The sequence below is a fragment of the Thalassovita gelatinovora genome (assembly GCF_001458355.1).
Taxonomy (GTDB): domain Bacteria; phylum Pseudomonadota; class Alphaproteobacteria; order Rhodobacterales; family Rhodobacteraceae; genus Thalassobius; species Thalassobius gelatinovorus.
Window position 1 is genome coordinate 56,693 of record NZ_CYSA01000025.1, and the last position, 57,121, is coordinate 113,813.

The 57,121-nt window shown below is 57.6% G+C and carries 52 protein-coding genes and 3 tRNA genes (2 of these 55 cut by a window edge); 26 read left to right on the forward strand and 29 right to left on the reverse strand.

The window, feature by feature from the left end; translation table 11 throughout:
• On the reverse strand, positions 1-299 hold the start of the coding sequence (locus tag TG4357_RS12540) for a cation:proton antiporter (protein ID WP_058263245.1). The gene continues 1,525 nt to the left of window position 1, outside the view; only the first 299 of its 1,824 coding nucleotides appear in the window; the start codon lies at positions 297-299; its stop codon lies off the left edge, out of view.
• 9 nt (positions 300-308) lie between these two features.
• Positions 309-1,496 carry a deoxyguanosinetriphosphate triphosphohydrolase gene (locus tag TG4357_RS12545; protein WP_058263246.1) on the reverse strand — a complete coding sequence of 396 codons (1,188 nt, stop codon included), beginning with the start codon at positions 1,494-1,496 and terminating at the stop codon, positions 309-311.
• Positions 1,497-1,578: 82 nt separating this feature from the next.
• Here TG4357_RS12545 and TG4357_RS12550 point away from each other — a divergent pair, with 82 nt between their 5' ends.
• The 3 genes from TG4357_RS12550 (at position 1,579) to xth (ending at position 3,670) form a co-directional block, all read left to right on the forward strand.
• The gene (locus TG4357_RS12550; RefSeq protein ID WP_058263247.1) at positions 1,579-1,902 is read left to right on the forward strand and encodes a HesB/IscA family protein; all 324 of its coding nucleotides are present in this window, start codon (positions 1,579-1,581) and stop codon (positions 1,900-1,902) included.
• 93 nt (positions 1,903-1,995) lie between these two features.
• Entirely contained in the window at positions 1,996-2,706 is a 711-nt protein-coding gene (locus tag TG4357_RS19325; RefSeq protein WP_139193608.1) for a hypothetical protein, read from the forward strand.
• 154 nt (positions 2,707-2,860) lie between these two features.
• Entirely contained in the window at positions 2,861-3,670 is an 810-nt protein-coding gene (gene xth, locus TG4357_RS12555) for an exodeoxyribonuclease III (protein WP_058263248.1), read from the forward strand.
• 56 nt (positions 3,671-3,726) lie between these two features.
• On the opposite strand, the gene TG4357_RS12560 is transcribed toward xth, so the two are convergent.
• A complete protein-coding gene (locus tag TG4357_RS12560; RefSeq protein ID WP_058263249.1) occupies positions 3,727-4,896 on the reverse strand; it encodes an FAD-dependent oxidoreductase in 1,170 nt (389 codons plus the stop codon).
• An 86-nt stretch (positions 4,897-4,982) separates the two neighbouring features.
• Positions 4,983-5,405, reverse strand: coding sequence for an RNA polymerase-binding protein DksA (dksA, locus tag TG4357_RS12565; protein ID WP_058263490.1), 423 nt, complete (start codon positions 5,403-5,405; stop codon positions 4,983-4,985).
• A gap of 180 nt (positions 5,406-5,585) precedes the next feature.
• Here dksA and TG4357_RS12570 point away from each other — a divergent pair, with 180 nt between their 5' ends.
• The 5 genes from TG4357_RS12570 to TG4357_RS12590 all read left to right on the forward strand — a co-directional run bounded on the left by TG4357_RS12570 (position 5,586) and on the right by TG4357_RS12590 (position 10,160).
• A complete protein-coding gene (locus TG4357_RS12570) occupies positions 5,586-6,425 on the forward strand; it encodes an AAA family ATPase (protein ID WP_058263250.1) in 840 nt (279 codons plus the stop codon).
• A gap of 237 nt (positions 6,426-6,662) precedes the next feature.
• Entirely contained in the window at positions 6,663-8,042 is a 1,380-nt protein-coding gene (locus TG4357_RS12575) for a DUF2927 domain-containing protein (protein ID WP_058263251.1), read from the forward strand.
• Positions 8,039-8,206, forward strand: a complete 168-nt coding sequence (locus TG4357_RS19715) for a hypothetical protein (RefSeq protein ID WP_058263252.1) — start codon at positions 8,039-8,041, stop codon at positions 8,204-8,206. Before TG4357_RS12575 ends, TG4357_RS19715 begins: the two co-directional genes overlap by 4 nt.
• 4 nt (positions 8,207-8,210) lie before the next feature.
• Positions 8,211-9,395, forward strand: coding sequence for a vWA domain-containing protein (locus TG4357_RS12585; protein WP_058263253.1), 1,185 nt, complete (start codon positions 8,211-8,213; stop codon positions 9,393-9,395).
• A 78-nt stretch (positions 9,396-9,473) separates the two neighbouring features.
• Positions 9,474-10,160, forward strand: a complete 687-nt coding sequence (locus tag TG4357_RS12590; RefSeq protein ID WP_058263254.1) for a M48 family metallopeptidase — start codon at positions 9,474-9,476, stop codon at positions 10,158-10,160.
• 35 nt (positions 10,161-10,195) lie between these two features.
• Here the strand turns inward: TG4357_RS12590 and TG4357_RS12595 are convergent, their stop codons facing one another.
• Genes TG4357_RS12595 through TG4357_RS12605 form a run of 3 tightly spaced genes read right to left on the reverse strand, consistent with a single transcriptional unit; the run spans position 10,196 to position 12,614 of the window.
• On the reverse strand, positions 10,196-10,738 hold the full coding sequence (locus TG4357_RS12595) for an RSP_2648 family PIN domain-containing protein (RefSeq protein WP_058263255.1): 543 nt from the start codon (positions 10,736-10,738) through the stop codon (positions 10,196-10,198).
• Complete coding sequence (locus tag TG4357_RS12600) at positions 10,735-11,931, reverse strand: RSP_2647 family RNA methyltransferase (protein ID WP_058263256.1); 1,197 nt, start codon at positions 11,929-11,931, stop codon at positions 10,735-10,737. Before TG4357_RS12600 ends, TG4357_RS12595 begins: the two co-directional genes overlap by 4 nt.
• Positions 11,932-11,969: 38 nt before the next feature.
• The gene (locus TG4357_RS12605) at positions 11,970-12,614 is read right to left on the reverse strand and encodes a DUF6778 family protein (protein ID WP_058263257.1); all 645 of its coding nucleotides are present in this window, start codon (positions 12,612-12,614) and stop codon (positions 11,970-11,972) included.
• Between the two features lie 305 nt (positions 12,615-12,919).
• On the opposite strand from TG4357_RS12605, the gene edd reads away from it, so the two are divergent.
• Positions 12,920-14,728, forward strand: coding sequence for a phosphogluconate dehydratase (gene edd / locus TG4357_RS12610; RefSeq protein ID WP_058263258.1), 1,809 nt, complete (start codon positions 12,920-12,922; stop codon positions 14,726-14,728).
• A 10-nt stretch (positions 14,729-14,738) separates the two neighbouring features.
• Positions 14,739-15,377 (forward strand): bifunctional 4-hydroxy-2-oxoglutarate aldolase/2-dehydro-3-deoxy-phosphogluconate aldolase, encoded by a 639-nt coding sequence (gene eda, locus TG4357_RS12615; protein ID WP_058263259.1) that lies wholly within the window; start codon positions 14,739-14,741, stop codon positions 15,375-15,377.
• A gap of 6 nt (positions 15,378-15,383) precedes the next feature.
• Here eda and TG4357_RS12620 read toward each other — a convergent pair whose 3' ends face one another.
• Together TG4357_RS12620 and glnE are read right to left on the reverse strand one after the other, a co-directional pair.
• Positions 15,384-15,653 carry a hypothetical protein gene (locus TG4357_RS12620; protein WP_058263260.1) on the reverse strand — a complete coding sequence of 90 codons (270 nt, stop codon included), beginning with the start codon at positions 15,651-15,653 and terminating at the stop codon, positions 15,384-15,386.
• Positions 15,650-18,442, reverse strand: coding sequence for a bifunctional [glutamate--ammonia ligase]-adenylyl-L-tyrosine phosphorylase/[glutamate--ammonia-ligase] adenylyltransferase (gene glnE, locus TG4357_RS12625; protein WP_058263261.1), 2,793 nt, complete (start codon positions 18,440-18,442; stop codon positions 15,650-15,652). Before glnE ends, TG4357_RS12620 begins: the two co-directional genes overlap by 4 nt.
• Before the next feature lie 143 nt (positions 18,443-18,585).
• Here glnE and TG4357_RS12630 point away from each other — a divergent pair, with 143 nt between their 5' ends.
• The 4 genes from TG4357_RS12630 to TG4357_RS12645 all read left to right on the forward strand — a co-directional run bounded on the left by TG4357_RS12630 (position 18,586) and on the right by TG4357_RS12645 (position 21,046).
• On the forward strand, positions 18,586-19,059 hold the full coding sequence (locus tag TG4357_RS12630) for a YbaK/EbsC family protein (protein WP_058263262.1): 474 nt from the start codon (positions 18,586-18,588) through the stop codon (positions 19,057-19,059).
• Between the two features lie 102 nt (positions 19,060-19,161).
• Complete coding sequence (locus TG4357_RS12635) at positions 19,162-19,590, forward strand: DUF2852 domain-containing protein (protein ID WP_058263263.1); 429 nt, start codon at positions 19,162-19,164, stop codon at positions 19,588-19,590.
• Between the two features lie 63 nt (positions 19,591-19,653).
• Complete coding sequence (locus TG4357_RS12640; RefSeq protein WP_058263264.1) at positions 19,654-20,103, forward strand: RDD family protein; 450 nt, start codon at positions 19,654-19,656, stop codon at positions 20,101-20,103.
• 118 nt (positions 20,104-20,221) lie between these two features.
• Positions 20,222-21,046: an arginyltransferase gene (locus TG4357_RS12645; protein WP_058263265.1), complete on the forward strand. Its 825-nt coding sequence runs from the start codon at positions 20,222-20,224 to the stop codon at positions 21,044-21,046.
• A 149-nt stretch (positions 21,047-21,195) separates the two neighbouring features.
• Here TG4357_RS12645 and TG4357_RS12650 read toward each other — a convergent pair whose 3' ends face one another.
• From TG4357_RS12650 to TG4357_RS12660, 3 genes are all read right to left on the reverse strand, one after another.
• Positions 21,196-23,550 (reverse strand): TRAP transporter large permease, encoded by a 2,355-nt coding sequence (locus TG4357_RS12650; protein ID WP_058263266.1) that lies wholly within the window; start codon positions 23,548-23,550, stop codon positions 21,196-21,198.
• Between the two features lie 14 nt (positions 23,551-23,564).
• A complete protein-coding gene (locus TG4357_RS12655; protein ID WP_058263267.1) occupies positions 23,565-24,500 on the reverse strand; it encodes a TRAP transporter small permease subunit in 936 nt (311 codons plus the stop codon).
• Between the two features lie 98 nt (positions 24,501-24,598).
• The gene (locus TG4357_RS12660) at positions 24,599-25,684 is read right to left on the reverse strand and encodes a TRAP transporter substrate-binding protein (protein ID WP_058263268.1); all 1,086 of its coding nucleotides are present in this window, start codon (positions 25,682-25,684) and stop codon (positions 24,599-24,601) included.
• Between the two features lie 241 nt (positions 25,685-25,925).
• On the opposite strand from TG4357_RS12660, the gene TG4357_RS12665 reads away from it, so the two are divergent.
• The 4 genes from TG4357_RS12665 to ilvN all read left to right on the forward strand — a co-directional run bounded on the left by TG4357_RS12665 (position 25,926) and on the right by ilvN (position 30,710).
• On the forward strand, positions 25,926-27,371 hold the full coding sequence (locus TG4357_RS12665) for a cache domain-containing protein (RefSeq protein ID WP_058263269.1): 1,446 nt from the start codon (positions 25,926-25,928) through the stop codon (positions 27,369-27,371).
• Positions 27,368-28,012 (forward strand): response regulator transcription factor, encoded by a 645-nt coding sequence (locus tag TG4357_RS12670; RefSeq protein WP_058263270.1) that lies wholly within the window; start codon positions 27,368-27,370, stop codon positions 28,010-28,012. The genes TG4357_RS12665 and TG4357_RS12670 overlap by 4 nt, the downstream gene beginning before the upstream one ends.
• 317 nt (positions 28,013-28,329) lie before the next feature.
• The gene (locus TG4357_RS12675; RefSeq protein ID WP_058263271.1) at positions 28,330-30,084 is read left to right on the forward strand and encodes an acetolactate synthase 3 large subunit; all 1,755 of its coding nucleotides are present in this window, start codon (positions 28,330-28,332) and stop codon (positions 30,082-30,084) included.
• A 65-nt stretch (positions 30,085-30,149) separates the two neighbouring features.
• Positions 30,150-30,710, forward strand: a complete 561-nt coding sequence (ilvN, locus tag TG4357_RS12680; RefSeq protein ID WP_058263272.1) for an acetolactate synthase small subunit — start codon at positions 30,150-30,152, stop codon at positions 30,708-30,710.
• Positions 30,711-30,791: 81 nt separating this feature from the next.
• Here ilvN and TG4357_RS12685 read toward each other — a convergent pair whose 3' ends face one another.
• The 8 genes from TG4357_RS12685 to TG4357_RS12720 all read right to left on the reverse strand — a co-directional run bounded on the left by TG4357_RS12685 (position 30,792) and on the right by TG4357_RS12720 (position 40,704).
• The gene (locus TG4357_RS12685; protein WP_058263273.1) at positions 30,792-31,046 is read right to left on the reverse strand and encodes a hypothetical protein; all 255 of its coding nucleotides are present in this window, start codon (positions 31,044-31,046) and stop codon (positions 30,792-30,794) included.
• 346 nt (positions 31,047-31,392) lie between these two features.
• Positions 31,393-31,794: a c-type cytochrome gene (locus TG4357_RS12690; protein ID WP_058263274.1), complete on the reverse strand. Its 402-nt coding sequence runs from the start codon at positions 31,792-31,794 to the stop codon at positions 31,393-31,395.
• A gap of 137 nt (positions 31,795-31,931) precedes the next feature.
• Positions 31,932-32,705, reverse strand: a complete 774-nt coding sequence (locus TG4357_RS12695; RefSeq protein ID WP_058263275.1) for a DUF2189 domain-containing protein — start codon at positions 32,703-32,705, stop codon at positions 31,932-31,934.
• 71 nt (positions 32,706-32,776) lie between these two features.
• On the reverse strand, positions 32,777-34,180 hold the full coding sequence (locus tag TG4357_RS12700; RefSeq protein ID WP_058263276.1) for an amidase: 1,404 nt from the start codon (positions 34,178-34,180) through the stop codon (positions 32,777-32,779).
• A gap of 125 nt (positions 34,181-34,305) precedes the next feature.
• Complete coding sequence (prfB, locus tag TG4357_RS12705; RefSeq protein ID WP_058263277.1) at positions 34,306-35,433, reverse strand: peptide chain release factor 2; 1,128 nt, start codon at positions 35,431-35,433, stop codon at positions 34,306-34,308.
• 127 nt (positions 35,434-35,560) lie between these two features.
• Entirely contained in the window at positions 35,561-38,104 is a 2,544-nt protein-coding gene (locus tag TG4357_RS12710) for a penicillin-binding protein 1A (RefSeq protein ID WP_058263278.1), read from the reverse strand.
• A 107-nt stretch (positions 38,105-38,211) separates the two neighbouring features.
• Positions 38,212-39,441, reverse strand: coding sequence for an N-acetylmuramoyl-L-alanine amidase (locus tag TG4357_RS12715; RefSeq protein ID WP_058263279.1), 1,230 nt, complete (start codon positions 39,439-39,441; stop codon positions 38,212-38,214).
• A gap of 114 nt (positions 39,442-39,555) precedes the next feature.
• Positions 39,556-40,704: a pyridoxal phosphate-dependent aminotransferase gene (locus TG4357_RS12720; protein ID WP_058263280.1), complete on the reverse strand. Its 1,149-nt coding sequence runs from the start codon at positions 40,702-40,704 to the stop codon at positions 39,556-39,558.
• A gap of 64 nt (positions 40,705-40,768) precedes the next feature.
• Here TG4357_RS12720 and TG4357_RS12725 point away from each other — a divergent pair, with 64 nt between their 5' ends.
• From TG4357_RS12725 to TG4357_RS12735, 3 genes are read left to right on the forward strand one after another with little or no spacing between them, the layout of a single operon-like run.
• On the forward strand, positions 40,769-42,100 hold the full coding sequence (locus tag TG4357_RS12725; protein WP_058263281.1) for a M48 family metalloprotease: 1,332 nt from the start codon (positions 40,769-40,771) through the stop codon (positions 42,098-42,100).
• A complete protein-coding gene (locus TG4357_RS12730) occupies positions 42,100-42,846 on the forward strand; it encodes a DsbA family protein (protein WP_058263282.1) in 747 nt (248 codons plus the stop codon). Before TG4357_RS12725 ends, TG4357_RS12730 begins: the two co-directional genes overlap by 1 nt.
• Positions 42,843-43,340 (forward strand): glutaredoxin family protein, encoded by a 498-nt coding sequence (locus tag TG4357_RS12735; RefSeq protein ID WP_158509075.1) that lies wholly within the window; start codon positions 42,843-42,845, stop codon positions 43,338-43,340. Before TG4357_RS12730 ends, TG4357_RS12735 begins: the two co-directional genes overlap by 4 nt.
• Before the next feature lie 50 nt (positions 43,341-43,390).
• Here the strand turns inward: TG4357_RS12735 and ispG are convergent, their stop codons facing one another.
• The 3 genes from ispG to hemA all read right to left on the reverse strand — a co-directional run bounded on the left by ispG (position 43,391) and on the right by hemA (position 47,143).
• Complete coding sequence (gene ispG / locus TG4357_RS12740; protein ID WP_058263284.1) at positions 43,391-44,518, reverse strand: flavodoxin-dependent (E)-4-hydroxy-3-methylbut-2-enyl-diphosphate synthase; 1,128 nt, start codon at positions 44,516-44,518, stop codon at positions 43,391-43,393.
• Between the two features lie 72 nt (positions 44,519-44,590).
• The gene (locus TG4357_RS12745; RefSeq protein ID WP_058263285.1) at positions 44,591-45,811 is read right to left on the reverse strand and encodes a helix-turn-helix domain-containing protein; all 1,221 of its coding nucleotides are present in this window, start codon (positions 45,809-45,811) and stop codon (positions 44,591-44,593) included.
• 108 nt (positions 45,812-45,919) lie between these two features.
• Positions 45,920-47,143, reverse strand: a complete 1,224-nt coding sequence (hemA, locus tag TG4357_RS12750) for a 5-aminolevulinate synthase (RefSeq protein WP_058263286.1) — start codon at positions 47,141-47,143, stop codon at positions 45,920-45,922.
• Between the two features lie 219 nt (positions 47,144-47,362).
• Here hemA and TG4357_RS12755 point away from each other — a divergent pair, with 219 nt between their 5' ends.
• On the forward strand, positions 47,363-48,736 hold the full coding sequence (locus tag TG4357_RS12755) for a M20/M25/M40 family metallo-hydrolase (RefSeq protein WP_058263287.1): 1,374 nt from the start codon (positions 47,363-47,365) through the stop codon (positions 48,734-48,736).
• A 91-nt stretch (positions 48,737-48,827) separates the two neighbouring features.
• On the opposite strand, the gene TG4357_RS12760 is transcribed toward TG4357_RS12755, so the two are convergent.
• Entirely contained in the window at positions 48,828-49,703 is an 876-nt protein-coding gene (locus TG4357_RS12760; RefSeq protein WP_058263288.1) for a glycosyltransferase family protein, read from the reverse strand.
• Between the two features lie 90 nt (positions 49,704-49,793).
• On the opposite strand from TG4357_RS12760, the gene TG4357_RS12765 reads away from it, so the two are divergent.
• Complete coding sequence (locus TG4357_RS12765; protein ID WP_058263289.1) at positions 49,794-50,612, forward strand: hypothetical protein; 819 nt, start codon at positions 49,794-49,796, stop codon at positions 50,610-50,612.
• Here the strand turns inward: TG4357_RS12765 and TG4357_RS12770 are convergent.
• From TG4357_RS12770 to TG4357_RS12785, 4 genes are all read right to left on the reverse strand, one after another.
• A complete protein-coding gene (locus TG4357_RS12770; protein WP_058263290.1) occupies positions 50,603-50,830 on the reverse strand; it encodes a hypothetical protein in 228 nt (75 codons plus the stop codon). The genes TG4357_RS12765 and TG4357_RS12770 overlap by 10 nt on opposite strands.
• Before the next feature lie 28 nt (positions 50,831-50,858).
• A tRNA-Asp gene (locus TG4357_RS12775) sits at positions 50,859-50,935 on the reverse strand.
• A 34-nt stretch (positions 50,936-50,969) separates the two neighbouring features.
• Positions 50,970-51,046 (reverse strand) — tRNA-Asp (locus TG4357_RS12780).
• Positions 51,047-51,460: 414 nt separating this feature from the next.
• Positions 51,461-51,536, reverse strand: a tRNA-Val gene (locus TG4357_RS12785).
• Between the two features lie 46 nt (positions 51,537-51,582).
• On the opposite strand from TG4357_RS12785, the gene TG4357_RS12790 reads away from it, so the two are divergent.
• From TG4357_RS12790 to TG4357_RS12800, 3 genes are all read left to right on the forward strand, one after another.
• On the forward strand, positions 51,583-52,377 hold the full coding sequence (locus TG4357_RS12790; protein WP_058263291.1) for an HAD-IIB family hydrolase: 795 nt from the start codon (positions 51,583-51,585) through the stop codon (positions 52,375-52,377).
• 5 nt (positions 52,378-52,382) lie between these two features.
• Positions 52,383-53,600, forward strand: coding sequence for a glycosyltransferase family protein (locus tag TG4357_RS12795; protein ID WP_058263292.1), 1,218 nt, complete (start codon positions 52,383-52,385; stop codon positions 53,598-53,600).
• A 189-nt stretch (positions 53,601-53,789) separates the two neighbouring features.
• Positions 53,790-55,682, forward strand: coding sequence for a calcium-binding protein (locus TG4357_RS12800; RefSeq protein WP_158509076.1), 1,893 nt, complete (start codon positions 53,790-53,792; stop codon positions 55,680-55,682).
• Between the two features lie 11 nt (positions 55,683-55,693).
• Here TG4357_RS12800 and TG4357_RS12805 read toward each other — a convergent pair whose 3' ends face one another.
• Positions 55,694-57,121, reverse strand: the 3' portion of a protein-coding gene (locus TG4357_RS12805; RefSeq protein WP_058263294.1) for a sugar phosphorylase. 321 nt of this gene lie beyond the right edge of the window; only the last 1,428 of its 1,749 coding nucleotides appear in the window; its start codon lies off the right edge, out of view — the gene reads right to left on this strand; its stop codon occupies positions 55,694-55,696.

The window sequence follows — 57,121 nt, forward strand, 5'->3', positions numbered from 1 at the left end:
ACCAGGCGGCGCACCCCCTTGGCGGCATCGCGCAGCTTGTGCCGGTTCAGGGTCAGTCCGCCCTCAAACAAGATGATTGCGACGGCCAACGACACAATGGGCGCGACCAGCGGCCCGATATCGCGCGCCGGGTCCAGCAACCCGGTCACTGGCCCGGCAACGATCCCCGCCACCAGCATCAGCACGATGGCCGGCAATTGCATCCGCCAAGCGATATATTGCGCCCCGACGCCCAAAGCGCCCACCAAGGCAATTGCGGTGATCGGTGTCAGTCCGGCCTCGGCCCCAGGTATCGCCATCGTTTCTCCTTACCCGCCGCGCTGGACCGGCGTGGCCCGGCGCCCGGCCGGAATCGCCGGTTTGCCGGTCAATCGTTCATATTCCTGCAAGGCATAGCGGTCCGTCATTCCGGCGATGTAATCGGACACGATACGTGCCAACGCAGTTTCGTCCTCGGCTTCCGCCACCGACTTGCGCCATTGTTTTGGCATCAGGTTCGGCCGCGCCATGAACATCGGAAATAATTCTTCGATCAGGTCGGTGACATAGCTGCGGATCTCGACCACTTCGGGGGCGCGATACATTCGGTGAAACAGAAATTCCCGGATCACCTTTAGCTTGGCCCAGAGATCTGGCGAAAACTGCACCATCATTTTTCCGGCGTGACGGATATCATGCACTGATCCAGGTTTCAGATCGTCCAGATTGCGACGCGACACCGCGATGACATCTTCAACCAGAACCCCAAAAAACCGCCGCAACGCTTCGTGCCGACGGCGGTAGTAATTCAACCCGGGATATTTGTCGTCCACCTCGGCGAAACATTGATCCAGCAGCGGCATTTCGGCCAATTCGTCGGTCGAAAACAGCTCGGCCCTGAGCCCGTCATGCAGGTCGTGATTGTTATAGGCGATATCATCGGACAGCGCGGCGACCTGTGCTTCGGCGCTGGCATGGGTGTGCAGTTCCAGATCGATCTGGGCATTGCATTGCGCCAAAGCCCAAGGAGTCTCACCGATGACGGGGCCGTTATGTTTGGCGATCCCTTCCAGCGTTTCCCAGGTCAGGTTCAGCCCGTCCCATTCGGCGTAATGCCGTTCCAGTGCGGTCACGATGCGGATCGCCTGCGCATTGTGGTCAAAACCACCATAGGGGGCCATCAGGGCCGACAAGGCGTCTTCGCCAGTATGGCCAAAGGGGGTGTGACCCAGATCATGCGCCAGTGCGACCGCTTCGGTCAGTTCCTGATTCAGCCCCAAAGTCCCGGCGATGGTGCGGGCCACCTGCGCCACTTCGATGGAATGGGTCAGGCGGGTGCGAAAATAATCGCCCTCGTGTTCGATAAAAACTTGGGTCTTGTGTTTCAGCCGCCGGAAGCTGCTGGCATGGATGATTCTGTCACGGTCCCGTTGAAAACACGACCGGAATACGCTTTCTTCTTCAGGATAAAGCCGCCCGCGGCTGGCCTGTGGGTCGGATGCATAGGGGGCTGTCATGCCGCAACTGGTCCTTGTCGCCTGTCCTCGCCCCCCATATATTCTATATAGACCGAAGACGAAACCATTAGGAGCCCCAACAATGCAGCTTCCCCCGACTGTTACCAGCCGCGCCTTTGCCCGGCTGGCAGAAATCGGCGCCGCTGACCAAGGTCAGGCGTTGCGCGTCGCGGTAGAAGGCGGCGGTTGTTCCGGGTTTCAGTACGATATCAAGCTGGATGCACCCGGCGATGGTGATCTGGTGCTGGAAGGGGCAGGAGAAAAGGTTGTGGTCGACAGCGTCTCGTTGCCGTTCCTGACCGGTGCCACGATCGATTTCAGCGAAGAACTGATCGGGGCGCGTTTCGTGATCGACAATCCCAACGCCACCGCCTCCTGCGGCTGCGGCACGTCGTTTTCGATGTGACCTTGGCTGGCTTCGCCCCAACAATTTAATCAACCTGGAATATCACCAAGTAGCCAAGGGACTTGCTGGCCAGCAGGCCCAATTTGGGGCCTTGTGCAAATTCTGGAAAGCGACTTCAGCCGTAAAAATTTTTCACACAGCCCCAAACCGCATTTGCATACCTCAATCGGGGTGACCCAACCTTCCTACCGGCCACGTGCGCCACCAGGAGACAGAATTTTGATTACCTTGCGGCGTATTGCCTATCTAATTCTATTGGTAATCCCGATGACCTACGGAGCAGTCATCGTGGCATTCAATACGTTATGGCAACAGCCTTCACCGCAGGCAGCTTTAATTCAAGTCGCCGAGCTTGAGCTGGAACGCCAAGGGCTTCCTGTTTGCGCAAATCCAAACGGCTATCGACTTGGCTCTGCCGTCCCAAGCCAGCATGAATGCAGGTGGTGGCGATTGCCCTATGAAAAAAGAAGGTATTGTGGTGCTCTAAACGAACTGGTGAAGCCATCCCAGAACTGTATGGAAATTGCCTTCGATGCTGAAACGCCCAGTCAGGTAATGAAGGGGTTTCGCGAAACATTTGATCATCCTTGTAGCGCACTGGAAAATCATCGCGGCGACCTACATTACCGGTCCCATTTTAACAGTTTAAGATGTGATATTTCAGAAGAATATAGGCATTTCACAGTTTATGTAATTTCAGTTGACCGGTTTCTTGATGATGACACAAAGAGACTGGTTCATGAGTTCGGCGATGTCTTCGGGGTGTTGAAAATTCCACGGACTCGGATATGGCAATTCATCTAGTCCAAATCGGTCTATGCGCGTTCAGTCCGGTTGCTGAACACGCTAGCCACGTCGGATGGACAGCCCGGCGCACTTGCGCCCTCTAAATCCCGCCTCACCGCTTGCACCCGCTGCCCGCTTGCGGGCATAGAGGCGGGGCAGAAGGAGGCCGGCTATGAAGATCGCAACGTTCAACATCAACGGGATCAAGGCGCGGGTGAACGCGCTGAGCGATTGGCTGGACGAAGCCCAGCCCGACGTGGCGCTGTTGCAGGAAATCAAGTCGGTCGACGAGGCGTTTCCGCGCGAGATTTTCGAGGACAAGGGATACAACGTCGAAACCCACGGCCAGAAAAGTTTCAACGGCGTGGCGATCCTGTCGAAACTGCCGCTGGAGGACGTCCGGCGCGGATTGCCGGGCGACGACAGCGACGAACAGGCGCGCTGGATCGAAGCGACGGTGGTGGGCGACAAGCAGGCGATCCGCCTCTGCGGGCTCTACCTGCCCAACGGCAACCCGGTGGAATTGCAGGACGACGGCAGCCCGTTGCCGGGTGGAAAATACGATTTCAAACTGCGCTGGATGGACCGGTTATATGCCCGTGCGCAGGACCTGCTGGCCGAAGAAATGCCCTGTCTGATGGCGGGCGACTACAATATCATCCCGCAGGCGGAGGATGCGCGTCGGCCCGAAGCCTGGATTGAAGACGCCTTGTTCCGGCCCGAAAGCCGCGCGGCGTTTCGCCGGATCCTCAACTTGGGCTTTACCGAAGCCTTCCGCGCCCGGGTGCAGGGGCCGGGGCAATATTCGTTCTGGGATTACCAGGCCGGAAGCTGGAATCGCGATGATGGCATTCGCATCGATCATTTCCTGCTTAGCCCACAATGCGCCGATCTTTTACGCGACTGCCGGATTGACAAGGAAATTCGCGGTCGTGAAAAACCGTCCGATCACGTACCGGTCTGGGTCGAGCTGGACGCCTGAACAGAGTTTTTCTCTGCGGGGGAGCACTTCTACCAAGAAGAAATAGAGTTCCGCGATCAAGCCGCTGCGGTTTCATCGTGGTTATAGATCCAGTCAAACTGATGCAGCATGGCCGAGGGGGCCAGCGCACCGCCGACCTTCAGCGCCGTATGGGCGGCGAACCGCACCGGAGCGGAGCGTAGGTGGTATTTCCAAGCATTGCCGGTAGCGGCATTGATCACCCTGCTGGCGCGGGCGGCGCGGCGGGCCTGATAGGCCGCGAGCCCGCTGGCAGTGTCTTCTGAATTGTCTAATTCATCCGCCAGCGCCCAAGCGTCTTCCAGCGCCATGCAAGCCCCTTGGGCCAGGAAAGGCAATGTCGGATGGGCGGCGTCACCCAGCAGCGCAGAGTTGCCGCCCTGCCAATGGCGGGCCACGGGGTGGCGGAACAGACCCCACAAATGTACGGTTTCGACCCGGGCCAACATTTTCTGCACCTCCGGACCGAAATCGGCGAAGGTGGCGCGCAGCGTATCGGGGCTGTCTTGGTGGCTCCAGCCTTCGTCGACCCATGCGTGACGTTCCTGCACTGCAACAAGGTTCAGGGCCGACCCTCCGCGCAACGGATAGCTGACCATATGGCGCCCCGGCCCCATATGAACCCATGCTTCGGGCGGGCGGTTTGCGTCATTGGGGATGATGGTGCGCCAAGCGACCTGACCGGTGAAACGTGGGCTGGCATCGCCGTTCAGCGCCGGACGCAGGCACGAATGCAACCCGTCAGCGCCAATCACCACGTCAGCTTCGATCACCGCGCCGTTCGCGGTATGGACACGCGGGCGATCACCCGGATCGACACGATCCACTTTGTGCAGCAGCCGGATGCGCACCCCGGCTTCGCGAGCCCCATGCGCCAGAATTTCAATCAGGTCAGCGCGATGGGTGAAATAGTAATTGCGGTTTTCCAACCGACCCAGATCGAGGCGCAGAACTTCGGATCTCCGGTAATCGCGCAGGCTGACCGCATTGGCGCGCACAGAGCCTCGCACCAAATCCTGCCCCAGTCCGAGAGCATCGAGCACGGCAAAGCCATTCGGGCTTATCTGCAACCCGGCCCCGACTTCGGCGATCGCTTCGGCCTGTTCCAGCAAGGTGACCGAGCCACCGCGCAAGGCCAATGCACGCGCCACGGCAAGCCCGCCGATCCCACCGCCGATTACCAGAATGTTCAGCCCAATCACGCTCATTCGCCGGTTCACCTCCTGCTGCTGATACGAAAAACGCCGGGACCGGGGCCCCGACGTCTTATTCTTTTACGCGGCACATGACCCGATCAGTCGTCGCGATGCACTTTTTCACGCCGTTCGTGACGTTCCTGGGCTTCCAGGCTCATCGTGGCGATCGGACGTGCATCCAGCCGTTTCAGGCTGATCGGTTCGCCGGTGACTTCGCAATAACCGTATTCGCCTTCTTCGATGCGGCGCAGGGCCGCGTCGATCTTGGAAACCAGTTTGCGCTGTCTGTCGCGGGTGCGCAATTCCAATGCGCGATCGGTTTCTTCGCTGGCCCGGTCGGCCACATCAGGAATATTGCGTGTTGTTTCCTGCAGTCCTTCGATCGTGTCGCGGCTGTCATCCAGGATTTCTGCTTTCCAAGCCAGAAGCTTGCGCCGGAAATATTCCAGCTGCTTCTCGTTCATGAAAGGTTCACCTTCCGCCGGACGGTAATCATCGGAAATAAAGGTTTCTGCCTTCATCTCTTTTCCTTCATCAAGGCCATGATCTGTCAAGCCAGTATCCTTTGACATAATGGCGTCCTCCCGGCGCTCATCTATCTCAACGTATGGTGATTGTCACTACCTTTAACGCCACAGATTGCGAGTGGTTTAACTTCGCGATACTGTAACGCGAAAACGAGATGGATGAGGTAAGAGCGGATGAAATTTCAAGGCACTGACGCCTATGTGGCAACCGACGATTTGACTGTTGCGGTCAATGCGGCGGTCACACTGGAACGGCCCTTGCTGGTCAAGGGCGAACCGGGCACCGGCAAGACCGAACTGGCCAAACAGGTGGCCGGCGCGCTGGGGCTGAAGATGATCGAGTGGAACATCAAGTCGACGACCAAGGCCCAGCAGGGCCTGTATGAATACGACGCCGTCAGCCGGTTGCGCGACAGTCAGTTGGGCGATGAACGCGTCCATGATGTGAAAAACTACATCAAGCAGGGCAAGCTTTGGCAGGCCTTCGATTCGGATGAAAAGGTCGTTCTGCTGATCGATGAGATCGACAAGGCCGACATCGAATTCCCCAACGATCTGTTGCAGGAACTCGATAAGATGGAATTTCATGTTTATGAAACCGGCGAAACGATTCAAGCACGGCACCGACCGATCATCATCATCACCTCGAACAATGAAAAAGAACTGCCCGACGCATTCCTGCGCCGCTGCTTTTTCCACTATATCCGGTTCCCAGACACCGACACGATGAAGAAGATCGTCGAAGTGCATCATCCAGGCATTAAAGAACAGCTGCTGACCACGGCATTGACCCAGTTTTATGAAATCCGCGACATGAGCGGGTTGAAAAAGAAACCGTCGACGTCGGAAGTACTGGATTGGCTGAAACTGCTGCTGGCCGAAGATCTGACCCCTGAGGATCTGCGCCGTGACGGGGCTAACGCGCTACCAAAGCTGCACGGGGCGCTGTTGAAAAACGAACAGGATGTACATCTGTTCGAACGGCTGGCCTTCATGGCACGCAGTCAGGGTTAATCAGCCGACGAAACCACAGGTGGCGCAATGTGAAGCCATTGTGCCGCCTTGGTTAACAATCTATTTCCAACCCCGCGTTGTAAAGGACACATTCCCGCCCCATTCCAGCGCTAGCCCTTGGACATTCCGGTTTGCCCGTCGAAATACTGACGCAACTATGGGGCATTTTGTCATTTGGAACGTCAAAAGTATGGTATTCATGAGTTTCTTATTTTTCTGCGCCGGGGGCACCAGACGATGATCAGATCACGATTTTTGTTGCCGCTGGGATTCCTTCTGAGCGCCTGCATGTCGGTTGCGCCAAGCGAAATGCCGACCCGCGCCTCGACCACGTCCGACCCGCTGCTGCCACCGATGAAAACCTTTGCCACCCCGCGCCCCGATGCGCCGAAGGCGTCGAATGCGGATATCGCGCGGGATTTTCTGGATCTGGCCTTCCGCTTGGAATCTGGACGGGAATTACCGGTCCTGACCCGGTTCGAAGGCCCGATCACGCTGCGGGTTACCGGCAAGGCGCCGATCAGCCTGAATATCGATCTCAACAAGCTTCTGATCCGACTGCGGACCGAAGCCGGGATCGACATCCAAAGAACCCAGTCACAAAACGCGTCGATCACCATCGAAGCGGTCAGTCATGCCCAGATTCGCAAACAATTGCCGCAAGCGGCTTGTTTCGTGGTGCCGAATGTATCGAGTCTGGCGGAATATTCCGCAGCCCGCCGGTCGCAGCGCACCGACTGGAGCCGTTTGACCAAACGCGACCGATTGGCGATCTTTGTACCCGCAGATGCGCCACCGCAGGAATTGCGCGATTGTCTGCACGAAGAACTGGCCCAGGCGCTTGGGCCGCTCAACGATCTGTACCGCCTGCCTGACAGCGTGTTCAACGATGACAATGTGCATACGGTGCTGACGGGCTATGACATGCTGATCTTGCGGGCATTCTATTCCCCACAATTGCAGTCCGGTTTGCACCGGGATGAAGTCGCGGCACGGTTGCCCAGTATTCTGGCACAGATGAATCCGGCCGGGGCGCGGCAGTCGCCGCGATACCTGCCCGCCACCCCGCGCAGCTGGATTGACGCGATTCAAGCCGCCTTGGGGCCCGGCAGCAATGCCGTCGCCCGCCGGGCCGCGGCGCAACGTGCGCTTGGCATCGCCCGCGCCGCTGGATGGACCGATCATCGCCGCGCCTTTTCTCATTATGCCCTGGGTCGGCTGACCCAGAATTACGATGCTGATATGGCGCTGTCGCATTTCCGGACAGCGCAAAAATTCTATGACCAGCAACCCGGAGCCAAGCTGCACAGCGCCCAGGTGGCGCAGCAATTGGCGGCTTATGCGATTAGCGAAGGACGCGGTCAGGCGGCGCTGGACATCATCGATCCCCATTTGAACGTCGCGGCCCAGCATGAAAATGCCGCGCTACTGTCGACCCTGCTTTTGCTGCGTGCCGAGGCTCTTGATCTGCTGGGACGCAGCACCGAGGCACGTCTGGTCAGGCTGGACAGTCTGGGCTGGGCGCGTTACGGGTTCGGGGCTGATTGGGCGGTTCGGGCCAAGTTGCGGGAAATTGCCGCGCTAAGTCCGCTGAAACGGAGAGACGGGCAAATATGATCGTAATTGTGGGGGCGGTTCTGGGCGCGATTTTTGGGGTCGTTCTGGCCAAACGGCGCAGCGGCAAGGGACTCGATATTCTGCAATATGCGGTCGGTTACGCCATTTTCTTCATGATAATCGGCCTGTTCATCACCATTTTCATTCATCGCTCTGCGGTCTGACCCCATGTTTTTGCCCTTCTTCGAAAACCTGAGAAAAGGCGGTATTCCGGTTTCCTTGCGCGAATATCTCAGCTTTCTCGAAGGAATGAAGTCGGGGTTGGTCACCTATGATGTGGACGGGTTTTATTACCTTGCCCGCGTGGCGATGGTGAAAGACGAACGCAATCTCGACAAATTCGACCGCGCCTTTTCGGCGACCTTTCAAGGGCTGGAAAATATCCAGTTGGGCGATGTCATGGATGCGGTCGACATTCCTGCCGACTGGCTGGAAAAACTGGCCGAAAAGCATCTCAGCGCAGAAGAAAAAGCCGAAATAGAGGCCATGGGCGGCTTCGACAAGCTGATGGAAACGCTGAAGAAACGGCTTGAGGAACAAAAGGGACGCCATCAGGGCGGCAATAAATGGGTCGGCACCGCCGGCACCTCGCCCTTTGGGGCGTATGGTTACAATCCCGAAGGCGTACGGATCGGCCAGAAAGAAAGCCGTCACCAGCGCGCGACCAAGGTCTGGGACAAGCGCGAGTTCAAGAACCTCGACGGTGACGTGGAATTGGGCACACGCAATATCAAGGTGGCGCTGAAACGGCTGCGCCGCTGGGCGCGGGATGGCGCCCATGAGGAACTCGACCTCGACAATACGATCCGGGCCACGGCCGAACATGGCTATCTCGATGTGAAAACCCGGCCCGAACGGCGCAATGCGGTCAAGGTCTTGCTGTTTCTCGACGTTGGTGGATCGATGGATCCGCATATCAAGGTGTTGGAAGAACTGTTTTCGGCGGCCAAGTCCGAATTCAAGCATATGGAGCATTTTTACTTCCACAACTGCCTCTACGAAGGGGTGTGGAAGGACAACCGCCGCCGCTGGGACAAACAGATGCAGACATGGGATGTGCTGCATACTTACGGGTCCGATTACAAATGCATTTTCGTCGGCGATGCGTCGATGTCGCCCTATGAAATCGCTTATCCGGGCGGTGCGAACGAACATTGGAACGCCGAAACCGGGGAAACTTGGCTGCAACGCGCGCGCGAACAATGGCCTTCGCATATCTGGATCAACCCGGTACCGGAAAAATACTGGAATTACACCCAGTCGATCAAGATGATTTCCGACATTTTCAAAGGCAGCATGGTGCCGATGACGTTGGAAGGTATTGAACGCGGCATGAAGGAACTGACACGCTGAACGCGCTTAGAATTCCACGCTGGGCCTGGCGGTTTCCTGACGCTTGCCCTTTCGCCTGACTGACCCCATATCTAAACCATGTTGCGTTTCACTCCGATCCTTCTGGCCATCCTCTATGGCATTGCGATGTACCGCTTTTCCGCCTGGCGTACGGCGAGAGAACTGGATGCGCAATCGACCGAACTGGCCGATCCCGCGTTGAAACAGGTTACGGATCAGTTGGCCGCCGCGCTGGAACTGCCGCGCGTCCGGGTGTTTTTGTATGAAATTGCCCCAGTAAACGGATTGGCCGCCCCGGACGGGCGAATTTTCATCACACGGGGCTTTTACAACAAATTCAAACAGGGTGCGGTGACGGCCGAAGAAATGGCCAGCGTCATTGCCCACGAGCTGGGCCATGTTGCCTTGGGCCATTCACGGCGACGGATGATCGATTTTTCGGGCCAGAATGCGTTGCGCACCGCGATGGCGATGGTCTTGTCACGGCTGCTGCCGGGGATCGGCGGGTATCTGGCCACCGCGTTGACCCGGCTGCTGGCCGCGCGGCTGTCACGGTCGGATGAATACGAGGCGGATGAATATGCCGCCGCCCTGCTGACCAAGGCCGGGATCGGCACCGGTGCGCAGAAAGACCTGTTTCGCAAGCTGGAAGCGCTGACCCAATCCAATGCAGGGGCCGCACCGGCGTGGTTGTTAAGCCATCCGAAGACACCGGAACGGATCAAGGCGATCGAAAAGCTGGAACAACGCTGGCAGCGGGGCTAGGGCACCGTCCCAATGCCCATTGCCAACTCAGATTGTCACTCCGATAACGCTTTGCCCAGGCGCGGCAGCTTTGCCTTTTTCATCAGCGCCCTGACCTGCCATGGTTCGCCCGAAAGCCGTTCGGCTTCGGCCCGCACCTTGTCCACCACCGAGGCCACCAGATCGGGGTGCGCCTGCCAGATACCGTGCAGAAACCCGTCCGGATCTTGTCGTGTCAGACCTTCTTCGGCCAGAATATGGCGCGGAAAATCCTTGGCGTTCAAGGTCAGGATCAGATCGGCGCTCCCCGCAATGGCCGCCGCCAGAACATGGGCATCGGCGGCATCGGGCAACCAAAGCCGGTCTTCCAGCGACGGTTTCCAAGTGACTTCGGCCTTGGGCCAATTGGCCTGTAACATCGCAATTTCGCCGCGCGCCTGCGGTTCACCCTGTGGCCCCAGCTTGCGCGCCGCGCGGGCCCATTCTTCCAATATGCGGGCTGACCACAGCGGCGTAAACCCCCCTGCCCGCGCCACGCCCAACAGCACTTCGCGCATCACCGTCGGGTAGATCACGCAGGTGTCGAGCAGAACCTTCACAGCCGGAAGAACAGCGACTTGAGATAACCGCTCTCGGCGAGTTGCGGCATCAGCGGATGGTCGGCGCCAGCAAAACCGGTATGGATCAATTGCGCCTGTCGACCGGCACGACCAATGCCACGGGTACAGGCACCGCGGAATTTGGCCAGATCGGCAGCGTGAGAACACGAGCACAGAACCAGATACCCGTCTTCGGCCACCAGCAGGGCAGCCAGACGCGCAATACGTTCATAAGCGCGCAGACCTGCCTCCAACGCCTGTTTCGACGGCGCAAAGGCGGGCGGATCGCAGATCACCACGTCGAATTTTTCGCCCTCTTCACCCAAAGCGGTCAGAACATCAAAGGCGTCGCCCTTGCGGGTGGCAAACCTGTCAACCACGCCCATCGCATCTGCCCCGGCCCCGGCCAAAGTCAGCGCCGGTTCAGACCCGTCCACGGCAAGAGCGCTGGCCGCGCCACCGGCCAGTGCGGCCAAGGAAAATCCCCCGACATGGCTGAACACGTCCAAAACCCGCGCGCCTTGCGACAGCCGCGCCGCGAAGGCATGATTGGGGCGTTGATCGAAGAACAAACCGGTTTTCTGACCTTCGGTCAGATCGGCCATATAGGTGGCTCCGTTCATCGGCACCGGGATCGGTGCCTCGGGGGCGGAGCCCCGGGCAATCCGGGTTTCGTTATCCAAGCCTTCCAATTGCCGGGCACGGCCGGAGGCGTTCTTGATCACCGTGGTGACGCCAGTGACAGCCATCAGCGCATCGGAAAGCATGTCGAACGTCGCGTCGGCCCAAGCGGCATTGGGTTGCACCACCGCATGTGTGCCGAAGCGGTCGATCACGACCCCAGGCAATCCGTCAGCTTCGGCATGGATCAGACGGTAGAACGGTGCGTCGAACAGACGTTCGCGCAGCGACAAAGCCTTGGTTAGACGTGTGGCAAACCAATCGTGATCGATTGTCGCGGCGGGATCGCGGTCGAGCATCCGGCAGATGATCCGCGAATTGGCATTGAACGCCACCAGCCCCAGCGGTTGCCGGTCTGTGTCTTCCAACACCGCGATGGTACCGGGATCGAGTTGCCGGGTACGGCGGTCGGTGACAAGTTCATTTTCATAAACCCAAGGGAAGCCGTGCCGGATGGCGCGGGCATTGGCTTTGGGTCTGAGGCGAATAACGGGATAAGAGGGCGCTGTCATAGCGCCCTCTTATCCTTGTTTTTTCGGTTGGGGAAGACCTAGCCTTGTGGCTGGGTTTCCAGACCGGCCACCATTTCGGTTACACCCTGCGGCGCGGACCCCGGCGCGGCCAGTTCTTGTGCGATCACATTGGCAAGATGCTGGGTGATCCGGACCTTCTGGGTCAGGCCCTGCTGTTCCGCCGCCATTGCTCTGGACCCGCCGTAACCGCGCAGGTCGGCTTTGACTTCGTGAGTCGGCACAATCACATCGCCAGTGATGGGGTTGCGGACTGTCATGTTGAAATTGATCGAATGCACGCCACCGATCGTATAGCGGGTCTTTTCGGTCAGCGCGTGGAAACGGATCAGGTCGATATCGACCACCACCGGCAAAGCACCGTCTTCGTTATTAATCTGCACCCGGGTCAGGCTGTCTTGAAAAATCTGGGCGATCTGAGCATGACGATCCCCCATCGGATCACCGCGCCAGACGATATCGCCCATCGGGTAATACATGTTTGCTTCGGATGCACGTAGCGACCGCGATACTTTGACTGAGTAGTCAGCCACTGCCACGACGGGTGCAGCCGCTGTCATTTGGGGCATTTCCAGTGGAATGTTCCGCGATGCGGTGTCAATCGACGAACAAGCCGACAGGCCAAGTCCGATCGCCAACAGTAGTCCGGTACGAATGATATTCATTTTTCCATCTCCTTAGGCCAGTCCCCAGGCCAATTCGGTATGGTTTTCACTTTCCTGTCGAATTCAGGCGGATTTTAGGCAAGTTTGGTGCAGAACCGGGATCATTCAGCGGCATTTCCGGGTTGTCCCCCAATGTGCCAACTAGACCGTGCAACCTTTGGTGTCTTTTGCTAGAGTACCAACATCACTGATTTTTCTAAACCGGACTGCCGCCGCCGCCCGCGTCGGACAGTCCGATAATATCGCACCCTTGCCATGTTACCGCTAACGAAGTATAGAATCCTCAAGTAGCGGAGATGTTCTCTATGTCGCAGCTCAACGAAGTCATTTCACAAGTCACCGACCGGATTCGCGAAAGAAGCCATGAAAGTCGATCCACTTACCTGAACCGGATGCAGCAAGCTGCAGAAGACGGACCGCGCCGGGCGCATCTGACCTGTGGCAATCAGGCCCACGCCTATGCCGCGATGGGGACCGATCAACCGACGCTAATTTCGGCGCGGGCTCCCAATTTGGGCATTGTGACCGCCTATAACGATATTTTATCTGCGCATCAGCCGTTCGAACGCTTCCCTGCCCTGATCCGCGATACCGCCCGCCAAGCCGGAGCCACCGCACAGGTCGCTGGTGGTGTACCGGCGATGTGCGACGGCGTGACCCAGGGCCAGATCGGTATGGAACTGTCGTTGTTTTCGCGCGACGTGATCGCGCTGGCCGCGGGCATTGCACTGTCGCATAACACGTTTGATGCCGCCATTTACCTTGGCGTCTGCGACAAGATCGTGCCCGGTCTGGTGATTGCGGCGGCGACGTTCGGCTATCTGCCGGGAATTTTCCTGCCTGCCGGTCCGATGACCAGCGGGTTGCCCAATGACGAAAAGGCCAAGGTGCGCCAGCTTTTTGCCACCGGCGAAGTCGGTCGTGACAAACTGATGGAGGCCGAAATGGCCTCTTATCACGGACCGGGCACCTGTACTTTCTATGGCACAGCCAATTCCAACCAGATGTTGATGGAATTCATGGGGCTGCATTTGCCGGGGTCTAGTTTCGTCAATCCGGGCACACCACTGCGCGATGCGCTGACGGTGGCGGGGACGCAGCGGGCGCTGGAAATCACTGGGTTGGGCAATGATTATCGTCCGGTTTCACAGGTTCTGGATGAACGCGCCTTCGTCAATGGCATTGTCGGATTGATGGCGACCGGCGGGTCGACCAATCTGGTGCTGCATCTGCCTGCCATGGCGCGAGCAGCGGGAATCCAGCTGAGTCTGGAGGATTTCAACGATATCAGTAAAGTGACGCCCTTGTTGGCCAAGGTTTATCCCAACGGTCTGGCCGATGTGAACCATTTCCATGCGGCGGGTGGTCTGGGTTTCATGATCGGGCAATTGCTGCGGGCCGGGTTACTGCACGAAGATGTCTGCACCGTGGCCGGTGACGGGCTGGACCGCTACACGCACGACCCCAAGCTGAAAAACGGTCGCGTTGTTTACGAACCCGGGCCGCGTGACAGTCTGAACGACAAGATCCTGCGCCCGGTTGATCAGGCGTTTCAGTCCAGCGGTGGTTTGCAACAGCTCAAAGGCAATCTTGGCCACGGCATCATGAAAGTGTCTGCAGTTGCCCCCGAACAGCGGGTGATCGAAGCACCCGCGCGGGTATTCCACACCCAAGAGGCAGTAAAGGATGCGTTCAAGGCAGGTGAGTTTACCTCGGACACCGTGGTGGTGGTGCGATTCCAAGGCCCTAAGGCCAATGGCATGCCGGAACTTCACGGGCTGACACCGACATTGGCGGTATTGCAGGATCGCGGTATCAAGGTTGCACTGGTCACCGACGGAAGGATGTCGGGCGCGTCGGGCAAGGTCCCCGCAGCCATCCATATCAGTCCCGAAGCAATGGCAGGCGGTCCGTTGGCGCGGGTGCGTGATGGCGATGTGATCCGGGTCGATGCCGTGACCGGGATTTTGGAAAACCTGACCGAAGATTTCGCCACGCGCGACGCCGTTCATCCCGATCTAAGCGGAAATAGCCACGGCATTGGCCGTGAATTATTCGAAACCTTCCGCGAAAACGTGGGCCTCGCCACCGATGGCGCGGCAGTGATTGTTTAGGACCGCGCACATGACCCCCCAAGATGCCAGCAGTTTCACCGAATCCCTATGCCATCGCGCCCCGGTCATTCCGGTGCTGGTGGTGGACGATCTGGACACAGCGCAACCGCTTGCCGCAGCGCTGGTTTCTGGCGGCCTGACGGTTCTTGAGGTCACGTTGCGCACCCCGGTCGCGTTGTCGGTGATCCGGGAAATGTCGCAAGTCACCGGCGGGATCGTCGGTGCAGGAACTGTGCTCACACCGGAAGACGCCGAAAATGCCAAGGCGGCGGGGGCAGAATTCGCGGTCTCGCCCGGCGCGACCGACAGGTTGTTGTCGGCCTGCGAAGACATCGGCCTGCCGATCCTGCCCGGGGCGGCCACAGCCACTGAAGCGATGATGCTGCTGGAACGTGGATACAGCACCCAGAAATTTTTCCCTGCCGAAGCATCGGGCGGGGCCGCAATGTTGAAAGCGCTTGCCTCTCCCTTGCCGCAAATTCTGTTCTGCCCGACCGGTGGGATTGGCCATGACAATGCGCACGACTATCTGGCATTGCCGAATGTAGCCTGCGTCGGCGGCAGCTGGGTCGCGCCCAAGGATCTGGTTCAGGCAGGAAAATGGGCGGGGATCACCGATTTGGCCGCCGCAGCCAGCCAGTTGCGCTAAACCCGATTAACGTCCGCGCCGCGCACGCCAGCCGCCGCGGCGTTTCGGGCCAGCCATCTGCCCCAGCCCTTCGCGCAGCACCATCATCATCGGGTGATCGACAGGCTGCTGCGCATAGCGCGTGATCAGGTGTTTCAGCGCTTCCTGATTATCGGTCCCATCGGGCAGGCTAAGCGCCCAATCGAGGAAGACCGATCGGCATTCAGGTTCTGCAATCCCGTCGATCCGGAAACTTTCCCGGATCAATCCCTTTGGATCCAACAGATCCCGCGTCATACCGAAACCGACAGGTCGCGCGCCAGCGCCGCGTCAATGATCGCACCCGCAGCAGCGGATTTGCCTTGTAGATCGGCCAGCAAGGTATCGACATCCGGCGCATCGGTTTCACGCAACAGCATAGCACACCCGCCCTGCCCTATCATGTCGGGATCAAGCGGTTTGTCACTTAACAGTTTCGACACCATCTGCAATTTCCAACATAGTTGATAAGACGCGATCAACGCATCGCTTTCGTTTTCCGTTAGCCAACCGCCACGCACCGCATCTTTCAACGATTCGGGCACGGATTGGGCGCAGGTGCCAAAGATCACCGCGCTGGCTTGCGCGATCAGTTCAATATCCTGCAACCGGCCCGAACCAAGCTTGGCTTCCCACGGACCCGCAGGGGCTTTCGCCGCCGCGATCTTGCCACGCATGTCGGCCATATCTGCAATTACCTTGGCAACCTCATGCGGCGAGGTTAAAACCTCGCGCCGCACCTCTTCCACATCATTTGCGACCTCCGGGTCACCGGCAACGGCACGGGCACGAGTCAGCGCCAAATGTTCCCAGGTCCAGGCTGCGGTCAGCTGATAATCGCGGAAACTGGCCAAACTGGTGGCAACCGGTCCTTGTGTGCCCGAGGGCCTGAGCCGCATGTCGATTTCATAAAGCCGCCCTTCTGGCAGCAAGGCGGTAACGGCGGTGACCATCGCTTGAGTCAACCTTGCATAATAGGCCCGTGTGGACAGCGGACGGCGACCATCGGAACTTTCCACCCCATCGGCATCGTAGATCACGATAAGATCGAGATCCGAAGTGGCGTTCAGCCGCCGCGCCCCGAGCGACCCCATGCCCAGAACCATCGCACCGCGCCCCGGGCATGCCCCGTGTTTCAGGGCAAATTGCGCCACCACTTCAGGCCAGAGCGCGGCCAGAACTGCCTCGGCCAGGTCGGCATATTGCCCCGCCGCGCCGTCAGCATCGATCAAGCCGCGCAGGTGATGCACTCCGATCCGGAAATGCCATTCCTTGGCCCATCGCCGGGCCAGGTCGAGTTTACGTTCATAATCCGGCTCTGCACTCAGTTGGTCAGACAGATCATCGCGCAGCCGCGCCTGCCCCGGCCAGTCGGCAAAGAAATCGCCACCGATCACCGCGTCAAAAACCGACGAATTGCGCGACAAAAACACCGCCAATCGCGGCGCGGTCCCGGCGATATCGACCAAAAGGTCGATCAATTGCGGGTTGGCTTCGAACAGCGATAGCAATTGCACACCGGCAGGCAGCCCGGCCAGAAATCCATCCATCGCAAGCAACGCTTCATCGGGTTTGGCGGCGCGTGCCAGTTGCTGAAACAGGCGCGGCGTTATCCGGTCAAAGATTTCCACGGCCCGCGACGACCGCAATGCCGGATAGCTGCGCCAGCGCCGCACCATTTCACGGTTCGCCGGGTCCACATCCAAGGTTTCGGTTGACGGCGCGGCATCGGGGGCAAAAAAGCCTTCGGTCAAATCATGCACCTGTTCCAGCCGCCGGCGCAGATCGGTTTTCAAGTCATCCAGATCGCGACCCAGGAAACAAGCGATGCGCTGCATCCCTTCGGAGCTGTTCGGCAAAGCGTGTGTCTGGGCATCATTGACCATCTGGATCCGATGTTCGACCTGACGGTGGAAGCGGTAATGATCGGTCAGTTTTTCGGCCGCGTCCGTGCCGATCCATCCCTTTTCGGACAGCACCCCCAGCCCCTCGACCGTGCCGCGCACTTGCAAATCGGAATCGCGCCCGCCCGCGATCAACTGCCGGGTTTGGGTGAAAAATTCAATTTCCCGGATACCGCCACGGCCAAGTTTCATGTTGTGGCCATATAGGTCCAGCTTGCCGCCCAGACCTTTGTGTTCGCGGATACGCAAACGCATGTCATGGGCATCCTGAATCGCGGCAAAATCCAGATGTTTGCGCCAAACGAAGGGGCGCAAGGTTTTCAGAAACGCCCCCCCTGCCGCGATGTCACCCGCTGCCGGGCGCGCCTTGATATAAGCGGCGCGTTCCCATGTGCGACCGACGCTTTCGTAGTAGTTTTCCGCCGCAGCCATCGCCATGCAGACCGGGGTGACGGACGGATCAGGACGAAGCCGCAGATCGGTGCGGAAAACATACCCTTCGGCGGTCAGATCCGACAGCATGGCGGCCATTTTCCGCGTTGCCCGCACCAAGGATGAACGCGCCTCATGATAGTCCGCACGGTCATAGCGGCTTTCGTCGAACAGACAGATCAGGTCAATATCCGACGAATAGTTCAGTTCATACGCCCCCATCTTGCCCATCGCAAACACTGCCATATGACCGGCGGTTTCGATATCGTCTTCGGTTGCGCCGGGCAGTTTTCCGCGTTTGATTTCTGCCGCCACCGCAGCCTGCAACGCCAATTGGCAAGCTGTATCGGCCAACCGGGTCAGGGTGCCGGTGACCTGTTCAAGCGTCCAGACCCCGCCGCAATCGGCCAGCCCGGTCAGCAAAGCGATGCGCCTTTTGGCTTGACGCAATGCGTTGGACAGTTGATCCGGCGGGCAGTCCCTCAATTGGGCGAACAAGCTATCGACCGCGCCTTCTGGCGCGTCGAACGCGGGCAAGATCCAATCGCGTTCCTTTTCCATCAGCGATTTGAGGTAAGGGCTGCATCCGGCAACCCCGCTCAAAAGCTCGGACAGTTCGGGCGGCTGGTCGGGAAACAGGTCAAGCACTTCGTTTCCGAGTTCGGGATCGAAGGCGATGGGCTGTTGAGTCATTCGGGATGTGAAATTCATAGTCGCAAGTTGTATCGTCGTGCCCGTGCGGGTCAATGACGCGGATCAATTTGACGGTCGAATTATGGCCGCCTGACCGGGCTAGCCGCTCGTGTCCATCTGCGCTATCGCTTGAGACAAACCATCCACTGAAAGGCCCCTCAATGAGCAAAAGCCTCAAACGCGTGAAAAAAGCGTTGGAAGACGCCGGTATCGAAGCCGAGATCAAGGAACTGGGATTGGCGCGCACCGCGCAACAAGCTGCGGATGTGGCCGGATGTGATCTGGACCAGATTGCCAAATCTATGATTTTCAAAGGCGAATCCAGCGGCGCGGCGATCCTGTTCCTGACCGCGGGCGGGAATCAGGTCGACACCGCCAAAGCCAGCGCGGTGGCGGGCGAAACATTGGGTAAGGCGGATGCGGCGCTGATCCGAGCCCAAACCGGCTTTGCCATCGGCGGCGTCGCACCGGTCGGGCACCTCAACCCGATCCGCGCTTTCCTTGATCCGCGGCTGCTGGACTATGATACGATCTGGGCCGCAGCGGGCACGCCACACCATATTTTTGAACTCCAATCAACTGAACTACCGCGCTTAACTGGGTCACAAGTTGCTGATTTCACTTCACAATATTAAATAATGTAAATTTCTTTTACATCTCGTCTTGCAATATCTTCCCAAGGTGCCAATCTATTTAATGTGAAAGACATTCACATAGACATAACGATGGAGAGATTAATGACACCCGCCGCCGCCTATTCTTCCACGCCGCAAGCACGCATGTCGTGGTTGTCCAAATCCGAGGCCTGGCTTGATAGCAAGGGCAAGGGCGCTTGGATCGCAGCCATGGTCCTTGGCTTTGTATTTTTCTGGCCTGTTGGCCTTGCCCTTCTCTTTTACATGATATGGAGCAAACAGATGTTCGGCAAAAACTGTAGACACCGCGCCCACCGCACGCAGCATGGGTTTCACGCGATGAAATCAAGCGGCAACACCGCTTTTGATGCCTACAAGACCGACACCCTGCGCCGACTGGAACATGAACAGGACGATTTCGAAGCCTTTCTTCAGCGTCTGCGCGACGCCAAAGACAAGGCCGAGTTCGACGAATTCATGGATGAACGCGCCAAGACCGCCGCAGAGGGCCGCAAAGAAGAAGACGCATAATCCACATCCCCGAGGATCGGTCCGGTCAGCGCCCGGACCGATTATTCATGAAAGGATACTGAGATGAGTCAGGTTGACTGGCATTTGCCCGACCCCCGCACCCAGCCTGAATTTTATGACGATGTGACGATGAAACGCTTGATCGCCTTCTTGGTCGACACAGTGCTGATCGTGCTGATATGCCTTGCGATCTTGCCTTTTACGGTTTTCACAGGGATCTTTTTCTTCCCGTTTTTGATGTTTGTCGTTGGTTTTGCCTATCGCGTTATCACCCTTACAAACGGGTCGGCAACATTGGGAATGCGGCTGACCGCGATCGAATTTCGCGACCAGCATGGTCGGCGTTTCAACCTGTCGCTGGCGTTCCTTCATACGCTGGGCCTAAGCGTTTCCTTTGCGATCCCGATCCTACAGGTTATTTCGGTTGTCCTGATGGCCACGACCGAACGCGGTCAGGGTCTGAGCGATAATGTGCTCGGCACGGTTGCGCTGAATAAGGAAGCCCGGCGCTAAAGCCCTGAAATCGGGGGCGATTTATTGGGGCTCCCCGGTTTTCGAATGTCAAAACATCGACTCTTGGCGCAGTGGCCGTTGGCTGATATCTTTGTTCCGATTTCAGTAATTGGACACCATGCGACATACTTTACCTCTTGCCCCACAATTTTATGTGACCGCGCCACAACCTTGCCCCTATCTGGCCGACCGGATGGAACGCAAACTGTTCACCGCTTTGCAGGGGGACGCTGCGAATCTGCTGAATGACAGCCTGTCTCAGCAGGGATTCCGCCGGTCACAGAACGTGCTTTATCGCCCGTCCTGCACCGATTGCGCGGCCTGCCTGTCAGCACGGATCAGGGTCGATGGGTTCCAGCCAAACAAAAGCCAGCGCCGCACTAGGAAACGCAATGCCAACCTCGTGCGCCGGGCGACTTCGCCTTGGGCCACCGAAGAACAATACGATCTGTTTCGCCGCTATCTCGACAGCCGCCATGCCGATGGTGGCATGGCCGATATGGATGTATTCGAATTTGCCGCCATGGTCGAAGAAACACCGATCCGCACCCGGGTGGTGGAATATGTCGACAGCGACACCGGCAAGCTGGCCGCTGTTTGCCTGACCGACCTTTTGGCCGACGGCACCAGCATGGTCTATTCGTTCTATGATCCCAAGCGCCAGCGCGACAGTCTGGGCACTTATGTGATCCTCGACCATATCGAAATTGCCCGCGAATCCGGGCTGCCTTATGTCTATCTGGGCTATTGGGTGCAAAGCAGCGGCAAGATGGGCTACAAATCCCGTTTTTCCGGGTTGGAAGTCTTCAAGGCCGGTCGCTGGGAAGCGTTCCAAGGCGAAGAGGCTTATTCGTCCGAACTGCATCCGCTGTCGACCGATCCGATTGCCGAACAAGTCGCGAATATCTCACTTCCAGATCTCAGCCAACCAGTGAAGCGCTGAACAACGGTGTTATGGGAGTTGTGTATCACCGGTGCAGGATCGCCCGGGGGGCTCAACTGTGGCTGACACCCCGATGAAAATCACAAGCGCAAGTGAAAAAAGCCGCCCCGAACGGGGCGGCTTTTCTGTTTGCTAAAGCTGTCAGCAGATCAATTCGGGATCAGCGCCGGCACAATCGTCACGATCGACGGGAAGAACCACAAGATCCCCAAACCAAGGACCTGAATCAACACGAAAGGAATGATTCCGCGATAGATATGGCCCGTTGTAACGCTCGCCGGGGCGACCCCGCGCAGATAGAACAGCGCGAAACCGAATGGCGGCGTCAGGAACGAGGTCTGAAGGTTCACCGCGATCATGATCGTCACCCATTTGGGATCGAACGTACCGCCATAGATGACCGGCCCAACGATCGGGATCACGATATAGATGATTTCCAGGAAATCGAGTACGAAGCCAAGGATGAAGAGCACCAACATCACGATCAGGAAGACCGTGAATTCGTTGTCGAAGCTTTTCAGGAACTGCTGGATATAGTCTTCACCTCCGAAGGAGATCACCACCAAGTTCAACAGTTGCGACCCGATCAGGATGGTGAACACCATCGAGGTCACCTTGGCCGTTTCTCGTACCACAGGGGTCAGAACACCCGAGCGGAACAGTGTCCAACAACTGTAGAACAGACCAAAGGCCGCATAGAGATAGGTAGCATAGGCGACGAAAAACGCTACCCAGCTTTCGAAGCTGACTTCCGGTTGGTTGATCCGGAGATCGAAGTTGACGCCAACAAGAATGGAGATGATCACCGCGAAAGTGGACCATATCACAACCTTGCCGGATTTGTCTTCTTCCCGCAGTTTGCGGTACGCAGCCAGCATGAGGGCACCGCCCGCTCCAAGCGCCGCAGCCGGCGTCGGGTTGGTGATACCGCCCAAGATCGATCCCAGCACCGCAACGATTAGAACCAGCGGTGGGAAAACCACCCGGATCAGTTCGTTCTTGGTCAGCCGTATGGCCGCTTCTTTGCAGCCATATAGCGTGATCGCAAGAGGGATCAGCAACCACAGAACCGTTACCCCGGAACTGCTTGTCGGAGCGATCAGGACGATATCTGCGATCACCGCCAAGATCACGCCAATCGCGCCGATGATCAGCGGGCGCGGATCGGACGAAGGACTGGTGCCACGTGCCCATGCCAATGTGACAGACAGCAGCAGCAGCAAGACCGCCACGCCGACGCCGATCGGAGCCGCAGCTTCGGCCTTGGCCGCAACGCGTTCTGCGATTTCTTCCTGGCTGAGTTTGCGGCTCTCTTTGACCCCGCCTGCATCGTCGATTGCTACCTGCTGCGCAATTGCGGCATCCCAAGCCTCTTGCCCGTGCAGTTCAATCATCGACGCTTTGCATTCGTCATCGACATTGGTGCGCAACGATGCATTGGCACCAACATCGGTAAAGCTGTCCACATGCAGGTTTTGGCTACCGATAATCCCAACCGACCCCAACAGGAAGGCCCCGCCGATCAGTGCAATCGGAACCCCGAGGAACCACGTAAGGCCTTCACGGCGCGAAATCGGCTCACCACTGCTTGCTCCCATTTCCACCGCCGGTGCTTTTGACGGATTCATCAACGCATAACCAAAGGCATAAAGTGCATAAAGCAGCGCCAACAGAATGCCAGGCAATAGTGCAGCTTGGAATAGTGTGCCAACCGACACCACGGCCGGTTCGCCCAGATAAGTCAAAGCATCGCTACATCCCGCCGACTGCGCCCGTGCTTCCTGCGCCGTCGAATATAGATCACCTGCCAGCGTGCCCAGCAGAACGATCACGATTGAAGGCGGAATGATCTGCCCCAAGGTGCCGCTTGCCGCGATCACGCCGGTGGCGATCTCGGGTGAATAATTGTGCCGCAGCATGGTGGGCAGCGACAACAGACCCATTGTGACAACGGTAGCCCCCACGATCCCGGTCGATGCCGCCAGAAATGCGCCCACGACCACCACCGATACGGCCAACCCGCCCGGCAGCGGACCGAAGACCCGCGCCATTGTCGTCAGCAGATCGTTGGCGATCTTCGAGCGTTCCAATGTAATGCCCATCAGCACGAACATCAGTACCGCCAGCAGCGTTTCGATAGACTGGCCCGCCAGCACCCGTTCGTTCATGCGGTTCACAACGAAAGACACATTCCGGTCCATCGCGGTTTCCCATCCGCCAGGGAAAACCGATTCTGCCACCCGTGGTAAGTCCGGGTATCGGAAGATCGAAATTGAATCGGGTTTGACACCGGAACTGACTAGGTTCTGATACATGGCAGAACCAGTATCTATGGCTTGATGTACCAAAAGTCCCGCACTGTCCAGCGCGGCGATAATCCCGAACGCGATGATCCCGGCGCCACCAATGGCAAAGGCCACTGGAAATCCCGAAAGAATGCCCCCGAAGAGGCAGAAAAAGACGATAATCAGGCCGATTTCGACCCCATCAAGTCCAAATAGCATTGTTCACTGCCCTTTTAATGCGTGCCTTCGTAGGCTTCTTCACCCTCGCCAAGCGAATCTTTGTCGAGGTACTTCTTTTCGCTTTCTGCACCTTCACGAAATTCCATATAGGATCGGTACAGTAGCGCGATAGCTTGGATGAAAACCATCGCTGCAAAACCGCAGAGCAAGATCTTGAACAGAAAATATCCGTTGAATCCGTTCGGGCTGAAACCGATGGTTTCAACGTTCCAACGCAAGGCTCGAGATTTCATCAACAACCGCTCGAGATGATCGCTGGCCGAAGGTTTCGGAACAATCAAGTGCCGCCACAAGAAGAACCAGCCATACATCCAAATCAGGACCGCCATCGGCATCATGAAGAACAGAGCGCCGAACATGTCGATCACCTTTTTGGTGCGGAACTTAACACCGGCATAAATCAGATCCACCCGGACATGACCGCCTTGGACGAAGGTGTAAGTCGCGCAAAGTGTCACAACCAGCGCGTTGTAAAGTTTCAGTTCCTCAGAAAACCAACTGATATCTCTATCGAAAGCGAGGCCAAAACCGAACGTCAGGTTCGGACTGGCAAAGATACGCTGCACGAACACAATGACAACCTGCTGCAGCATCATGAGCAGACCAGCCCAAGCAAAGAACCGTCCAACCGTGTTGGCAAACCCTTCCAGCCCGCGCACCACTGCCCAGAGTATGCGTGTATTCCACAACCCAACGATGGTAAGAATCGAGAACAGAGTAAAGACGACGAAAAAGAACTCGATCGACCCTCCGTAATAGACAAAGCGCATAATCGCTTCTTTGTCGGACCAGTCCAGCCAGAGCTTCGGATGCGAGACCGCGTAACCGAAATTATAAAACGACATGAGGATGTTCTGAAACAACCAGATCACGCCATCACCTAATGCACCCAGGGCCTGTCCGAGAGTGACAGAGCTTTCTTCCTGCATGATTCCCCCCGTTTTCCCTTTGTAGGGATTTCGCTTGGCGCTAAGACACCAGAAAGGGCTCCTGAACGACAGGAGCCCCCAGTTTTTAAGTCCTGCGATTAGCCGCCCAGAACGCGGTTACGCTGGGCCGAATATGTACCTTCCGAGCGGCTGATCCAGCCAGCGGAAGCAGCCATCGACGCCATATAGCTGTCGTAGCATTCTTTGTACAAATCGTCGCCCATCGGAGCTTCGACGACTTCTTTCGCGGCGGCTCCGAACGCATCCCAGATCGAATCGGAGAATTCCAGAACCTTCACGCCACCGGCCTGCAGACGCTGAAGCGCTGCAGCGTTATTGGCCATGAACAGTGCCATAGTCCACATGCTCGATGCCTTGCCTGTCTCTTCAACCACGGCCTTTTGCCCCGGCGTCAGGCTCTCGAATACGTCGAGATTGGTCGTCAGGCTCAAGATCGGACCCGGCTCATGGAAACCAGCGGTATAGTAGAACTTGGTGATTTCCTGGAAACCGGCCTTTTCGTCGGCCCACGGACCGATCCACTCGGTGCCGTCGATCGCACCCGAAGACAGCGCTTGGTAAACTTCGGCACCGGGAATGTTCTGCACGCTCGCACCCAGTTTGCCCAGCACCTGGCCACCTTGGCCCGGCATCCGAAATTTCAGACCTTGGAAATCCTCGGGACCGTTGATTTCCTTGTTAAACCAACCACCCGACTGCGGTCCGGTGCTGCCGGCAGCGAAAGACTTGAGACCGAAAATGCCGTACAATTGGTCGGCCAAGTCCATGCCGCCACCATGATAATACCAGTTGTTATATTCTTGGAAGGTCATCCCGAACGGAACTTGGCTGAAGAACGACAGCGCCGGGTGTTGGCCGAGGAAATAGTAGTCGACGCCGTGGTACATGTCTGCTTGACCGGCCGAAACCGCGTCAAACACTTCAAACGCGCCCACCAATTCACCGGCAGCCTTGAGTTCGACGGTCAACTGGCCATCTGTCATCTCAGTAATACGGTCAGCGCAATACTGGGCGCTGTCATGCACACCTGCCAAGCCCCGGCCCCAAGTTGAGACCATGGTCAAAGTCCGCTTGCCTTGGGCATAAGCGGGTGCGGCCAGTGCGGTTGCCGCTGCGGCTGAGCCGCCAAGTGCAGAAGTCCTCAAAAAAGAACGACGATCCATATCGGTTTTTCCTCCCATTCGAATGTATCCTCCAACCCCGGCACCGAGGCGCAGGGAAAGTGGCCGTACGTTAGCCGCTCAAATGACGGAACGGAATACCAAGTTGTACGTAGTCGATGCTAATAATTTTGGCACAAGCGGCCAAAACGGAAAATATTCAAGCGATCAACAAAAAGACTGAGACTTCGCTGCGGAGCAGCAAGCCATTGCTTCCCTCGTCGCAACAGGCAATTATCCTCGGATGAGTCGCCTGCGTGACCACCTCCATCACTTCACCCCCAGCTATGGTCAGAAGATCTTTCTTCTGGCCTCTGTGCCTCTGTTGTTGGCCGCTACTGCAATTTCCGTCTTAGTAGCCGGCCAAGCCCGGCAACTGGCAGAAAGCGAGATACATGCGCTGGAAAATAAACTGATCGAGGCGAAAAAAGAGGAACTGCGTAATTATGTCACCCAAGCGCGCAACGCGTTCTATTTCATCTATGGCCCCGCCGCGCCGGATGACGAACGCTCCAAAGAGCGTGTGTTACAGATTCTCGCCGCGATGATCTATGGTGACGAGGGGTTCTTCTTCGTTTACGACTATGACGGCAACAATCTAGTATCGCCGCGCCAGACCGAATTCATCAATCGCAACTGGATTGGCCTGACCGACAGCGAAGGCACCCCGACCGTAGATGCGTTCATCCGCATCGCCCGGCACGGGGCCGGGTGGCACGAACATCTCTGGCCCAAACCATCTACCAATGAAGAAGCCCGCATGATTACCTATGTGCTGGGCCTTCAGGACTGGCAATGGGCGGTGGGCACCGGCGTCTTTATCGACGATGTTTTGACCCAAGTTGCCGCCTCGCGCGCCGAGGTTGAGGCGCGGGTGCGGCGCACCTTCTACTATATCATCGGTATTACGCTGACCGCGCTGCTTTCAGTGTTCTTTTCTGGCATGGTTATCAATATCAGGGAACGTCGACTGGCCGACGCCAAGCTCAAGAAGCTGACCCAGCGGGTTTTCGACGCGCAAGAAGAAGAACGCGGGCGGGTTGCGCGTGAATTGCATGATGGTATCAGCCAGATTCTGGTCGGCACCCGCTATGGGTTGGAAATCGCACGCCGACAGTTCCAAAATGACGATGCAAGAGCGGGCCAAACGCTGGACAAGAACATTGATCATCTGTCCGGTGCAATACAAGAAGTGCGCCGGATCAGCCGCGACCTGCGCCCCGGCGTTCTCGACGATCTCGGGCTCGGCCCTGCGATCAAAGCGCTGACCGAAGATTTCAGTATCCGCACCAACATCAAGGTCGAATTCAACACCGTCGTGTTCCGCAATCGGCTGGACGAAGACAGCAAGATCGCGCTTTACCGCATCGCGCAAGAGGCTCTGACCAATGTCGAACGCCATGCCGGAGCCAGCGAAGTCACCGTCGATCTGCGCGGCCACCGCAATGGCGCGACACTGCGGATCAGCGACAATGGGTGCGGCCTTCCCGGTGCCGGCCCCCGTTCAGAACCGGGCGAACCATCGGGGGGGCTGGGATTGCGCAATATGCAAGAACGGATTGAACAGCTGGACGGAACCCTTAAAATCCAGTCAAACCGCGATGGCACCCTGATCGAAGCAGTGGTTCCGCTCAGCCACCTTCTGCCCCCCGACCAGATGGGCATATCACGTAAGAAAGCCGCGAAATGACAAACCCCGTCAGAGTCGCCATTGTCGATGACCATCCGATGATCGCCGAAGGCATCCAGTCGATTCTGGAAGCCTATGACGATATCGAAGTCGTCGGTGCCTTCTTCAAAGGCCGCGACATCATCAATGCAGTCGAAACGCTGCGCCCCGACGTGGTGTTGATGGATCTCAACATGCCCGACATCGGCGGGCTGACCGCGACCGAAATCATTCTGGAACGCTGCCCGGAAACCAAGGTTCTGATCCTATCGATGCATGACAGCCGGGAATATATCAGTTCCGCCCTGAGCCACGGCGCGATGGGCTATATCCTCAAGGACGTTCCGACCGAGGAAATCAAAACCGCCATCGACACCGTGATCGGCGGCGAACGCTATCTGTGTACCGGTGCACAAGGGTCTCTCGCCCCGCCTATCGGGACGTCTCGTGAACAACTGACCGGACGGGAACAGACCATCCTGTTGCAACTGGCACAGGGCAAGTCGAACAAGGAAGTCGCTGCGGTATTGGATATTTCGGTGCGTACGGTGGAAACTCACCGCAAGAACATCAAGCGCAAGCTGGGCATATCTTCAACCGCCGGGTTGACCCGCTATGCGCTGGAACACGGGGTGCTTCAGGGCACCAGCGTCAGGCTATAATCGGGCCGACCGCAGCGCCGGGCCGTAGACAACCTCTTCCAATCTGGCCCCCCGGGCATCCCGCGAAATATTTGCAAAGAAAAATCCGTCTCAGCGACATTTTCCGATTAAATGCAGGTTGACGCCCCCCGCTGGCGACAATAATAATCGCGCCCAGCACAGTAGGAGCCTCAGGCGATGAATACGCTAGTCGTAATCGTAGGAAAATGGCGCATGGGCCGGTAACGGACACCATATTGGTACCCCATGCGCCCCCGATCAAAAATCGGGGGCTTTTTTATTGGCTGAATTGTTGACGTCGTAAACGGAGCGAACAAATGAAACGTCAGATGACCGGAGCGAAAATGGTAGTCCAGGCCCTTAAGGATCAGGGCGTGGATGTCGTATTCGGATACCCCGGCGGTGCGGTGCTACCGATTTACGACGAGATTTTCCTGCAAAACGATATCCGACACGTGTTGGTGCGGCACGAACAGGGCGCGGTCCATGCCGCCGAAGGCTATGCCCGGTCCACCGGCAAGCCTGGTGTTGTTCTGGTGACATCCGGCCCCGGTGCCACCAATGCGGTGACCGGGCTGACCGATGCTTTGCTCGACTCGATCCCGATCGTTGTGCTGACCGGTCAGGTGCCGACCTTCATGATCGGATCGGACGCGTTTCAGGAAGCCGACACCGTCGGCATCACCCGGTCATGCACCAAACATAACTGGCTGGTGAAGGATACCGAGAAGCTGTCCGGCACCATCCACGAAGCCTTCCATGTCGCCAAATCGGGCCGCCCCGGCCCGGTTCTGGTCGATATTCCCAAGGATGTGCAATTCGCCAACGGCACCTATGTCGAACCGAAGAAGGTCGAAGTCAGCCACTATCAGCCGCAGACAAAAGGCGATATGGACGCAATCGTGGAATTGGTTGAAGCAATCGAAAGCGCCAAGAAACCGATTTTCTATACTGGTGGCGGTGTGATCAATTCTGGCCCCGCCGCAAGTCAGTTGCTGCGCGAACTGGTCGAAGCCACCGGGTTCCCGATCACATCGACCCTGATGGGGCTCGGTGCCTATCCGGCCAGCGGTGACAGTTGGCTCGGAATGCTGGGGATGCACGGGCTTTACGAAGCCAATATGGCGATGCACGATTGCGACCTGATGATCAATGTCGGGGCCCGTTTCGATGACCGCATCACCGGCCGCCTTGATGCATTCAGCCCAAAATCGAAGAAGGCCCATATCGATATCGATCCCAGTTCGATCAACAAGGTGATCCGGATCGACATCCCGATCGTCGGGGATGTCGGCCATGTGCTGGAAGACCTGCTGAAGGTCTGGAAATCGCGCGGCCGCAAGACCAACAAGGAAGCGCTAATCGGCTGGTGGAAGCAGATCGACAGCTGGAAAGAGATCGATTGCCTGAAGTTCAAACAGGAAGGCAAGATCATCAAGCCGCAATATGCGCTGTCGCGGCTGGAAGAATTGACCAAAGGCCATGACCGCTATGTCTGCACCGAAGTCGGCCAGCACCAGATGTGGGCGGCGCAATACCTTGGTTTCGAAGATCCGAACCGTTGGATGACTTCCGGCGGCTTGGGCACCATGGGCTACGGCATGCCGGCCTCGATCGGTATCCAGATGGCGCATCCTGACAGCTTGGTGATCAACGTGGCCGGTGAAGCATCCTGGCTGATGAACATGCAGGAAATGGGCACTGCGGTGCAGTTCCGACTGCCGGTGAAGCAGTTCATCCTGAACAACGAGCGGCTTGGCATGGTGCGGCAATGGCAGGAATTGCTGCACGGCGAACGCTATTCCCAAAGCTGGTCCGAAGCGTTGCCCGATTTCGTGAAACTGGCCGAGGCCTTTGGTGCCAAGGGCATCCGCTGCGATGATCCCGATGATCTGGATGATGCGATCATGGAAATGATCAATTACGATGGCCCGGTGATCTTTGACTGTCTGGTTGAAAAGCATGAGAACTGTTTCCCGATGATCCCGTCGGGCGAACCGCATAACAAGATGCTGCTGGGCGATGCCAATACCCAGGACGCGATCGGCAATTCCGGCGCAGTTCTGGTCTAAAACCGAGCCCCGGGGGCTGACTGCCCCCGGACCCCCGTGGATATTTTTGAACAGAAGAAGACATCATGGCTGCTCTACACATCAAAAAAGGCTCGACGAAGCATTCCGCCTATAACCTGCGCCCGAATTTTTCCGACACCAAGGAACGCCATACGCTGGCGGTGATGGTGGATAACGAACCCGGCGTTCTGGCCCGGGTGATCGGGCTGTTTTCGGGGCGCGGTTACAATATCGAAAGCCTTACCGTGGCCGAAGTCGACCATATGGGCCATCATTCCCGCATCACCATCGTCACCGAAGGCACCCCCCAGGTGATCGAACAGATCAAGGCTCAGCTGGGCCGGATCGTGCCGGTGCATGGGGTACATGACCTGACTGTCGAAGGGGCGACGGTGGAACGCGAACTGGCGCTGGTCAAGGTAGCCAGCAGCGGCGACAAACGGGTCGAGGCGCTGCGCTTGGCCGATATTTTCCGCGCCAACGCAGTGGACAGCACATTGGAAAGTTTCGTTTTCCAAATCACCGGCACGCCGGAAAAGATCGACGCCTTCGTGGACCTGATGCGGCCACTGGGATTGGTCGAAGTGGCCCGGACCGGCGTTGCGGCGCTGTCGCGCGGCATCTGACCAGATCAAACCGATAAGACAAGCCCGCCGAAGCGGGCTTGTCCTGAACGTGTCGAAACGATCGTTGGGATTGCAGCCGGTTCAGCCTTCCTTCATCGGAAAGGCGCCAGCCTTTTTCATTTCCGACACTTCCTGCGCGTCGAGCAGCCCTTCGGCAGAAATGTCGAATTCGGCAAAGCTTTCCTCGGTCAGGTCGGGATAGACCGCGGAAAGCTCCGCATAGCTGTAAAAACCGTCGCCATCGATATCGACGCTGCTGTCGATTTCCTCGGCCAGAACAGAGGTGGCGAGGGTCAGGGCGATGGCGGCGGTGGTGATACGGGATGCAATACGCATTTTAGGGTCCTCTTATCAGGGTTTCAGGGACGGCCTTGTGCCTGTCCTGATGTCACCCGACCAGCAATATGGAGGGGTGCAAAGCGGCGCGATTAGCGGCACCGGTTTCTGGCAGTTCCTTGCGAAATCACCCGGGGAATCTAGGCAGGGTTTGGCGCAGGAAATCGCCCCGGCGAAACGGAGCCGATGGCGCGGCTGAAATTTGGCGCCGCTCCGCCGCTGACACATCCCGACCCGCATTGGCGAACCACCGCACATATGACGCGAATCGCCCGAAATCAAAACAACCGCGCCAGAATACTGGCGCGGTTGGTCCTGTAGCCTGTTTCGCGTGGGAAAGGTCTGACTATTTCTGAAGCGATTCCAGATAATAGGCCAAGGACAGGATCTTGCCCCGGGTATAAACAGGACCACCATAAGGCCCCATGTCAGCGTCATCCGCGAAAAGCGCCCCGAAGACCGGCATCGGGCCACCATGCGCCCGAACCCCAGTCCGGCCATCGATGATATGTATCACCTGCAGCATCGGGAATACCCCGTCATTACTGGCCGACAGTTTGGTCAGATCGGGCACTTCGGTGGTCAGCAGTTCGGCGATTGCCCCGTTCCCGATGCCAAATTCTCCATGGCACGCAGCGCAATATTGTACATAAGTCGTGTTGCCAGGATCTTCCATTCCTTCGGCCAAAGCCGACCCGCCAAGGAGCGCTGCAATCACAGCAGCCGCGCAAACCGTCCTTCTATGCATTGGTCTTCTCCTCCTTAAAAATGGCAGATGCGCGATACACCGAGATAACAAATAAATATTCCACATCTTAGCACATATGCTGCGTCAGAACTGCTTTGGAAAAGTTGACCTACGTCAATGCGCCTTTGGAAACGTACTCAACCTGGTTCTGAAACCAGCCGGTACAGATGCCAAGTTGCGTGGCCAAGAAGCGGCAGGGTAAAGAAAAGACCCAAAAACGCCGGTAACAAAGAGATGAAGGTGACGACAGCAATGAAAGTCGCCCAAGCCAGCATCGGCAGCAGATTTTCCTGAACCGTCTGGAAGCTGGTGATCATGGCGGTGACATAATCGACTTCGCGGTCCAGTAGCATCGGCAACGAAATGACCGTGATCATATAGAGAAGAAGCGCGAAACCGGCCCCCACCACGGTGCCCAGCCCCAGCATCGTCAACCCGTTGACGGTCAGGTAGACTTCGAAGGACGTCGAGACATTGGTCAGCGTCATCGACCCCATGAACAGCGCAAAGATCATATGGGCGATGAAAAACCAGAATAGGAACATGAAGATGATGATTGCGCTGATCGATGGCAGTTGGCGTTTTGATTGCCGCGCCACGACGCCGAAAATCTGATACAGATCCATTGCACGTCCCTGATCAAGTCGGCGGCTGACCTCGTAAAGGCCGACGGCCGCGAAAGGACCGATCAACGGAAAGCCCACAGCCGCGAAAATCAGCCAATAGGATTGCCCTGTGGCGATGGTAACCCAGGCCATCACAAGGCCAAGCGCCACATAGAATCCAGCAAAGACTGCCCCGAAAAAAGGCGCGCGTTTCATATCTGCCCAGCTCCGCCGAAGTGCTTCGGCCAGAATATCGAACGTGACGGGCCGCAATTCGGGCGCGCCCGGCAAAGGAGCCTCCGGCATCTGTTTCCTCCCATAAAAACATTCACGTTTTTGACTATGGGAAAGGGTTTTCTGCCTAAAATCAAGGATTACTAGAGGTTTGGGGGATGTTTGCCCGGAAATCCCGTACCTTCGTGCCAAGCTTGGCCCAACTGCAACACCCGCAAATCGCCACGCGCCGGGCCGATCAGTTGCAGCCCCATCGGAAGACCGTTTTCCCCAAAGCCAATCGGCGCGCTAAGACAGGGCAGACCGATCAGGCTGACCGGTACGACGACTTCCATCCAGCGGTGATAGGTGTCCATCGATTTCCCGGCAATGGATTTGGGATAGCGTTTTTCCACCGGGAACGGCCAGACCTGCGCCGTTGGCATCACCAACAGATCATAATCCTCGAACAACTCGGCCGCTTTGCGGAACCATTGCGACCGCACCACGCTGGCTTGGTTGACCTCCATCGCGCTGAGCTTCAGCCCGCGTTCGATTTCCCAGATCGCTTCGGGCTTCAAGTCGTCCCGATGGGTTTCCAGAAGAGGACCCAGTTTGGCAGCGATGGACCAGGACCGAAGCGTGATCCAGGCGTCCCAGATTTGTTCGGCCGGGAAAGGCGGGGCGATTTCTTCGACAATGCTGCCCATCCGTTCGAAGGATTTGAGCGCCTGTGTACAGGTCTGCATCACGCCGCTTTCCATCGCATATGCACCGCCCCAATCGCCGAGCCAACCGATCCGGGCAAAGGCCAGATCGCCCATCAACCGATCAAGAAAAATCTCTGGCAGAAACCCATGTGGTTGGGAACTGTCCCACCCTGACTGCACCTCAAGCAGCGCCGCGATATCGGCGGGCGAGCGGCCCATCGGGCCATTGGTAGAAAGCTGATGCAGAAACATTTCGTTTTCGGGATCGGCAGGCACCCGGCCCCAACTGGGCCGGAAGCCGTATACATTGCACCAAGCCGCCGGATTGCGCAGGCTGCCCATCATGTCTGACCCGTCCGTCACCGACAGCATCCGCGATGCTAGGGCCGCAGCCGCGCCGCCGGACGACCCCCCCGCCGATTTCGACAAGTCGTAAGGGTTATGGGTGTGACCATGAACCGGATTGAAAGTATGGCTGCCCAGACCGAATTCCGGCGTGTTGGTTTTACCGATGAAAAGCCCACCGGCCCGGCGCATCCGGGACACGAAAACGGAATCCTGTTTGGCCACTTGGCCGGCCATGATTGGCGATCCCATCGAGGTTTCAATGCCCGCGACATTGGCCAGATCCTTGACCGCCAACGGCATACCGTGCAACCAGCCTCGCCTTGGAGTGTTATCTGCCTTACGTGCCTCGGCGATCAGGGTATCGCGGTCGCGCAGCGATACGATTGCGTTGATCTTGCCATTGACCGCCTCGATGCGTTTGAGCGTCGCCTTCATCAACTCTTCGGCGCTCAGCTCCCGGGATTCCAACAGGGCTGAAATTTCCAGCGCATCGCGATCCAGCAAATTCATTCCTTGTTACTCCCACGACTTTCCGACGGGCGAACCCGCATGGTTAACATCGGCTAAAGACCTGACCGGGTGCAAGCCTTTAAAGCGACGCATTCGGAGGGGTTCCCAGCCTAACGACTGTGAAGTCAGTCCTCGCCCTGAGCTTCGGCGCGGCTTTTGCCCGATACGTCCATCGCCAGAGTGGCCGCCATCAGGCCATCCAGATCCCCGTCCAATACCCCTGCAGAGTCAGAAGTTTCATAGGAAGTCCGCAGATCCTTCACCATCTGATAGGGCTGCAACACATAGGACCGGATCTGGTTGCCCCAACCGGCATCCCCCTTGGCTTCGTGCGCGGCATTGATATCGGCATTTCGACGGTCGAGTTCCATCTGATAAAGTCGCGATTTCAGCGCCTTCATGGCGATATCGCGGTTTTGGTGTTGCGATTTTTCCGAACTGGTCACCACCACCCCGGTGGGGATATGAGTGATCCGCACGGCCGAATCCGTGGTGTTCACGTGCTGACCGCCGGCCCCTGAAGACCGGTAGGTATCGATGCGGATATCAGACGGGTTCACTTCGATTTCGATATTGTCATCGACCACCGGATAGACCCAGACCGAACTGAACGACGTATGGCGCCGCGCCGCACTGTCATAGGGTGAAATCCGCACCAACCGATGCACACCCGATTCCGATTTCAGCCAGCCATAGGCATTGTGGCCGGAAATCTTGTACGTCGCCGATTTGATTCCGGCCTCTTCGCCCGGGCTCATCGATTGCAATTCGACCTTATAGCCCTTCTTTTCAGCCCAGCGGACATACATCCGCGCCAGCATCGAGGCCCAGTCGCAACTTTCGGTGCCACCAGCGCCAGAGTTGATTTCCAAGAAGGTGTCGTTGGCGTCGGCTTCGCCATTCAGCAGCGCTTCGAGTTCTTTCTTCGCGGCTTTCTTGGCCAAGTCCATCAATGCCTTTTCAGCATCCTGAACGACCTCTTCATCTTCTTCCATCTCGCCCAGTTCGATGAGATCGATGCAGTCGGTCATTTCCTGTTTGATATCGTCATGGGTCTTAATCGAATCCAACAGTGCCTGACGTTCGCGCATCAGTTTTTGCGCATTTTCCGGATCGTCCCAAAGCGTCGGGTCTTCGACCCGCGCGTTGAATTCTTCCAACCGGAACTGTGCCGTTTCCCAATCCATTCGCTGGCGCAGCAGCTCCAGTGATTTTTCGATTTCAGAGACGGTATTCTGAACCTCGGCGCGCATTGGGCTTCCTTTGACAAACTCTCAGTGCCGCGTGATAAACCAGCCCGCAGGCAGGGGCAAGCATCGCGCGGGATCTAGCGGCAATGGAATGGCAGACAGATGGTCCGCCGGGCCGGTGACATCAAGATCAGTACAGGCCACCCGAAGACACCGACCCAAAGGTCGCCTTCGGCCCCACAACCGCCTTTTTCCCGGTGGATGTGGTGACTTCACGCCCGGTATGGTCGACTTCTTCGAACAACGGCAGGTTGGCACCGACGGCGAAACCACCATCAAAGGTAATACCGAAAATCGGTTCTTCACCATCGCGGAAATATTCCGCCACCACGTTGGCACCGCTGACATCGTTGGGCAGGCGTTCGCCGGTATAGCGATCGATCTTGATGAAATGACCACCCTCGGGCACCTTGAACGGGCCGCCGCCATATTTCTGAGTGGTCTTTTTCATGAATTCGGTAAAGACCGGACCGCACATGGTGCCGCCATAGGAACCGCGCCCCAACGGACGCGGCTGATCGTGGCCCATATAACAGCCCGCCACGATGTTCGAACTGAACCCGATGAACCAAACGTCGCGCGCTTCGTTGGTGGTACCGGTTTTCCCCGCGATCGGAACATCCACGTTGACGGTGCTGGAAGCGGTGCCACGATCGACCACCCCTTTCATCATCGAAGTCAGTTGATAGGCGGTGATCGCATCCATCACCCGTTCGCGGTTCGACACGATGGCGGGGCTGCGATTTGCGGGTACGGCGGGATTTTCGCAATCGACGCAATCACGCCTGTCGTGGCGATAGATCGTCTTGCCATAGCGGTCCTGAATCCGGTCGACCAATGTCGGTTCCACCCGTTCGCCGCCATTGGCGAACATCGCATAAGCGGCAACCATACGGTAAAGCGTGGTTTCATCCGCCCCCAGCGAATTGGCCAGAAACTGACCCATATTATCATACACCCCGAACCGTTCCGCATAGTCGGCCACCACATCCATGCCGATTTCCTGTGCCAGGCGGATGGTCATCAAGTTCCGCGACATCTCGATCCCGGTTCGTAGTGGCGTCGGGCCATAGAATTTGTTTGACGAATTGCGCGGCCGCCACAGGCCTTGAGGCGTGTCCACCTCGATCGGCGCGTCAATCACGATGGTGGCCGGGGAATATCCACTGTCCAATGCCGCAGCATAGACAAAGGGTTTGAAGCTTGACCCCGGTTGACGCATCGCCTGCGTTGCACGGTTGAACACCGAATGCTGATAGCTGAACCCCCCCTGCATGGCGATCACCCGGCCGGTATTGACGTCCATCGCCATGAACCCGCCCTGAATTTCCGGCACCTGACGCAGGGTCCAGCGGATAAAGCTACCATCATCATCTTTGGTCAGGGCACGCACCAGAACCACGTCGCCAATCGATAGCAAATCACCGGCCACTCGCGCCTTTTTGCCTAGCTTGCCGTCTTCCAGCTTTTTACGGGCCCACTGCACATCCTTGGCCAAAATCCAGTGGCCATCAGCATCGTCTTCGACCCCTTCAATGCCGATCCGCGCGTCGTTCTTGCCAAGTTCCAACACCACGGCCGGATGCCAAGGGCCATCCAGTTCAATATCGCGCGGCACCGCAACCGATAACAGCGCTTCGCGCCAGTCGCCCAATTGACCAGACGGGATCGTCAAACCGGTGCCGGACCAGATCCCACGCTCGCGGTCATATTTTTCCAATCCCCGGCGCAGAGCCAAAGCGGCTTCGACCTGCATCTCGGGGTCGACCGTCGCGCGCACTGTCATGCCGCCCGAAAAAAACTGTTCCTCGCCAAAATCGCCGCTGAGCTGACGGCGGATTTCATCAGTGAAATAATCGCGCGGAGGCAGCGCAGATTTGAAGCTGTCAAAATCCCCGTTCTGAACCGAACGCAGCGGCATTTCCTTTTCCGTCTCATAAGTCGCCTGCGAGATATAACCGTTTTCGGCCATTTCCTTGAGCACAAAGTTGCGGCGCGACAGGACCCTATCCTTGTTGCGCACCGGATGGAATTTGCCCGGCGCTTTGGGCATCGAGGCCAATGTCGCCGCTTCGTGCGGGGCCAGTTCCCCCAATGTCTTGTTGAAATAGGTCTGCGCCGCCGCCGTCACGCCATAGGAATTTTGCCCCAGAAAAATCTCGTTAAGGTAAAGCTCAAGGATTTTGTCCTTGCTCAGACTTTCCTCGACCCGCGTGGCAAGGATGATTTCCTTGATCTTGCGTTCGATCCGGCGTTCCCCACCAAGCAGGAAATTCTTCATCACCTGTTGAGTGATGGTTGAGGCACCGCGTACCGATCCGCCGCGGGTTTTCACGGCTTCCAACGCCGCCGCCGCGATTCCGCGGGCATCATACCCTTTATGGGTGTAGAAATTTTTGTCTTCGGCCGAAATGAAGGCGTATTTGACCAGATCGGGAATTTCATCGGCGGGTGTNAACAACCGCCGTTCTTCCGCGAATTCGTCGATAATCTGACCTTCACCAGAATAAATTCGGCTGATCGTCGGCGGGGTATATTGCGCCAGGCTTTCATGGCTCGGCAAATCGCGGCCATAGATATAGAAAATCGACCCGATGCTCAGGGCGACCACGGCGATGCCCAGCGTCACCAGGGTAAAAATCGCCCCAAAAAAGGAAAGAATGAACCTCAGCACGCAACGCCCCTTGTGATTAGTAGCCACTCTATACTGTCAGCGTCGCGTCCCGTCAAAACAACTCCGCTTGAATGCTGGGCCGAAATCCGCTGCCCGCCGGTGCGAATTTATTGCCGCACCAGTTTGGCCAGCGCCGCATCTTCGGTGGCCCAAGCGCGCAGGGCGTCGCGGATGCCCGACGCCATGTTGATGCGCCACTGCTTATTCGACAGGTTATTCAAATCGTTCGGGTTCGACAAAAAGCCCACCTCCAACAGGATCGAGGGAATATCGGCCGCTTTGAGCACCGAAAACCCGGCCCGACGCAACGGGCGGTGGTTCATCTTTACCCCGACCCCGGTAATCCCCTTGATCATCGCCTGTGCCAGCCGTTCGGTTCGCGGCTTGGTTTCCTGCCGCGCCAGATCCATCAGGATATCGGCGACCACGTCGTCCTGCCCTGTCAGGTCCACCCCGGACAGGATATCGTCGCGATCATGCCGCTCGGCGAGTTTCGCCGACGCTGCATCAGACGCCTTGTCCGATAACAAATGCAAAGTCGCGCCTTTCGCCTGGCCTTCGGCCAAAGCATCTGCGTGTAGCGACAAAAACACATGCGCCCCCGCTTCATGCGCCAATTCAACACGGCGTTCCAGCGATACAAAACGGTCGTCTTCGCGCGTCAGGATCACGGTAAATCCGCCCGACCGAACCAGTGTTTCCTTCAATTCGCGGGCAAAGGTCAGCATCAGGTTCTTTTCGTTATAGCCGTCCCGTTCCGCTCCGGGATCAATCCCGCCATGCCCCGGATCCAACACTACGACCAAGGGTCCCTGCCCCGGCAACCCCTTGGTGACCGCCCGCGCCACCGGATCGGGCAGGTCCCATCGCGGATCGTAAGGGGCACCGGACCGCGCAGCGAAATCCGCCGCATCGGTGGCGGCTAACGTGACATTAAGCCGTGCAGCACCGCTTTGCGGCGCGATTTTCATCCCAGCGCTTTCGATCGCATATAGACCAGCCAAATCAAGCACCATCCGCGACCATCCGGGCCGGAAGGTGCCGAACCGCAGATCGCTGGCATTGTCGGCGTTCAGCAGCACCGGTTTGGTCACCCCACGCCAGTCCACTTCGCGAAAATCCAACACCAGCCTTGCAGGCTCGATCAGCGTATAGGCACGAAAAGGCACCCCTTGGCTCAGCGCCAGATCAACCTCGATCCCGCCGCCCCACCGATCGGTGATCTGGGACGTGCCGATTTCAACCCGCGCCAGCCCGGACAGATCCTGCGCCAATCCCGGAAAGGTCCAAAAGGCCAGTACGACTGCCAGCCATAAATTTCTGAATATACCGTTCATTTGCCCGTTTTCGGTTGCTCTTGCCGAAACACTACCCCGTTTTATGCCGGTTTGCACGGCCCTCACTGCACCATTTCATTGGTCCGAAAAATACTCGAATTCCGACCGTTTCAGTCATCCCCACCGCTGCGCCATGAAAAGCTCCAGCCGGGTCAGCCCTTCAACGATTTCGGCCGTGGCCTGGGCATAGGAAAAGCGCAATGTCCCTGCCCCGCGCAACGGATCGAAATCCAACCCCGGCGTCACCGCCACCCCGGCTTTTTCCAGAATCTCGGCGGCAAAGGCGCGGCTGTCAGAGGTCAGATCGCTGACATCGGCATAGACATAAAACGCCCCGTCTGGTGGTGCGATCTTAGTAAAGCCTGCTTTGGGTAACCCTTCCAACATCAACCGGCGATTTTCTCGGTAAACGGCCATATTGGCCTCAAGCTCGTCACCGCATTCCATCGCGGCAAGCGCGGCGATCTGGCTGGCATGGCTGGGGCAGATAAACATGTTTTGCGCCAATCGCTCGATCACCCGCACATGGTCTTCGGGCACCACCATCCAGCCAACGCGCCAGCCGGTCATGCTAAAATATTTGGAAAAGGAATTGATCACGTAGCAGTTGTCGGTGACTTCCAGCGCGGTGACCGCTTTGGCCTCGTATTCGATGCCGTGATAGATCTCGTCGCTGATAAAGGCGATATCGTTGTCCCGACAGGCCGAAACCAAAGCTTCCATCGCCGGCTTGCTCAGCATGGTACCGGATGGATTGGCCGGCGAAGCCACCATAAGCCCTTGCAAATCCAACCCGGAAAAATCCGCGGGCACAGGCTGCAGCCGGTTTTGCGGTGACGCGGACAACCCCACCGGCACCAGATCGAGCGCGGTCAATATCTGCCGGTAAGACGGGTAGCCCGGTTCGCCGATCCCGATCCGGTCGCCGGTATCAAACAAAGCGGTAAAGGCCAGCAAAAACGCCCCCGACGATCCCGGCGTCACGATCACCCGGTTCCAATCCAGATCGATATCGTACCAATCGCCATAAAGCCGGGCGATGCGTTTGCGTAATTCCGGCAGGCCAAGCGCCACGGTATAGCCCATCGCGTCTTCCGCCATTTGCCGGGTCAAGGCCTGACGTGCACCTTTCGGCGCGGCCGTGCCGGGTTGGCCGACTTCCATGTGGATGATATTGCGCCCGGCTTCTTCGGCGGCGCGGGCGGCTTCCATCACATCCATCACAATAAAGGGATCAACCTGTGATCGTCTTGAGTTTCGCATGGTTTCCTTCCTATGCTGCCAGCCAACCGAAAAGCCAATTCATCCGGAAACAGGCGCGCCGTCAATGCATCCTCTTTTACGCATCCTCGCCGTTTGGGCGGTCTTGCTGGCGCATACCCTTCCGGCGCAGGCGATAACGCTGCTGCGCGACCCGGACATCGAACATGCGCTTGGCGAAATCGCCCGCCCGATGTTGAACGCCGCCGGGCTACCCGCCGGATCGGTCAAGGTGATGGTGATCAAAGACAGCAGCCTGAACGCTTTTGTTATCGATCACCGTCATATCTTCATCCATTCCGGCTTGCTGCTGAAACTGAAATCGGCGGACGAATTACAGGCCGTTCTGGCCCATGAAGCGGCGCATATCGCCAATGGTCATATTGCAAGGCGTTTTGCAAATATGCGGATGGCCAATACGATTACCGGGCTTGGCATGGCCTTGGCGGCGACTGCAGCGGCGTCTGGGGCCGATGCACGCGCAGCGGGCGCACTGAGCCTGGGGGTCGGCAGTTCGGCCAACCGCATGTTCATGTCCCACACCCGCGCCGAAGAAAGCGCGGCCGACAGTTCGGCCCTACGCTATCTGGCATCGGCGGGGGCCGATCCCAAGGCCATGCTGGGTGTGCTCGATATCTTTCGTGGTCAGGAAATGCTGAATGTCAGCCGTCAAGACCCGTATGCCCGCACCCATCCGCTATCACGGGACCGGATACGGGCGGTGACAGCCCTGGCGCAGGCGGCCAAAACAAAACCCAGCAGCACCGCCAACAGCGCTTACTGGTTCGCCCGGGCGCAGGGCAAGCTGTCGGCTTTTTTGCGCGCCCCCAGCTGGACCTTGCGCCGGGCCGGGTCCAGCGCCAGCACCGATATCGCGTTGATCCGGCAAGCAGTCGCCTATCATCGCCAACCCGATAGCGCCAAAGCCCAGACCGCGATCCGCAAATTAATCGCCCTGCGCCCCAATGATCCGTTCGCGCATGATTTGCACGGTCAAATCCTGCTGGAAAGCCGCAACGCCAAGGCGGCGGTCGCCGCCTATGGCCGCGCCGCGGCGCTGGCACCGACCAATGCCCTGATCCTTGGCGGTCAGGGCCGGGCGTTGTTGGCGGCGGGAAACCCGAAACAGGCGCGCAACGTGCTGGAAAAAGCCCGGGCAAGGGATTTTTCCGATGCGCGTGTCCTGCGCGATCTGGCCACCGCCTATGCCAAAACCGGCAATACCGGCATGGCTTCGGTACTGACCGCGGAACGCTATGCGCTGGCCGGTCGCTTCAAGGATGCACGAATTCACGCCGAACGCGCGGCGGGCCTTTTGCCGCGCGGTTCCGCCCCTTGGCTTCGGGCGCAGGATGTGTTCTCTGCTGCCGAGGCCCAAGCCAGCAAAAGGAAGAAGTAATGAAAAAGTTCCTCGCCACCGTCGCGTTTGCCACTCTGGCCCTGCCGGCACAGGCCTTTGATATCACCAGCATGGACGATCAGGAACGTTCGGCCTTCCGCGCCGAAGTGCGCGCCTATCTGCTGGAAAATCCCGAAGTGATCCTGGAAGCCTATCAGATCTTCGAACAACGTCAGGCCAACGCCGAAGCGCAGAAAGACGAAACCATGATCGCGGCGCATAACGACGCGATCTATAACGATGACCGGGCTTGGGTTGGCGGCAATCCCGAAGGTGATATCACACTGGTCGAATTCATGGACTATCGCTGCGGCTATTGCCGCAAAGCGCATGGTGAAGTGGCCGAACTGGTCGAAACCGACGGTAATATTCGCTATATCGTAAAAGAATTCCCGATCCTGGGCGATGAATCGGTTTTGGCATCGCGGTTTGCCATTGCGACCAAACTGGTCGCGGGCGATGCAGCCTATGAAAAAACCTATGACGCGCTAATCAATTTCCGCGGCAATATCGGCCAGCAATCATTGGCCCGTCTGGCCGAAACACTGGATCTTGATGGCGACGCGATCATGGCCCAGATGAACAGCCCAGAGGTCAATCAGTTGATCGGCGACAACCACGTGCTGGCGCGCGATCTGAGCATCAGCGGCACCCCGACTTTTATTCTGGGCGACCAGATGCTGCGTGGCTATGTGCCATTGGCCAACATGATGGAACTGGTCGCGGCGGTCCGGGAAGCCAAGTGATCCGAATATTTACGGCAGGTCTATTGGCGGTCCTTTTTACAGGGGCCGCGCAGGCCGATGGCGTATCCTCCACCGATCCGGCCTTTGCTGCTGAACTGCGCGCTGCTTTGCTGGCCGATCCGGAACCGGTCTGGCGCGCCTTCAATCCCCCTGCCCCCGATGACCGGGAACATATCGACCGCGACCTTGCGCGACTGGCCGCAGCAGCGGCCGAACTGTTTGATCCAACCGCCACCCGGATCGGATCGCCTGAGGCCGAACATCCGCTGGCATTGTTCGTGCGGCCCGACTGCCCGGATTGCGAACGTGCCAAGGACGACCTGCGTCAGTTGTCAGAAAATATCGACCTGCGCGTCAATTTCATTGATATCACCCGGCAAGCCGACCTAGTCGAACGGATCGGGGTGGACATGGCCCCCAGCTATGTGTTGCCCAATATGATTGTGCGCGGCCATGTACCGGTGGCAGTGATCGGGAAATACCTGTCAAAATAAGACCATAGCCCGGCGAAAACACCGGCCACGGCCCCGGCATACGGCACGGGTTATTCAGCGGCGTCTTGGCTCTGATCCGCCTCGATCACTTCGGCGCGCTTTTCGACTTCTTCGACAATATGGTCGATCATCTTGTCGTTGGACATCTTGTGACTGGCTTTACCGGCCAGATAGACCATGCCGGAACCCGCGCCGCCACCGGTGAACCCGACATCGGTCATCAGCGCCTCGCCCGGCCCGTTCACCACGCAGCCGATGATCGACAAGCTCATCGGGGTCTTGATATGTTCCAGCCGCTTTTCAAGCGCCTCGACCGTCTTGATCACGTCGAACCCCTGTCGCGCACAGCTGGGACAGGAAATGATATTGACGCCGCGATGGCGCAGACCCAGCGTTTTCAGGATTTCGTACCCGACCTTGACCTCTTCCACCGGATCGGCCGACAGGCTGACCCGGATCGTGTCGCCAATCCCCATCCACAGCAGGTTGCCCAGCCCAATGGCCGATTTGATCGTGCCCGACATCAACCCACCCGCTTCGGTGATCCCAAGATGGATCGGCGCATCGGTCTGATCGGCCAGTTGTTGATATGCCGCGGCGGCCATGAAGACATCGGACGCTTTCACGCTGATCTTGAATTCGTGGAAATCGTGGTCTTGCAGGATGCGGATGTGGTCCAATCCGCTTTCGACCATCGCGTCGGGACAGGGTTCGCCGTATTTTTCCAGTAGGTGCTTTTCCAGCGACCCGGCATTGACGCCGATGCGGATGGAACAGTTGTGATCGCGCGCCGCGTTGATTACTTCCTTGACGCGCTTTTCATCGCCAATGTTGCCGGGATTGATGCGCAGACAGGCCGCGCCCGCCTCGGCGCTTTCGATCCCGCGTTTGTAGTGGAAATGGATGTCGGCGACGATCGGTACCGGGCTTTCGCGCACGATTTCCTTCAGCGCCTTGGAACTCGCTTCATCCGGGACCGAAACCCGCACGATATCCGCCCCGGCCTCCGCGGCGCGCTGCACCTGCTCGACCGTGGCCTTGACGTCCGACGTAAGGGTGTTGGTCATCGTCTGCACCGAAATCGGCGCATCCCCCCCGACCGGCACATTGCCGACATGGATTTTGCGGCTTTCACGGCGATAGATGTTGCGCCATGGGCGGATGTGGTTCAGCGACATGGAAGGAACCCTCTGCATTTGCAGGCAAGGACATAGGCCATCCCCCGCCCCCCTGCAACCGGATCAGCAGTCTCAGTCGAGGTTTTGACAGAACGGTTCCGGCGATTCACCGCGCAGATCGGCAACAATTTTCGCAATATCGCGGTCAGCGTCGAAATCAGCGACCTGATAAGTGGCGTTCAGATGATCAATCGACAACGCCAGTTTCGACGTGACGGAACCGCGTGATCCCGCCGGTCCCCGCGTCGTGCCGTCCACTGCGAAATAGATCGATCCGCTGTCGCCGACCCGGATCGTGTGCGGCTGTTCGGTTTGTGCCACGGTGTAAGTGTCGCAAGGTTCCATGATACCTTCGAAAACCGAAGTTCCGTCCGCAGATTGAACCCGGACCCAAGACGGGCGCGCGGCCACGATGGTCACCCCATCGCCCAGACGTTCAACCACTTGCGGCAAGTCGGGAATAGGTTGCGCTGCCGGTTCGGGATCGGCAAAGGCCGTGTCGAACTGATCCGGGGTTGCGGGCACGAAACTGCCGACGCTGCTGGGATCGAGGGTGGAAATCGGGGCATCACGCGCCACCAGCACCGGCACATCCAGCGCCTGCGGCCGGTACAGCCGGTCCAATGCTTCTGCCGGAGGGGTGAACGCACCGCTTTGCGCAACACCACCCGCCACGGTCGACGACCGGGTTGTCGCCAGCGGATCGAGATCAGCCAGAACATCAGGGGTATTTTCCACCGGGGCAAACTGCACCCGCTGGATTTCGTTCAGTACGGTCCAACCACCATACCCGATCCCGCCGATCAGCGCCAAAAGAACCAGCGATGATCCGATTGCACCGGGTTCGATATTGGCAAAAAAACCTTCCTTCACCGGGGCGAAGGGCGTGGTCGGTGCATTGAACGGATCGCGGCCTCCCATTGCAGCCAACGGAACTTCTTTCGCGGCTTTCCGGCTGGACGCTTCGGCGGACATGCCGTGCGCGGTGGAAAACCCGCTTTCTTCGCAGAAACGATCAAACGCTTCTTCGGGGTCCATACCAAGGTAACGGGCGTAAGAACGAACATACCCGGCAATAAAGCCGGGTGTGTCAAAAACCGAAGGGTCGGCATTTTCGATGGCCGCGATATAGGCGGCCTTGATCCGAAGTTCGCGTTGAACGTCGAGCAACGATTTGCCTAACGTGGCCCTTTCGCCGCGCATGACATCGCCCAGACGCATCTCGAAATCGTCGAACCCTTTCGGGCCGGCGACCGCTACGTCTGACACCTTTGGTCTTTTTCGCCTGATCATCCCCACTGCCCTACCTGCTGATTCGCTTACTGAATCAATCGATTCGAGACGCGACCTTTGTTGATGTCATGCTAGCATAAGGCAAGGATATTTACACCACATGTGGTTTCAGGCGCTCATTTCGGCACGATTCAGCGCACATTGCGACCAAAGATCGTCAAGGGCGCGTACCAACTTGTCCATTTCGTCCGGGCCGTGAACCGGCGACGGGGTAAACCGAAGCCGTTCGGTCCCGCGCGGAACGGTGGGATAATTGATCGGCTGGACATAGATACCGAACTGTTCCAGCAGCATGTCAGACAGTTGCTTGGTATGAACCGGATCGCCGACGATCACCGGCACGATATGTGATCCATGATCGATGATCGGCAATCCCAGCCCCTTCAACCGGGTTTTCAATATCCGGGCTTGGGTTTGGTGCTGGTCACGACGTGCCTGATCGGTTTTCAGATGTGCGACAGATGCCGCCGCCCCGGCGGCAATCGCCGGTGCCAGCGAGGTAGTGAAGATGAAGCCCGGCGCATAGGACCGCACCGCATCGCACATCTTGGCCGAGGCAGCGATATAGCCGCCCATCACACCATAGGCCTTGGCCAGGGTGCCATTTATGATGTCGATGCGATGGGCCAGCCGGTCGCGTTCCGCGACACCGCCACCGCGCGGGCCGTACATGCCAACGGCATGGACTTCGTCAATATAGGTCAGGGCCCCAAATTCATCAGCCAGATCACAAATCGCTTCGATCGGGCCAAAATCGCCATCCATTGAATACACAGATTCGAAAGCGATCAGCTTGGGCGCTGCGGGATCATCCGCCGCAAGCAGTTCACGCAGATGTTCCATGTCGTTGTGACGGAAAACCCGTTTGGCCCCGCCATTGCGGCGCACACCTTCGATCATCGAAGCGTGGTTGAGTTCGTCCGAATAAATGATCAGGCCGGGGAACAATTTGGGCAGGGTCGAAAGCGTCGCGTCATTGGCGATATAAGCGCTGGTGAAAACAAGTGCTGCTTCTTTGCCATGCAGATCGGCCAGTTCCGCCTCCAGACGTTTGTGATAAACCGTGGTGCCGGAAATATTTCGGGTGCCCCCCGATCCCGCGCCGGTGGCATCAATCGCTTCGTGCATTGCGGCCAATACGACCGGATGCTGCCCCATGCCCAGATAGTCATTGCCGCACCAGACGGTAATCGATTTCTGTGTGCCGTCGGGACGGGTCCAGAGCGCGTGCGGATAATTACCGTTTTCCCGTTCGATATCGATAAAGGTTCTATACCGTCCCTCTTCGTGCAAATTGTTGAGGGCTTCATCGAGCTTGGCCGAGTAATCCACGTCTTTGATCCTTATCTTGGGCCCGGCGTAATATGCGCGTTTCCATCGGGCTTGTCCTGTTCGAACATATTCAAGAAAATGTTATAGTCCGAGCCTTCGTTCGGCGAAAGGTAACAATTTGACGCTTCTGCATTCCTTGACTTGCATCAAGCCCGGCGATGATGAAAATCAGGCGGCGCGGCCATTTGAGCCGCGACATCCAAATATGCAGGAGCCCCCATGTCGCTTGAAACTGTTCTGTCCCGTATCGATCAGGATTTGCCCGCCGCCACAGAGCGACTGATAGAGCTGCTGCGGATCCCTTCGATTTCGACCGACCCCGCCTATGCGGGTGATTGCCAGACCGCCGCAGATTGGTTGGTGTCCGACCTGCAAAGCATTGGTATTCATTCGGAAAAACGCGCCACCCCGGGACATCCGATGGTTGTCGGCCATATCGAAGGCGACGGTCCTCATATCCTGTTTTACGGCCATTACGACGTGCAACCGGTCGATCCGCTGGACCTGTGGGACCGCGATCCATTCGACCCGGCGATCGAGGAAGTGGGCGGCCACAAGGTGATCCGCGGCCGTGGCGCATCGGATGATAAAGGCCAGTTGATGACTTTTGTCGAAGCCTGCCGCGCATGGAAATCGGTCAACGGGACGCTGCCATGCAAAATTACATTCTTTTTCGAAGGCGAGGAAGAATCGGGGTCGCCATCGCTGATCCCGTTCATGCGCGACAACGCCGACGAGTTGAAATCTGACATCGCGTTGATCTGCGATACCGGGCTTTATGGCGACAGCACGCCGACCATCGTGACCATGCTGCGCGGCCTGCTGGGGGAAGATTTCACCATCACCGGCCCGGACCGAGATCTGCATTCTGGCATGTATGGCGGCGTCGCGATGAACCCGATCCGGGTGCTGACCCGAATTCTGGCTGACCTGCATGATGATACCGGCCGGATCACCCTGCCCGGTTTCTATGACGGGGTAGAAGAACTGCCCGAAGAGGTTCTGGCACAGTGGCAAGGGTTGAATTTCGATCACCAGGCTTTCTTGGGTGAAGTCGGATTGAAAGACCCGGCGGGCGAGCAAGACCGGATGCCGATCGAAATGATCTGGTCCCGGCCGACCTGCGACGTGAATGGCATCTGGGGTGGCTATACCGGCGCCGGGTTTAAGACCGTGCTGCCAAGTCAAGCCAGCGCCAAGGTCAGTTTCCGCCTTGTTGGTCAGCAAGACCCCGATGCGATCCGAGCAAGTTTCCGAGCCTATGTCGAAAGCCTCCTGCCGGACGGTTTCAGCATCGAATACCGTACCGAAAAGGCATCGCCGGCATCGCAGATGTCGATCGACAACCCGATGTTCGAACAGGCACGCCAAGCGTTGAGCGCGGAATGGCCGAACCCCGCGGCCTATGTCGGGTGTGGCGGGTCGATTCCGATTGCAGGCTATTTCAAGGATATCTTGGGCACCGACGCGATGCTGATCGGGTTTGGCAAGGATGACGACCAGATCCATTCACCGAATGAAAAGTACGATCTGTCGAGTTTTCATCGGGGTATGCGCAGCTGGGCCCGCATTCTGGACGCTTTGACCAGATAGGTGCAATCTGCCCGAGCGCCCGTTCCGGGCACACAGGAATTGCTTCGCCCAATGGCGAAGCAATTCTGAGGGCGCTGCTGCGATTCCTCGGCTAGAAAATCCCGTTAAAACGGTCGGGCAATTTGTATTGCGCGTCATAGTCGGGCCGGTCGAATTCATAGAACCCGGTATCGCCGCGCAGCTTGAACGTGTCATGCATGTGTTTGCGATAAGGCTGCATGTCGAAGCCGTCTATCATGGTCATCCGGGCGAAGCCTTCAAACATTGCGCGGTCTTCGCCGCGTTCAGAGGCGAACCAGTGGCGCCCAATCGAGGCGTCGGAAATCTCGGCACCGATTTCGCTGGTCACTGCGTTACGACGGTTCATCGCCGCGCTGTATTCATCGAAATCGCAGAATTTCAGATGAAACAGATACAGCGCCTCGGGCGTATTCAGCTTGGGGTACTGGGCAAAATGACCGCCGCGCGCGATCTTGGTACCGGTCGAGATCACGCAAGGCTTTGAATAATGCGGTGCGATCCTGACATGCCGGCGCGGGCCAAGGATGCGGTTGCGGATCGGGTCGGGTTCCAGATCGATACGGTGTATCAATTCCAACCCCAGCGGGGTCAGCACCTGATCCGCGCGGCGAACTTCGAGGAACTCCAGCAGCGTCCGGCCCTTTTCCGGGTCGATCACCAGCAATTCATCGACATCGCCGACGATGACGTGTTTGTAGTAGCTTTTCAGCCCGCCAACGATCCCGTTGAGCAGCCGCCAGCGCTTCATGTCGAAGTTTTTATGCGGATCCCCCGGCAAACCGATGATATTGCACCCTTGTGCAAGTTCGGCCACGCCTTCACCGCGACCGTGGTTAATCACATAGAGGTTTTCCCGCCCGAACAGCGCCCCGTAATAGCGCAACCACGCCTTGAGAAAAAAATGGTCGTCGCGCACCATAGTGACGACGGCGGCTGTCGATTGCATTACACCACCTGCAATTGTCCTGTTCCGGTTTGCCCGGACGCCTTGTTATCGTCAGTCCTAACCTGTTTGATGGGGCTTGAGAATTAAAATATGTCGGGCCGTCGACGAAGCGGGTCGCAGCACAGTACAGAGGGTCTTGCCATTCTTCTTGATGAATTCAGCCGAACCGGTCTGTTTTTTCGCCGTGTGAACGATGCACCGTTGACCCAGTTCCAGGTTCTGGGCGAACGGGCTTCGGCTACCAATCTGGTGCGCAAACTGATCGAAAAAAATGTCGAAATCACCCGAACCGAAGCGTTGGGATGGAAACACGCCGCCCCTCAGATGATTGCGATCCCGCGCGATTTTCTGGTCGTGGTGGCGGTGCGCAATGCCGAAGACTGGGCCCGGTCGATGTTCAAACGGCCTTGGCATCTGGATCCGAACCAGCAGGTGTTGAATTTTTCTGCCTTCATCCGCAATCCATGGCGCAGCATCGTCGACCGCCCCAGTGATTTTGACCAATTGCATCCCGAGATTGCTGAAAAAGTGCAAGGAGAAGAACTGCAATTTGATCGCCATCCGATCACCGGTCGGCGGTTCGACAACCTGTTTCAGATGCGCAGCGTCAAACTGGCATCCCATCTGGGAATGCTGAACCGGGGGTGCAATCTGATGTTGGTCAAGGCTGAAACGGTACAGGCCGATCCCGAGGGTTTTACCAGATGGGTATTGGAAACGCTGGATTTGCCGTTGAAAGGGGAAGCGATCAAAGGGGTAACGCGTCGGATGGGCAACCGGTTCCAATTATCGGTAGACCCCGAACTGCGTGGCGACGCGCCGGCGCAGATGAACGCAGAAGACCGGGATTTCATGCGTCAGGCGCTGGACCTGAAACTCGAATCTATACTGGGCTACAGCTATCCCTGATCGCGGTTGGCCAGGGTTCTGACGCCCTTGGCGGCCAGCAACGCCAAAGGAAAGCCATGCAGGCAAAGGTCGAAAATATCGATCAGTCGGGTCAAATCGCCCGCGATCAACATTTTCAACTTTCCCCAGAGATGCGGTTCCGGCGTGAACGGCGCCAGCCCCAGAGCAATCGCGGCCAGGATCAGCATCGGCCAGGACAGAGTGTCGAGAAGGCGCATGAGCGGGGCCTGTTATTAATAAGGAAAATGGCGCGGTTGACGGGGCTCGAACCCGCGACCCCCGGCGTGACAGGCCGGTACTCTAACCATCTGAGCTACAACCGCGCATTTTCTCGGGTCTTTTCGGGTCGGGCAGTGGTGGCGCGGTTGACGGGGCTCGAACCCGCGACCCCCGGCGTGACAGGCCGGTACTCTAACCATCTGAGCTACAACCGCTCACTGCCCGCCCGGGGCGTCCCGAGCGTGAGAGGCTGTTTATGCCGACCGCCCTGCCCCGTCAAGCGCATGATGACCGAAAAATCACAAATAATCAGACGCCCGTTTCAGGGTCGGTAGATTCGGCAGGAAAATCACCAAAAGGACAAGGTTTTCCGGTCCGGTTAGGGGATTGCGACGCCCCCCATCTGGCATTGCCCCGGTCGCTTTTTAAAATGATCGGGTCCACCGCATAATCCGGTTCGCAATTACCACGGAACCGAAAATCCGCATGACCCGGCTTGCGTAAGCCACTATTGCCATCGGTAACAATGGCCCGTTTTACATCCCGCTCAAAGTGACTTACTCTTATAAGTGGAACTGTTGCGCCGACACGACAGCATCAGCGGCAATCGTTTCGAAACTAAGGGGAAATGGTGGGTGATGAGAGGCTCGAACTCCCGACATCTTCGGTGTAAACGAAGCGCTCTACCAACTGAGCTAATCACCCGTGCGCGCTGTAATAACGAAAGCTGCAAAAGGGTGCAAGAGGTCTGATGACAAAAGCGCCCCTGATTGTTTTCACCGATCTAGATGGCACATTGCTGGATCATGACAGCTACAGCCATGCCGCCGCCGCCCCGGCTTTGATGCGGTTGCGGGAAATCGGGGCACCGATGATTCTGGCCAGTTCGAAAACAGCGGCGGAAATTGCGCCGCTCAGGGATGAACTCGACCTCACCGCATACCCTGCCATTGTCGAAAACGGGGCCGGAATTCTACCGGCATTTGCAAAACCCACGGTGGGCGCAGACGATTACGTCCGGATTCGCACAGCACTGGATCAAGTCGTGCCGGATTTACGGCGTTGTTTTACCGGATTTGGCGATATGGACGCGCAAGACGTCGCCCGGTCCACCGGCTTGCCGCTGGCGCAGGCGCGGCTGGCCCGGCAGCGCAGCTTTTCGGAACCCGGCGAATGGGCAGGCAACGAACAAGAACGTGGCATTTTCGAACAGGCGCTTGCCGTGATGGGAATCGCGGCACGTTATGGTGGGCGTTATTTGACGCTTAGTCTGGGCAGCACCAAGGCAGACCGGATGGATGAAATCGCCGATCTCTATGGCAACCCGCCTCGGATCGCCTTGGGGGATGCCCCGAACGATCTGGAAATGCTGATGGCGGCGGATTATCCGGTCCTGATCAAAAATCCTCACGCAAAGCCCCTGCCTCCACTGCCTAAAAAACAGGCATACCGCCTTCTAAGAAGCACAAAAACCGGGCCTTCCGGTTGGAACCATATGGTACTGTCGCTAATCTCGGACCCAACAAACAACAAAAACGGAGCCTGAAGCGAGTGGCAGATTTTCACCAGAACGGCAATATCGCAACCTTGCATAATCTACGCACCGGAGAGCCGGATGTTCTGGTCAGAGAGCTGACAGCAATCAACGAAACCCGGAAAATTTCACTGATGCTGCCGTCGTTGTTTTCCGAGCTGGAAGGCGAAGCGCTGCCACGGATCATCGATGAGTTGTCTCAGGTTCCCTATCTGCACCGCATCATCATCGGTCTGGATCGCGCCGACGAAGAACAATATCGCTATGCCAAGCAATTCTTTTCCCGACTGCCACAGCAGCATGTTGTAATCTGGAATGAAAGCCCGCGGATGCAGGCGATCGACACCCGTCTGGAACGGCTGGGGCTGGGCCCTAGCGAACCGGGCAAGGGTAAAAATGTCTGGTCTTGTCTGGGCTATTTGATGGCTTGTCAGGACAGTGCAGTGGTGGCGATCCACGATTGCGACATTCTCACCTATGACAAGGAAATGCTGGCGCGGCTGGTTTACCCGGTTGCAAACCCCAATTTCGCCTATCAGATGTCCAAGGGCTTCTATCCCCGGATCGGGGGCGGCAAACTCAATGGTCGGGTCAGCCGGATGTTGGTTGCACCAATCCTGATCGCGTTGAAACGGGTGATCGGTGACCGGGACTATCTCGATTTCCTACGCTCTTTCCGCTATCCGTTGTCAGGTGAATTCGCCATGCGGACAAATATCCTGCCGAATTTGCGAATGCCGTCGGACTGGGGTCTGGAAATCGGCGTTCTGTCCGAAGCCTGGCGCAATTTCGCACCAAAATCGGTGTGCCAAGTGGAAATTTCGGATGCCTACGATCACAAACATCAAATTCTCAGCCCCGAAGACAAGAACAAGGGGTTGAGCCGCATGTCGATCGATATCTGCAAATCGATCTTCCGCAAGCTCGCGGCCGATGGCACCGTCTTCACCGAAGAAATCTTTCGCACCCTGAAGGCGACCTATTACCGGTCTGCGCTGGACCTGTTGGAATGTTACTCCAACGATGCGCAGATGAACGGGCTGACCGTTGATCGCCATCAAGAAGAACGCGCGGTCGAACTCTTTGCTGAAAACATTGTCGAAGCCGGGCGCATTTTCCTCGACAATCCGCATGAAACCCCATTCATCCCGACCTGGAGCCGGGTCCATTCCGCCGATCAGGACCTGATGATGGACCGATTGAAAGCCGCCCATCTGGATTTCAAGGAAATCTAGAGGACATTTGTTCCAATTGTTTTTTTGTTTGCCCCCATTTGGTGCAATTGAAAACAGTCTGTTTCCATCACATTTCTTGTGCGGGACAAACAAAGCGTGTTGCAATCGTTAACAAAATACGGGGGCAGGACGTTCATATTACTTAATGTGTATGAGTATCCTAAGTATTAGGGGAATAAGATGTGGGGCATGATCTTACTGTTGACTGCGGTCAACAGCTGGGGCGCGATGGAACTAATCGATTGGCTCGGTTCCGACAACGGCAATAGCAGTGATGGCAGTGATGACGAAGCCCCCGACGAAATCACCCTCAACGATGGCGTTTTGGCAGGCAGTTCCGGCGACGATTATCTGACCCCCGGCAACGATGCTTTTGAAGGCCAAACCATAATTTCTGTCAATGGTGGCGCGGGTGATGATTTCATCAGCGGAACACTTGGTGCCGAAACAATGGATGGCGGCGAAGGTGATGATGAAATGCACGTGATCGCCAGTGGTACCTATACCGGCGGTCCAGGTAATGACGTTTTCGACATCGAAAGCAACATAAATCACTGGTGGCTGGAAGATACTAGCACTCTGTCCGAAGGGGTGATCACCGATTACACCAAGGGCGAAGACCAGCTGGTGATGAGCCTGCGCAGCGTTGGCGATGAACTGACCCTATCCAGCCTCAACGTGGCAGATGATGGCGAAGACAGCCTGATAACCTACTCTTATGCGCCGACAACTGATGCAACGGGGATCGAAACCGCCACCATCCGCGTGACCGGGGCCGCCGGACTGACATTGGACGATATTACGGTTGAACTGGACGAGCATGAAACCGCAGATGGCGAAACGGTCTATGCAACCGATTTTGTTGATGGCAGCAGTGGCGACGACGATCTGTCCCCGATCTTTGGCAATGACGAAGCGATCATCCGCGCCGGTGATGGCGATGACGTGGTTGCAGGCGCAGCGCTTGGCACCAATGCCCTGCTGGGCGAAGGCAACGACAGTTACAGCAGCGACGGCGAAGGCAATGTCGTGCATGGCGAATCCGGTGATGACGAAATCATTTCAACCGCGACGACCCAATCCGACGACGCAATCGAACGACTTTATGGCGGCAACGGCGACGACACCATCACATCGGCGATGGAAGAGGCACGGCTATACGGTGGCTTTGGCGATGATGAGATTTCAGGCGCGGCCAGTTCATCGATTTCCGGCGGCGAAGGCGACGACGTGCTGACCGTAACAACCGAAGGCACCGGAACGGATATCGGTGTAACCCAAATTCGCGGCGATCAGGGCAACGACACCATCACCGGCAGCGCCACCGATGATGAAATCCTTGATCATCAGGCCGGTACGGTCGCGGTCGGGGCCTTTGATGACGATATCGTCATGGCCGAAGCGGGTGCCGACATTTTGGTGCATCAGTTCGGCGATGACAGCTATTCCGGCGGTGCGGGTGACGATCTGCTGTATAGTATTCAGGATGAAGATGATCCGGCTCCGGATGCCGTCACATTCGACGGTGGGGATGGCGATGATACGCTGGTCGGCAGCATGTTCGGTGCGGGTGACAGCCTGACCGGGGATGCCGGGGATGACCTGCTGGTGTCCGGCATGGTGCGCGGCGACGTCAGCAGCGAAACCGTTGGCGAAACCACCACTCTGACCATCGAGCGGACAATCGGAGATGCCGGGTCCGATACCCTGGATGGTGGCGAAGGCGATGATACCCTCCTGTTCGACCGCGCGGATTCCGTCACCGGCGGCGACGGCGAAGACGATTTCAGGCTCGACCTGACCGACGATGCCACAGCAGACGGGGATTTCGCCATCATTACCGACTACGACCGGGCTGAAGACGTGATCGCCCTGCATGTCGAAGATGCCGGGACCGCGGCGGTCACGGTTGCAAATGGCGCGTCTGCCAGCACCGTTTCGGTCGATGGCTTCGTGGTGCTGCAACTGGACGGCGTTTTGGATTTGTCAGCCGACGATATCGTGGTGACCGATACCGTATCCTATGACAACGGCATCTATATCGTGGCACATAATACAGGATCAGCGGTCAGCGCCACCTGACCGGACCCGGTTCAGACCCGGTTGGTAATCCATCGGCATTGATAGGGAGCAAAACTGATTTCGGTGCTCGCGTGATCGATCTTTTCTCCGCTCAGAAGATCGACCCAGTCAGCACCATCGATCAGATTGATCGCCTGGGGCGAGATGACCAATGAATCGGCGCTGACATTGTGCAGGGCAAAGATGGACTGGTCCCGTTCTAGGCTCTGCCGCCACAGCCCGAACAAACGCTCGTCGATCTGCAGGGTGAATTGCGTGGCATTCGGGTGAAACGCCTTCTGCCGCCGCCGCACCGACATCCGCCGCAGCAATTCGTGCAAGACCCGCGATTGCGTGCTTTCTGGATCATCCAGACGCGCGTTCAGATCCGCATAATCCCAACGATGCCGGTTGATCGCGCGGTTCTGACCGCTTTTTTCGACCCCTTCAGTGTCGTTCGGTGCGCCCAACAGCGCCTGCACATAAATTGCCGGAATGCCTTCCAGTGCCATGATAAGGGTCTGGCTGGCCATGAAACGGTCGAATTGCCATTGATCCGTGCCCGAAAATGTCCCCTTCATCGCATCATACCAGGTGATGTTCAGCTCATAGGGGGCTTCGCCGCCGCCCGGCAGCGCCCGCATCGAAACCTGTCCGCCAAAATCGCGCACCTTTTCGATCACACGGGCCTGTTCCTCGGCTTCCAGCAACCCTTCGGCCGGACGCATCCCGATACCGTCATGGCTGGCGGTGAAATTCAGATAGGCACACCCCATCTGCGCCGGTGGCATGGTCCCCTGCCAGCGGTTCAGAACCCGCGCTGTTCCCGCCATCATCGCATGCAACACCAGCGGCGGCAGCGAAAAGTTATAGACGGAATGCGCCTCGTTCCGGTTTCCGAAGTAGCTGAGGTTTTCCGCATTGGGCACGTTGGTTTCGGTCAGCAGGATCACCGGCTCGAGCGCATAATCGGCCAAAAGCCGCATCAACCGCACGATAGCATGGGTCTGCGGCAAGTGGATACAGCTGGTCCCGACCTCTTTCCACAGGAAGGCCACCGCATCCAACCGAATGATCCGCACCCCTTTTTCGATATGCACCCGCATCACCCGCAGGAATTCCAGCAATACCTCGGGATTGGCAAAGTTCAAATCGACCTGATCGTGGCTGAACGTGCACCAGACATGGCGCGGCCCGTTCGCGGTTTCGACGTCGCGCAACAAAGGATGGGTGCGCGGCCGTACAACCGATCCCAGGTCATCGGTCGGGTCAGCCTCGAAAAAGAACCGATCATAAGGTTCATGCCCTTGCAGATAGGCATTGAACCATTTCGACTGGCTGCTGACATGGTTCAGCACCAGATCCGACATCAGTTTGAAGTCCGTGGCGATCCGGCTGATATCGGCCCAATCCCCCAGAACCGGATTGACCGCGTAATAGTCGGTTACCGAAAAACCATC

What these genes read in the sequence shown, in the direction of transcription:
- TG4357_RS12545 (WP_058263246.1), bottom strand. Translation starts at nt 1,496, where the DNA reads ATGACAGCCCCCTATGCATCCGACCCACAGGCCAGCCGCGGGCGGCTT.
- TG4357_RS12550 (WP_058263247.1), top strand. Translation starts at nt 1,579, where the DNA reads ATGCAGCTTCCCCCGACTGTTACCAGCCGCGCCTTTGCCCGGCTGGCA.
- xth (WP_058263248.1), top strand. Translation starts at nt 2,861, where the DNA reads ATGAAGATCGCAACGTTCAACATCAACGGGATCAAGGCGCGGGTGAAC.
- TG4357_RS12560 (WP_058263249.1), bottom strand. Translation starts at nt 4,896, where the DNA reads ATGAGCGTGATTGGGCTGAACATTCTGGTAATCGGCGGTGGGATCGGC.
- dksA (WP_058263490.1), bottom strand. Translation starts at nt 5,405, where the DNA reads ATGAAGGCAGAAACCTTTATTTCCGATGATTACCGTCCGGCGGAAGGT.
- TG4357_RS12570 (WP_058263250.1), top strand. Translation starts at nt 5,586, where the DNA reads ATGAAATTTCAAGGCACTGACGCCTATGTGGCAACCGACGATTTGACT.
- TG4357_RS12575 (WP_058263251.1), top strand. Translation starts at nt 6,663, where the DNA reads ATGATCAGATCACGATTTTTGTTGCCGCTGGGATTCCTTCTGAGCGCC.
- TG4357_RS19715 (WP_058263252.1), top strand. Translation starts at nt 8,039, where the DNA reads ATGATCGTAATTGTGGGGGCGGTTCTGGGCGCGATTTTTGGGGTCGTT.
- TG4357_RS12585 (WP_058263253.1), top strand. Translation starts at nt 8,211, where the DNA reads ATGTTTTTGCCCTTCTTCGAAAACCTGAGAAAAGGCGGTATTCCGGTT.
- TG4357_RS12590 (WP_058263254.1), top strand. Translation starts at nt 9,474, where the DNA reads ATGTTGCGTTTCACTCCGATCCTTCTGGCCATCCTCTATGGCATTGCG.
- TG4357_RS12600 (WP_058263256.1), bottom strand. Translation starts at nt 11,931, where the DNA reads ATGACAGCGCCCTCTTATCCCGTTATTCGCCTCAGACCCAAAGCCAAT.
- TG4357_RS12605 (WP_058263257.1), bottom strand. Translation starts at nt 12,614, where the DNA reads ATGAATATCATTCGTACCGGACTACTGTTGGCGATCGGACTTGGCCTG.
- edd (WP_058263258.1), top strand. Translation starts at nt 12,920, where the DNA reads ATGTCGCAGCTCAACGAAGTCATTTCACAAGTCACCGACCGGATTCGC.
- eda (WP_058263259.1), top strand. Translation starts at nt 14,739, where the DNA reads ATGACCCCCCAAGATGCCAGCAGTTTCACCGAATCCCTATGCCATCGC.
- TG4357_RS12620 (WP_058263260.1), bottom strand. Translation starts at nt 15,653, where the DNA reads ATGACGCGGGATCTGTTGGATCCAAAGGGATTGATCCGGGAAAGTTTC.
- glnE (WP_058263261.1), bottom strand. Translation starts at nt 18,442, where the DNA reads ATGAATTTCACATCCCGAATGACTCAACAGCCCATCGCCTTCGATCCC.
- TG4357_RS12630 (WP_058263262.1), top strand. Translation starts at nt 18,586, where the DNA reads ATGAGCAAAAGCCTCAAACGCGTGAAAAAAGCGTTGGAAGACGCCGGT.
- TG4357_RS12635 (WP_058263263.1), top strand. Translation starts at nt 19,162, where the DNA reads ATGACACCCGCCGCCGCCTATTCTTCCACGCCGCAAGCACGCATGTCG.
- TG4357_RS12640 (WP_058263264.1), top strand. Translation starts at nt 19,654, where the DNA reads ATGAGTCAGGTTGACTGGCATTTGCCCGACCCCCGCACCCAGCCTGAA.
- TG4357_RS12645 (WP_058263265.1), top strand. Translation starts at nt 20,222, where the DNA reads ATGCGACATACTTTACCTCTTGCCCCACAATTTTATGTGACCGCGCCA.
- TG4357_RS12650 (WP_058263266.1), bottom strand. Translation starts at nt 23,550, where the DNA reads ATGCTATTTGGACTTGATGGGGTCGAAATCGGCCTGATTATCGTCTTT.
- TG4357_RS12655 (WP_058263267.1), bottom strand. Translation starts at nt 24,500, where the DNA reads ATGCAGGAAGAAAGCTCTGTCACTCTCGGACAGGCCCTGGGTGCATTA.
- TG4357_RS12660 (WP_058263268.1), bottom strand. Translation starts at nt 25,684, where the DNA reads ATGGATCGTCGTTCTTTTTTGAGGACTTCTGCACTTGGCGGCTCAGCC.
- TG4357_RS12665 (WP_058263269.1), top strand. Translation starts at nt 25,926, where the DNA reads ATGAGTCGCCTGCGTGACCACCTCCATCACTTCACCCCCAGCTATGGT.
- TG4357_RS12670 (WP_058263270.1), top strand. Translation starts at nt 27,368, where the DNA reads ATGACAAACCCCGTCAGAGTCGCCATTGTCGATGACCATCCGATGATC.
- TG4357_RS12675 (WP_058263271.1), top strand. Translation starts at nt 28,330, where the DNA reads ATGAAACGTCAGATGACCGGAGCGAAAATGGTAGTCCAGGCCCTTAAG.
- ilvN (WP_058263272.1), top strand. Translation starts at nt 30,150, where the DNA reads ATGGCTGCTCTACACATCAAAAAAGGCTCGACGAAGCATTCCGCCTAT.
- TG4357_RS12685 (WP_058263273.1), bottom strand. Translation starts at nt 31,046, where the DNA reads ATGCGTATTGCATCCCGTATCACCACCGCCGCCATCGCCCTGACCCTC.
- TG4357_RS12690 (WP_058263274.1), bottom strand. Translation starts at nt 31,794, where the DNA reads ATGCATAGAAGGACGGTTTGCGCGGCTGCTGTGATTGCAGCGCTCCTT.
- TG4357_RS12695 (WP_058263275.1), bottom strand. Translation starts at nt 32,705, where the DNA reads ATGCCGGAGGCTCCTTTGCCGGGCGCGCCCGAATTGCGGCCCGTCACG.
- TG4357_RS12700 (WP_058263276.1), bottom strand. Translation starts at nt 34,180, where the DNA reads ATGAATTTGCTGGATCGCGATGCGCTGGAAATTTCAGCCCTGTTGGAA.
- prfB (WP_058263277.1), bottom strand. Translation starts at nt 35,433, where the DNA reads ATGCGCGCCGAGGTTCAGAATACCGTCTCTGAAATCGAAAAATCACTG.
- TG4357_RS12715 (WP_058263279.1), bottom strand. Translation starts at nt 39,441, where the DNA reads ATGAACGGTATATTCAGAAATTTATGGCTGGCAGTCGTACTGGCCTTT.
- TG4357_RS12720 (WP_058263280.1), bottom strand. Translation starts at nt 40,704, where the DNA reads ATGCGAAACTCAAGACGATCACAGGTTGATCCCTTTATTGTGATGGAT.
- TG4357_RS12725 (WP_058263281.1), top strand. Translation starts at nt 40,769, where the DNA reads ATGCATCCTCTTTTACGCATCCTCGCCGTTTGGGCGGTCTTGCTGGCG.
- TG4357_RS12730 (WP_058263282.1), top strand. Translation starts at nt 42,100, where the DNA reads ATGAAAAAGTTCCTCGCCACCGTCGCGTTTGCCACTCTGGCCCTGCCG.
- ispG (WP_058263284.1), bottom strand. Translation starts at nt 44,518, where the DNA reads ATGTCGCTGAACCACATCCGCCCATGGCGCAACATCTATCGCCGTGAA.
- TG4357_RS12745 (WP_058263285.1), bottom strand. Translation starts at nt 45,811, where the DNA reads ATGATCAGGCGAAAAAGACCAAAGGTGTCAGACGTAGCGGTCGCCGGC.
- TG4357_RS12755 (WP_058263287.1), top strand. Translation starts at nt 47,363, where the DNA reads ATGTCGCTTGAAACTGTTCTGTCCCGTATCGATCAGGATTTGCCCGCC.
- TG4357_RS12760 (WP_058263288.1), bottom strand. Translation starts at nt 49,703, where the DNA reads ATGCAATCGACAGCCGCCGTCGTCACTATGGTGCGCGACGACCATTTT.
- TG4357_RS12765 (WP_058263289.1), top strand. Translation starts at nt 49,794, where the DNA reads ATGTCGGGCCGTCGACGAAGCGGGTCGCAGCACAGTACAGAGGGTCTT.
- TG4357_RS12770 (WP_058263290.1), bottom strand. Translation starts at nt 50,830, where the DNA reads ATGCGCCTTCTCGACACTCTGTCCTGGCCGATGCTGATCCTGGCCGCG.
- TG4357_RS12790 (WP_058263291.1), top strand. Translation starts at nt 51,583, where the DNA reads ATGACAAAAGCGCCCCTGATTGTTTTCACCGATCTAGATGGCACATTG.
- TG4357_RS12800 (WP_158509076.1), top strand. Translation starts at nt 53,790, where the DNA reads ATGATCTTACTGTTGACTGCGGTCAACAGCTGGGGCGCGATGGAACTA.